56 protein-coding genes (1 of these 56 running past the window's edge) are annotated in these 54,038 nt (G+C 66.3%); 32 read left to right on the top strand and 24 right to left on the bottom strand.

The genetic code is table 11. The features are described from left to right. Together GPT34_RS08465 and GPT34_RS08460 are read right to left on the bottom strand one after the other, a co-directional pair. Window positions 1–700: the 5' portion of a pitrilysin family protein gene (locus GPT34_RS08465; protein ID WP_291011037.1), read on the bottom strand. 659 nt of this gene lie to the left of the window's left edge; the window shows 700 of its 1,359 coding nt (coding positions 1–700); its start codon is at window positions 698–700; its stop codon lies beyond the left edge, outside the window. Further along, window positions 700–2,073 (bottom strand): pitrilysin family protein, encoded by a 1,374-nt coding sequence (locus GPT34_RS08460; RefSeq protein ID WP_291011175.1) that lies wholly within the window; start codon window positions 2,071–2,073, stop codon window positions 700–702. Before GPT34_RS08460 ends, GPT34_RS08465 begins: the two co-directional genes overlap by 1 nt. Before the next feature lie 107 nt (window positions 2,074–2,180). On the opposite strand from GPT34_RS08460, the gene ftsY reads away from it, so the two are divergent. Continuing rightward, window positions 2,181–3,305, top strand: a complete 1,125-nt coding sequence (gene ftsY, locus GPT34_RS08455; protein WP_291011035.1) for a signal recognition particle-docking protein FtsY — start codon at window positions 2,181–2,183, stop codon at window positions 3,303–3,305. Here the strand turns inward: ftsY and GPT34_RS08450 are convergent. Together GPT34_RS08450 and GPT34_RS08445 are read right to left on the bottom strand one after the other, a co-directional pair. Continuing rightward, window positions 3,302–3,487: a zf-HC2 domain-containing protein gene (locus GPT34_RS08450; RefSeq protein WP_291011032.1), complete on the bottom strand. Its 186-nt coding sequence runs from the start codon at window positions 3,485–3,487 to the stop codon at window positions 3,302–3,304. The genes ftsY and GPT34_RS08450 overlap by 4 nt on opposite strands. A 26-nt stretch (window positions 3,488–3,513) precedes the next feature. Beyond that, window positions 3,514–4,080, bottom strand: a complete 567-nt coding sequence (locus GPT34_RS08445) for a sigma-70 family RNA polymerase sigma factor (RefSeq protein WP_291011029.1) — start codon at window positions 4,078–4,080, stop codon at window positions 3,514–3,516. Between the two features lie 82 nt (window positions 4,081–4,162). Between GPT34_RS08445 and GPT34_RS08440 the strand changes: the two genes are divergently transcribed. The 9 genes from GPT34_RS08440 (at window position 4,163) to GPT34_RS08400 (ending at window position 11,583) form a co-directional block, all read left to right on the top strand. Further along, on the top strand, window positions 4,163–4,687 hold the full coding sequence (locus GPT34_RS08440) for a TlpA disulfide reductase family protein (RefSeq protein ID WP_291011026.1): 525 nt from the start codon (window positions 4,163–4,165) through the stop codon (window positions 4,685–4,687). Between the two features lie 124 nt (window positions 4,688–4,811). Continuing rightward, window positions 4,812–5,147 (top strand): DUF2282 domain-containing protein, encoded by a 336-nt coding sequence (locus GPT34_RS08435; protein WP_291011024.1) that lies wholly within the window; start codon window positions 4,812–4,814, stop codon window positions 5,145–5,147. A 6-nt stretch (window positions 5,148–5,153) separates the two neighbouring features. Next, window positions 5,154–6,074: a DUF692 domain-containing protein gene (locus GPT34_RS08430; RefSeq protein ID WP_291011023.1), complete on the top strand. Its 921-nt coding sequence runs from the start codon at window positions 5,154–5,156 to the stop codon at window positions 6,072–6,074. After that, complete coding sequence (locus GPT34_RS08425) at window positions 6,071–6,928, top strand: putative DNA-binding domain-containing protein (protein WP_291011020.1); 858 nt, start codon at window positions 6,071–6,073, stop codon at window positions 6,926–6,928. The genes GPT34_RS08430 and GPT34_RS08425 overlap by 4 nt, the downstream gene beginning before the upstream one ends. Next, window positions 6,925–7,404, top strand: coding sequence for a DoxX family membrane protein (locus tag GPT34_RS08420; RefSeq protein ID WP_291011018.1), 480 nt, complete (start codon window positions 6,925–6,927; stop codon window positions 7,402–7,404). The genes GPT34_RS08425 and GPT34_RS08420 overlap by 4 nt, the downstream gene beginning before the upstream one ends. Before the next feature lie 25 nt (window positions 7,405–7,429). Then, window positions 7,430–8,650: an ABC transporter substrate-binding protein gene (locus GPT34_RS08415; RefSeq protein WP_291011016.1), complete on the top strand. Its 1,221-nt coding sequence runs from the start codon at window positions 7,430–7,432 to the stop codon at window positions 8,648–8,650. Between the two features lie 40 nt (window positions 8,651–8,690). Further along, window positions 8,691–10,337, top strand: coding sequence for an ABC transporter permease (locus tag GPT34_RS08410; protein ID WP_291011014.1), 1,647 nt, complete (start codon window positions 8,691–8,693; stop codon window positions 10,335–10,337). After that, complete coding sequence (locus GPT34_RS08405) at window positions 10,334–10,975, top strand: ATP-binding cassette domain-containing protein (RefSeq protein ID WP_291011012.1); 642 nt, start codon at window positions 10,334–10,336, stop codon at window positions 10,973–10,975. Before GPT34_RS08410 ends, GPT34_RS08405 begins: the two co-directional genes overlap by 4 nt. Before the next feature lie 2 nt (window positions 10,976–10,977). Continuing rightward, the gene (locus tag GPT34_RS08400) at window positions 10,978–11,583 is read left to right on the top strand and encodes a CDP-alcohol phosphatidyltransferase family protein (protein WP_291011010.1); all 606 of its coding nucleotides are present in this window, start codon (window positions 10,978–10,980) and stop codon (window positions 11,581–11,583) included. Window positions 11,584–11,590: 7 nt separating this feature from the next. On the opposite strand, the gene GPT34_RS08395 is transcribed toward GPT34_RS08400, so the two are convergent. Beyond that, on the bottom strand, window positions 11,591–11,971 hold the full coding sequence (locus tag GPT34_RS08395) for a lysozyme inhibitor LprI family protein (RefSeq protein WP_291011008.1): 381 nt from the start codon (window positions 11,969–11,971) through the stop codon (window positions 11,591–11,593). Here GPT34_RS08395 and GPT34_RS08390 point away from each other — a divergent pair. From GPT34_RS08390 to GPT34_RS08380, 3 genes are all read left to right on the top strand, one after another. Further along, window positions 11,970–12,539: a hypothetical protein gene (locus tag GPT34_RS08390; protein ID WP_291011006.1), complete on the top strand. Its 570-nt coding sequence runs from the start codon at window positions 11,970–11,972 to the stop codon at window positions 12,537–12,539. The two genes, GPT34_RS08395 and GPT34_RS08390, sit on opposite strands and share 2 nt — an antisense overlap. A gap of 527 nt (window positions 12,540–13,066) precedes the next feature. Beyond that, window positions 13,067–13,951: an SMP-30/gluconolactonase/LRE family protein gene (locus GPT34_RS08385; protein WP_291011004.1), complete on the top strand. Its 885-nt coding sequence runs from the start codon at window positions 13,067–13,069 to the stop codon at window positions 13,949–13,951. Between the two features lie 78 nt (window positions 13,952–14,029). Continuing rightward, entirely contained in the window at window positions 14,030–14,575 is a 546-nt protein-coding gene (locus GPT34_RS08380) for an rRNA large subunit pseudouridine synthase E (RefSeq protein ID WP_291011002.1), read from the top strand. Between the two features lie 31 nt (window positions 14,576–14,606). On the opposite strand, the gene GPT34_RS08375 is transcribed toward GPT34_RS08380, so the two are convergent. The 4 genes from GPT34_RS08375 to GPT34_RS08360 all read right to left on the bottom strand — a co-directional run bounded on the left by GPT34_RS08375 (window position 14,607) and on the right by GPT34_RS08360 (window position 21,267). Continuing rightward, entirely contained in the window at window positions 14,607–16,007 is a 1,401-nt protein-coding gene (locus GPT34_RS08375) for an MATE family efflux transporter (RefSeq protein WP_291011001.1), read from the bottom strand. Between the two features lie 106 nt (window positions 16,008–16,113). Continuing rightward, window positions 16,114–18,825, bottom strand: a complete 2,712-nt coding sequence (locus GPT34_RS08370; RefSeq protein WP_291010999.1) for an HAD-IC family P-type ATPase — start codon at window positions 18,823–18,825, stop codon at window positions 16,114–16,116. Window positions 18,826–18,869: 44 nt separating this feature from the next. Beyond that, window positions 18,870–20,198: a TIGR04283 family arsenosugar biosynthesis glycosyltransferase gene (locus tag GPT34_RS08365; RefSeq protein ID WP_291010997.1), complete on the bottom strand. Its 1,329-nt coding sequence runs from the start codon at window positions 20,196–20,198 to the stop codon at window positions 18,870–18,872. Between the two features lie 10 nt (window positions 20,199–20,208). After that, window positions 20,209–21,267, bottom strand: a complete 1,059-nt coding sequence (locus tag GPT34_RS08360; protein WP_291010995.1) for a phosphotransferase — start codon at window positions 21,265–21,267, stop codon at window positions 20,209–20,211. Window positions 21,268–21,361: 94 nt separating this feature from the next. Here GPT34_RS08360 and GPT34_RS08355 point away from each other — a divergent pair, with 94 nt between their 5' ends. From GPT34_RS08355 to GPT34_RS08330, 6 genes are all read left to right on the top strand, one after another. After that, the gene (locus GPT34_RS08355) at window positions 21,362–23,530 is read left to right on the top strand and encodes a bifunctional TVP38/TMEM64 family protein/FAD-dependent oxidoreductase (protein ID WP_291010993.1); all 2,169 of its coding nucleotides are present in this window, start codon (window positions 21,362–21,364) and stop codon (window positions 23,528–23,530) included. Between the two features lie 35 nt (window positions 23,531–23,565). Then, complete coding sequence (locus tag GPT34_RS08350) at window positions 23,566–24,399, top strand: DUF547 domain-containing protein (RefSeq protein ID WP_291010991.1); 834 nt, start codon at window positions 23,566–23,568, stop codon at window positions 24,397–24,399. 2 nt (window positions 24,400–24,401) lie between these two features. Further along, window positions 24,402–25,163 carry a DUF3047 domain-containing protein gene (locus GPT34_RS08345; RefSeq protein WP_291010989.1) on the top strand — a complete coding sequence of 254 codons (762 nt, stop codon included), beginning with the start codon at window positions 24,402–24,404 and terminating at the stop codon, window positions 25,161–25,163. A 141-nt stretch (window positions 25,164–25,304) separates the two neighbouring features. Beyond that, the gene (locus GPT34_RS08340) at window positions 25,305–26,483 is read left to right on the top strand and encodes an FAD-dependent oxidoreductase (RefSeq protein WP_291010987.1); all 1,179 of its coding nucleotides are present in this window, start codon (window positions 25,305–25,307) and stop codon (window positions 26,481–26,483) included. Then, window positions 26,480–27,673: a chromate efflux transporter gene (gene chrA / locus GPT34_RS08335; protein ID WP_291010985.1), complete on the top strand. Its 1,194-nt coding sequence runs from the start codon at window positions 26,480–26,482 to the stop codon at window positions 27,671–27,673. The genes GPT34_RS08340 and chrA overlap by 4 nt, the downstream gene beginning before the upstream one ends. Next, entirely contained in the window at window positions 27,670–28,353 is a 684-nt protein-coding gene (locus tag GPT34_RS08330; protein WP_291010983.1) for a DUF4399 domain-containing protein, read from the top strand. Before chrA ends, GPT34_RS08330 begins: the two co-directional genes overlap by 4 nt. A gap of 126 nt (window positions 28,354–28,479) precedes the next feature. Here the strand turns inward: GPT34_RS08330 and GPT34_RS08325 are convergent, their stop codons facing one another. The 5 genes from GPT34_RS08325 to senB form a co-directional block, all read right to left on the bottom strand. Then, entirely contained in the window at window positions 28,480–29,175 is a 696-nt protein-coding gene (locus GPT34_RS08325) for a haloacid dehalogenase type II (protein ID WP_291010981.1), read from the bottom strand. Between the two features lie 49 nt (window positions 29,176–29,224). After that, window positions 29,225–29,689 (bottom strand): isoprenylcysteine carboxylmethyltransferase family protein, encoded by a 465-nt coding sequence (locus tag GPT34_RS08320; protein ID WP_291010978.1) that lies wholly within the window; start codon window positions 29,687–29,689, stop codon window positions 29,225–29,227. Between the two features lie 7 nt (window positions 29,690–29,696). Beyond that, window positions 29,697–30,812, bottom strand: a complete 1,116-nt coding sequence (locus GPT34_RS08315) for a phospholipase A (RefSeq protein WP_291010975.1) — start codon at window positions 30,810–30,812, stop codon at window positions 29,697–29,699. Window positions 30,813–30,936: 124 nt separating this feature from the next. Further along, window positions 30,937–32,010 carry a selenide, water dikinase SelD gene (selD, locus tag GPT34_RS08310; RefSeq protein WP_291010974.1) on the bottom strand — a complete coding sequence of 358 codons (1,074 nt, stop codon included), beginning with the start codon at window positions 32,008–32,010 and terminating at the stop codon, window positions 30,937–30,939. A gap of 59 nt (window positions 32,011–32,069) precedes the next feature. Further along, window positions 32,070–33,065, bottom strand: a complete 996-nt coding sequence (gene senB / locus GPT34_RS08305; RefSeq protein WP_291010971.1) for a selenoneine biosynthesis selenosugar synthase SenB — start codon at window positions 33,063–33,065, stop codon at window positions 32,070–32,072. Between senB and senA the strand changes: the two genes are divergently transcribed. Then, entirely contained in the window at window positions 33,064–34,302 is a 1,239-nt protein-coding gene (senA, locus tag GPT34_RS08300) for a selenoneine synthase SenA (protein WP_291010969.1), read from the top strand. The genes senB and senA overlap by 2 nt on opposite strands. A 73-nt stretch (window positions 34,303–34,375) precedes the next feature. Here senA and GPT34_RS08295 read toward each other — a convergent pair whose 3' ends face one another. Beyond that, window positions 34,376–34,831, bottom strand: coding sequence for a DUF302 domain-containing protein (locus GPT34_RS08295; RefSeq protein WP_291010967.1), 456 nt, complete (start codon window positions 34,829–34,831; stop codon window positions 34,376–34,378). A 32-nt stretch (window positions 34,832–34,863) separates the two neighbouring features. Then, window positions 34,864–35,868: an L-histidine N(alpha)-methyltransferase gene (gene egtD, locus GPT34_RS08290; protein WP_291010963.1), complete on the bottom strand. Its 1,005-nt coding sequence runs from the start codon at window positions 35,866–35,868 to the stop codon at window positions 34,864–34,866. Window positions 35,869–36,082: 214 nt separating this feature from the next. Here egtD and GPT34_RS08285 point away from each other — a divergent pair, with 214 nt between their 5' ends. From GPT34_RS08285 to GPT34_RS08250, 8 genes are read left to right on the top strand one after another with little or no spacing between them, the layout of a single operon-like run. Next, the gene (locus tag GPT34_RS08285; RefSeq protein ID WP_291011173.1) at window positions 36,083–36,907 is read left to right on the top strand and encodes a putative selenate ABC transporter substrate-binding protein; all 825 of its coding nucleotides are present in this window, start codon (window positions 36,083–36,085) and stop codon (window positions 36,905–36,907) included. Between the two features lie 20 nt (window positions 36,908–36,927). Then, window positions 36,928–37,761 (top strand): ATP-binding cassette domain-containing protein, encoded by an 834-nt coding sequence (locus tag GPT34_RS08280; protein WP_291010960.1) that lies wholly within the window; start codon window positions 36,928–36,930, stop codon window positions 37,759–37,761. Between the two features lie 5 nt (window positions 37,762–37,766). Further along, window positions 37,767–38,600: an ABC transporter permease gene (locus tag GPT34_RS08275; protein WP_291010958.1), complete on the top strand. Its 834-nt coding sequence runs from the start codon at window positions 37,767–37,769 to the stop codon at window positions 38,598–38,600. Next, entirely contained in the window at window positions 38,597–39,424 is an 828-nt protein-coding gene (phnE, locus tag GPT34_RS08270) for a phosphonate ABC transporter, permease protein PhnE (RefSeq protein WP_291010955.1), read from the top strand. Before GPT34_RS08275 ends, phnE begins: the two co-directional genes overlap by 4 nt. Before the next feature lie 4 nt (window positions 39,425–39,428). Continuing rightward, the gene (locus tag GPT34_RS08265; protein WP_291010953.1) at window positions 39,429–39,779 is read left to right on the top strand and encodes a multidrug efflux SMR transporter; all 351 of its coding nucleotides are present in this window, start codon (window positions 39,429–39,431) and stop codon (window positions 39,777–39,779) included. Window positions 39,780–39,810: 31 nt separating this feature from the next. Further along, window positions 39,811–40,440, top strand: a complete 630-nt coding sequence (locus GPT34_RS08260) for a methyltransferase domain-containing protein (protein ID WP_291010951.1) — start codon at window positions 39,811–39,813, stop codon at window positions 40,438–40,440. Continuing rightward, a complete protein-coding gene (gene egtB / locus GPT34_RS08255; protein ID WP_291010949.1) occupies window positions 40,437–41,735 on the top strand; it encodes an ergothioneine biosynthesis protein EgtB in 1,299 nt (432 codons plus the stop codon). Before GPT34_RS08260 ends, egtB begins: the two co-directional genes overlap by 4 nt. 22 nt (window positions 41,736–41,757) lie before the next feature. Continuing rightward, window positions 41,758–42,408, top strand: coding sequence for a YHS domain-containing (seleno)protein (locus GPT34_RS08250; RefSeq protein ID WP_291010948.1), 651 nt, complete (start codon window positions 41,758–41,760; stop codon window positions 42,406–42,408). Window positions 42,409–42,775: 367 nt separating this feature from the next. On the opposite strand, the gene GPT34_RS08245 is transcribed toward GPT34_RS08250, so the two are convergent. Next, complete coding sequence (locus GPT34_RS08245) at window positions 42,776–43,237, bottom strand: MerR family transcriptional regulator (RefSeq protein ID WP_291010946.1); 462 nt, start codon at window positions 43,235–43,237, stop codon at window positions 42,776–42,778. Between the two features lie 27 nt (window positions 43,238–43,264). Then, a complete protein-coding gene (locus tag GPT34_RS08240; protein ID WP_291010943.1) occupies window positions 43,265–44,326 on the bottom strand; it encodes a hypothetical protein in 1,062 nt (353 codons plus the stop codon). A gap of 148 nt (window positions 44,327–44,474) precedes the next feature. Here GPT34_RS08240 and GPT34_RS08235 point away from each other — a divergent pair, with 148 nt between their 5' ends. Further along, on the top strand, window positions 44,475–45,272 hold the full coding sequence (locus GPT34_RS08235) for an SDR family oxidoreductase (RefSeq protein WP_291010941.1): 798 nt from the start codon (window positions 44,475–44,477) through the stop codon (window positions 45,270–45,272). Window positions 45,273–45,282: 10 nt separating this feature from the next. Next, window positions 45,283–45,771 (top strand): hypothetical protein, encoded by a 489-nt coding sequence (locus tag GPT34_RS08230; protein ID WP_291010939.1) that lies wholly within the window; start codon window positions 45,283–45,285, stop codon window positions 45,769–45,771. Between the two features lie 173 nt (window positions 45,772–45,944). Here GPT34_RS08230 and GPT34_RS08225 read toward each other — a convergent pair whose 3' ends face one another. The 6 genes from GPT34_RS08225 to GPT34_RS08200 all read right to left on the bottom strand — a co-directional run bounded on the left by GPT34_RS08225 (window position 45,945) and on the right by GPT34_RS08200 (window position 52,652). Further along, entirely contained in the window at window positions 45,945–46,895 is a 951-nt protein-coding gene (locus GPT34_RS08225) for a patatin-like phospholipase family protein (protein WP_291010937.1), read from the bottom strand. A gap of 13 nt (window positions 46,896–46,908) precedes the next feature. Next, window positions 46,909–48,297 carry an ATP-grasp domain-containing protein gene (locus GPT34_RS08220; RefSeq protein ID WP_291010936.1) on the bottom strand — a complete coding sequence of 463 codons (1,389 nt, stop codon included), beginning with the start codon at window positions 48,295–48,297 and terminating at the stop codon, window positions 46,909–46,911. A gap of 129 nt (window positions 48,298–48,426) precedes the next feature. After that, entirely contained in the window at window positions 48,427–49,548 is a 1,122-nt protein-coding gene (locus GPT34_RS08215) for a PQQ-dependent sugar dehydrogenase (RefSeq protein ID WP_291010935.1), read from the bottom strand. Between the two features lie 58 nt (window positions 49,549–49,606). Next, a complete protein-coding gene (locus GPT34_RS08210; RefSeq protein ID WP_291010934.1) occupies window positions 49,607–50,203 on the bottom strand; it encodes an NnrU family protein in 597 nt (198 codons plus the stop codon). Window positions 50,204–50,225: 22 nt separating this feature from the next. Beyond that, complete coding sequence (locus tag GPT34_RS08205; protein WP_291010932.1) at window positions 50,226–51,698, bottom strand: aldehyde dehydrogenase family protein; 1,473 nt, start codon at window positions 51,696–51,698, stop codon at window positions 50,226–50,228. A 39-nt stretch (window positions 51,699–51,737) separates the two neighbouring features. Next, a complete protein-coding gene (locus GPT34_RS08200; RefSeq protein WP_291010930.1) occupies window positions 51,738–52,652 on the bottom strand; it encodes a hypothetical protein in 915 nt (304 codons plus the stop codon). A 286-nt stretch (window positions 52,653–52,938) separates the two neighbouring features. On the opposite strand from GPT34_RS08200, the gene GPT34_RS08195 reads away from it, so the two are divergent. Together GPT34_RS08195 and GPT34_RS08190 are read left to right on the top strand one after the other, a co-directional pair. Continuing rightward, the gene (locus GPT34_RS08195; protein WP_291010927.1) at window positions 52,939–53,862 is read left to right on the top strand and encodes a hypothetical protein; all 924 of its coding nucleotides are present in this window, start codon (window positions 52,939–52,941) and stop codon (window positions 53,860–53,862) included. Further along, window positions 53,813–53,965, top strand: a complete 153-nt coding sequence (locus GPT34_RS08190) for a hypothetical protein (protein WP_291010924.1) — start codon at window positions 53,813–53,815, stop codon at window positions 53,963–53,965. Before GPT34_RS08195 ends, GPT34_RS08190 begins: the two co-directional genes overlap by 50 nt. Window positions 53,966–54,038: the final 73 nt, after the last annotated feature.

The raw sequence follows: 54,038 nt of genomic DNA, 5'->3' as shown, positions 1-54,038 counted from the left end.
GATCGATCGCACCTACCAGGCTTACCTGGGCTCGGCAGGCCGCCACGTGGCGACGGTAGAAGCTGCGCATATCGCCCACCGTGATGGCGTTCAGCGTGGCGGGCGTGATGTCCTGGCCGTAGGGGTGCTGGCCGTACACGGCGCGGGAGAATGCTCGGCCGGCGTGGGTGCCGGGGCGGTTCTCGGCCTCTTTCAAGGCCGCCAGGGTGCGCTCGCGGTCGCGCTGCCAGATGCGCTCGGGCCAGGCGGGCGCAGCCATCTGCCGCGCAGCCAGCGCCACCGCACCGCGCATCAGCTCGGGCTCGGTCAAGGTGCGCAGCGAAAAACTGAAACGGTCGCCACTGGCCTGTGCACCAAACTGGGCCCCCAGATCGGCCCAGGCTTCGCCGAGTTGGTTCTCGTCGAGCGCCGGTTGAGCTCCCTGCGCAGCTACGCCGTCGAGCAGCAGGCCGGCGGTGGTGCTGGCCAGACCCGCCTGGTTCGCCGGATCGCGCCGGCTGCCACCGTCGAAGTTGAGCTGCACGTCCAGCATGGGAATACTGGGACTGGGCACCAGGTACACGCGCGCGCCGCTGGCATGGGTCCAGTGCTGGATCGGGATGGCGGCCTGCGCGTTACCAGCCAGCGCGAGCAATGCAACGCCTGCCACCAAGCCCAAACGCGATCCAAGGGCTGGCAAACCAAAAGGAGTGGAGTTCATCAGTGGCGTCCTGGCGCGGAAGGGGCTCGTGCCGGCGTGGCCGCCTGGCGTTTGCTGGCGTCGGGCACGAGCACCGCAGTGGTGAGCTGCTCATCGCTGAAATAGCGCTGTGCCACGGACTGCACCTGGGCCGGTGTCACGGTGCGCAGGCGCTGCATCAGCCGGTCGCCGGTGTGAATGTTCATGCCATTGATCCAGTAGCTGCCCAGCTCACGCGCCTGGTTGAACACCGAGTCCAGCTGATAAACCTCGCCCGCAGTCCACTGGGTGATGACGCGCCTGAGTTCGGCTTGGCCAATACCTTCACGCGCCACGCGTTGCAACTCGGCTTTCAGCGCGCCTGCCGCCATTTCGGGCGTGACGCCGGTGGCAGGCACGGCCGACAGCGAAAATAGCTGAGGGCCACGGCCCATGAGACCGTAGGACGCACCCGCGCTGTCGGCGATGCGCTTGCCGCCGGTGCCCGAGCCCTGCACCAGGGCACGCTCCAGGCGAGCGCCACTGTAGCCACTGAGCACGGCCGACAACACGGTCAGCGCCAACGCGTCCTGATCGGTGACCGTTTCGCCGCCCGTCCAGCGCGGCGCCTTGTAAACCAGCGCGACCAGCGACTGATCGGCCGCGGCGCGGTACTCCATGCGCCGGGGGCCGGCCTGCTCCGGCTCCTCGCGCGGTTTGCGCGACGGAACCGCGCGCGCGGAGATGCGGCCGTAGTGCTTTTCGGCCAGCGCTCTCACCTGGTCCACATCCACATCGCCCGCGATCACCACCGCGGCATTGGCCGGCACATACCACTGGCGATAGAAGGCGCGTGCGTCGTCCGGTGTCATCGCGTCGAGATCGCTCATCCAGCCGATCACCGGGCGGCGGTAAGGGCTGGCCTGAAACACCAGCGCATTGAGCGCTTCAAACATGCGCGCGCGCGGCGATTCTTCGGTGCGCTGGCGGCGTTCTTCCTTCACCACCTCCAGCTCGCGCACAAACTCCTCGTCAGCCCACTGGTTGTTGGCAAAACGGTCTGCCTCCAGTCGCATCACGGCTTCGAGCTTGTCAGCCGGCAGTTGCTGGTGGTAGGCGGTGGCGTCGCGGCTGGTGAAGGCATTTTCGCGCGCGCCCAGCGCGGCCATGCGGCGCGAGAACTCGCCCGGTTTCAGATCGGGTGTGCCCTTGAACAGCATGTGTTCCAGCACATGGGCCACGCCCGAGGAGCCGTCAACCTCGTCCATCGAACCCACGCGCACCCACAGCATGTGGGCCACCGTGGGTGCGCGCCGGTCTGGCCGCACGATCAGCGTCATGCCGTTGGACAGGGTGAACTGCTGGGCGGCGGGCGAAGCGCTTGCACTGGCCGGGGCGGCTGCTTGCGAGGGCATCTGAGACCCCAGGGCCCCCGCAACGATGAGCAAGACGGCCAGGAGGCGGACGAACGACTGGGGTGTGGTGCGTTTCATAGAATGCAATGGATTCTAGAGATTGGCCAATGTTCTCGTTCTTCCGAAAAAAATCCCCTCCGCCCAGCGCCGACAAGGCCATTGACATCGTCAAGCCGCCCGGCAGCGCGGGTGAAAAGGCGCCTGACATTCCCACCGAGGCCAGCCCGCCGCCGGTGCCAATCCCTGCACCAGCCCCAGTTTCGGCCCCTGCCCCGACTACCGCACCAGTCCCTGCGGTGGTGGCGCCCGAAGCGCCGCCCGCCGTCAAACCGCCCCGCCAAGGCTGGCTGGACAAGCTCAAGGCAGGTCTGCGCAAGACCGGCACCAGCCTGGCATCAGTGTTCACCGGCGCGCAGATCAACGATGCGCTCTACGAAGAGCTGGAGACCGCCCTACTCATGGCCGACACCGGCGTCAAGGCCACCGACTACCTGCTGACCGACCTCAAGCGGCGCGTGAAAGAGAGTAAGACCAACGACCCGGCTGCCGTCAAGGGCCTGCTGGCCGATGCCATTGCCGCCCTGCTCACGCCGTTGCAGAAGCCGCTGGTGATCGGTGAGCACAAGCCCACCGTGATCATGGTCGCGGGCGTCAACGGCGCGGGCAAGACCACCTCCATCGGCAAGCTCACGCGCCACCTCGCCAACGGCGGCGCCACCGTGTTGCTGGCCGCAGCCGACACCTTTCGCGCGGCCGCCCGAGAGCAGCTCGCGGTATGGGCCGATCGCAACACGGTCGAGATCATCACCCAGGCCGGTGGTGACCCCGCCGCCGTGAGCTTTGACGCCGTGACCGCCGGGCGCGCGCGCGGGCGCGATGTGGTGCTGGTGGACACCGCCGGGCGCCTGCCCACGCAACTGCACCTGATGGAAGAGCTGCGCAAGATCAAGCGTGTGGTTCAGAAAGCCGATGCGTCCAGCCCTCACGAAGTGCTGCTGGTCATCGACGGCAACACCGGCCAGAACGCACTGGCGCAAGTGAAAGCCTTTGACGAGACGCTGGGCCTGACTGGCCTCATCATCACCAAGCTGGACGGCACGGCCAAAGGCGGTGTGATCTGCGCCATCGCACGCGAAAAACCGGTGCCGATCTACTTCATCGGCGTGGGTGAAAAGCTGGAAGATCTGGAAACGTTTGACGCGCGGGAGTTTGCGCAGGCGTTGCTGGCTTAATCGTCGCTGCCGTAGTTCCGCCATTGTTTCATCGCATGGCGCATGGTGAACATCTGCCGCTCAAAGGTGGGGCAGGCCTTGCACATGGCCATGTGGATGCGCAGCCTCATCTTGTCCAGCGCCGACAGCTCGCGGTCTTCCCGCGCCACGACCAGAGCCGTGACTTCTTTGCAGGTGCGCATCAGGGGCATTTTTCTGAGCAGAGAATTCATCGCGCGGCAAACCAGTTGAGTTCCAGACATTCGCGCAGCCGCAACCGGGCCCGATGCAGCTGAACGTAGAGGTTCGTCGGGGTCAGCTCCAACTCCTTACAGATCTCGTCGCTGGAGAGCTCCAGCCATTCGCGCATCAGGAATAGCCGCGCCTGGGCGGGCGGCAGCTTCTCGGTGCAGGCATCAAGCACCATCATGAACTGGCGGCTGCCCAGGTCTTGCTCCGGGTTGCCCCAATCCGACGGGCGCTGGGCAAAGTGCCCGTCGGCCTTGAAAGCCATGTGCTCCAGGGGATCAAAACCGTCGTCTTCCGACCCGCTGTCCAGCACCACTTCGCGTCTGCGCTGGCGCAGGATATCGATGATTTTGTGCTTGAGGATGCCGATCAGCCAGGTCTTGAGCTGCGATCGGCCCTGAAACGCCTGCGGCTTGGCCAGCGCGGCCAGCATGGTTTCGGAAACGGCGTCTTCCGCCCACGCGCTGTTGCGCAGCTGCATGCGCGCATAGCGCAGCAGGTCTTCACGCAGCGCCACGAGCTGCTGCTCATATTCGGTCACGGACATCCAGCACCCTGAAGCGGAAATTGTTCAAAGTGTAAGGACTCGGCGGGTGGCGAGACAAAACGCCAGCACCACGGAGTCCGCCATGCACCTGCCCTCACCCGCCCTCACGACCTTGCGCCGGCGCCAGCTGCTCGGCTGGCTGCCCTTGCTGGCCTGGCCGCTGGCTCAGGCGCAGCCTGCCACGTCCTCGCTCCCCACCCTGGAAGGCAAAACCGCTGACGGGCAGGCGCTGGGCCTGGGTGCGCTGCGCGGGCGCGTGGTGCTGGTCCTTTACTGGTCCACCGGCTGCGCCGTGTGCCGCGACAAGATGCACGAGATGCGCGCCAACCTGGCGGGCTGGCAACACCAGCCGTTCACCCTGCTGGGCGTGAACATGGACCAGCGGCGCGAAGACGTCGTCGGCTACGAAACCCTGCTGCGCCAGACAGTGCCAGCGCCGCAGCGGCTGCGTTCGGTGTGGGCTGCCGACCCGGGTTTCACTGACAGTCTCGGCCCGCCCACGCACCTGCCCAGCGGCGCACTGATCGACAAAGCCGGCCGGCTGGTGGAGCGCTACAGCGGCCGCATCCCGCCCGAAGCCTGGGACCGCATCGCCGAGCTGTTGTGAGACATCACAGATTTGTTATCTGGTCGCTGTAAGAACCCACCACCGCGCCAAGACTGAACCACAACCGGAGGCCATCGCTGACGCGGTCGTCCCGGTTAAATCAAACCCCCTCAGGAGAAACTCCATGAACCAACGCACCATGATCACCGCCGCTGCCGCTTCACTGATGTCCCTTGCCATGCTGTCTGGCCCTGCCCTGGCACAGAGCTCGGGCAAAGAAAAATGTTTCGGCATCGCCAAGGCCGGCCAGAACGACTGCGCCAACCTCTCTGGCAGCCATTCCTGCGCCGGTCAGTCCAAGGTGGACAACGACAAAGGTGAGTGGAAGTACGTCGCCGCTGGCACCTGCGCCACCATGAAGGGCATGACCATGGACGAAGCCAAAGCCGGCATGATGAAAAAAGACGACATGAGGAAAAAGGACGAGATGAAAAAAGACGACATGATGAAGAAGGGCTGATCCACCATGTCGCTCGCCACGCCGAAGCCCTCCTCTGCCGCACCTGTGGGTGCGCCAGTGGGCATCGGGTGGCGACACCCGCATTACGCCGAACTGCTGCAGACGCAGTCGGTGCTGGACTTCATCGAAGTCCACTCCGAGAATTTTTTTGCTGATGGCGGCGCAGCCCTGTCGGTTCTGGAGCAGGGCCGCGCCTGCTACCCCGTGAGCCTGCATGGTGTGGGCCTGTCGCTGGGCTCGGCCATGGGCATCGACGCGGGGCACCTCGAGCAGCTCGCCCGACTGGTGGAACGAACGGACCCCGTGCGCGTCAGCGACCACGCCTGTTTCGCCCGCGTCCCGCTGCAGGGTCAGACGGTGCACGCGGCCGACCTGCTGCCCCTGCCCATGACTGAGGCCGCACTGGCGGTGATGTGCGCCAACGTGCAGCGCGTGCAAGACCGCCTGCGTCGACCGATCGCGGTCGAAAACCTGTCGACCTATGTGCAGTGGTGCGACGCCGAGATGGACGAGCCCACGTTTTTGAACACGCTGGCCCAGCGCACCGGATGTGGTCTGCTGGTGGACGTGAACAACCTCTACGTCAACGCACTCAACGCGCAGCTGCGCGGCGAGCATCAAGACCCCTTGGCCACTTGCCAGGCGTGGCTGGACGCCATCGATTCCAACTCGGTGGCTGAACTGCACCTGGCCGGCCATGTCCACACCGGCGATATCGTCATTGATGACCACGGCAGCCGCGTGGTGGATGCCGTCTGGTCGCTCTACGGTCATGCCATGCATCGCTTGGGCAGCGTGCCCACGCTGATCGAATGGGACACCGATGTACCCGACCTATCGGTGCTGCTGGACGAAGCCGAGCGCGCGCGCCGGGTCTCTGCCACGGCGCTCGCCGATACCCGCGCCAGCCAGGGAGTGCCCGCATGAGCACCGCGTCCGTCACCGCGCTGCTGGACCAGCAAGCCGCGCTATTGAGCGCCTTGTTCACCCATCCCGCGCACAGCGACGCACGCCGCGCGAGCGAGCACCTGCTGGCTCAGTTCACCACGCAGGGCGCGCAGACGTCGCGCGGCCTGATGGCTTACCAGGCCAATGGCCATGCCCTCGCCGAACGCTCGCTGGCGGCGGCCTACCCGGTGATCGAGATGATGCTCGGTCAACACAGCTTCGCCGCATTCGCCCGCGACCTCTGGCACCAGCACCCGCCCGCGCTGGGCGACCTGGCCCACTGGGGCGACGCCCTGCCCGGCTTCCTGGCCCACAGCGAGGCCCTGCTGGATGCGCCCTACCTCGCTGACGTGGCGCGTGTCGAATGGGCGCTGCATCGAGCCGCTGGCGCGGCCGACGCAGTGATCGATCACGCCAGCTTCGCGCGCCTCGCAGCGGAAGACCCCACCGGCCTCACGCTCACGCTCGCACCCGGAACGGCCTTGGTCGGCAGCGCCTTTCCCGTGGCTAGCCTGGTGCGCTCGCACCGACACGTCCAGCCCAGCCTGGCGCAAGCCGCCCAACGCCTGCGCGAGGGCATAGCCGAATCGGCGCTGGTCTGGCGCCAGGCCTTGAAGCCGCGCGTGGCTCTGGTCACCCCGGTGGAAGCCACGCTGCTGGGTGAATTGCTGCAAGGGCGCAACCTGGCCAGCGCGCTCGACACAGCCCTTGCCACAGAGACCACCGACACACAAGCGTTTGACTTCTCACTCTGGCTCACACACGCCGTCACCACCGGCCTGGTCATCGGCGTGAACGATGCCAGCCCCACTGCCTCCAAGGACACACCATGAACCACCCCACCCTGCTGCACCGCGGCCAATCACTCTGGCTGGGTGTCACCGGCCTGATCGACGCGCTGCGTGCCCCAGCCGCGCTTGCTGCGCGCATCTACCTTGCCCAGATGTTTTTCCTGTCGGGGCTGACCAAGATTCGCGACTGGGACATCACCCTGCTGCTGTTCACCGAGGAGTACCGGGTGCCGCTGCTGTCGCCCGAGGTGGCCGCGGTCATGGGCACGGGCGGCGAACTCATCTTGCCGGTGCTGTTGTTGCTCGGACTGGCGGGGCGTTTCGCGGCGCTGGGCCTGAGTGTGGTCAACTTCGTCGCGGTGCTCAGCCTGGCCGAGATTGCACCGGCCGCCTTGCAGCAACACATCACCTGGGGCGTTTTGCTCGGGGCGCTCGTCCTCTACGGCCTGGGCAAATGGACCATCGACTGCGCGTGGATCCGCCCAAGCCTCGAACGCCGCCTCGCCACCATTCGCTGAATTTGTTTTTTCACGGAGAACCGCTTTGCCTCTGAATCTGCCCTCCCTATCGCGCCGCCGCCTGTTGCTCAGCGCCGCCACCGCATCCGCCCTGCCCACCGCCTGGGCACAGACCAAGGCCCCCGCCTGGGGCGAGATCGAAAAATCCGCGCGCGGCCAGACCGTCTACTGGAACGCCTGGGCCGGCAGCGAGCAGACCAACACCTATTTGCAATGGGTTGCGGCTGAGGTGCAAAAGGCCCATGGCGTGAAGCTGGAGCATGTGAAGATCACCGACACCGCCGACGTGGTCAAGCGCGTGCGCGCCGAAAAGACGGCGGGCCGCAAAGACAGCGAAGGCACGGTCGACCTGGTGTGGATCAACGGTGAAAACTTCGCCGCCATGAAGCGCGATGGCCTGCTCTATGGTCCGTGGGCCGAAGCGCTGCCCAACTTCCGCTACGTGGACGTGGTCGGCAAGCCCACCACCCGCAATGATTTTTCTGTGCCCACCGATGGACTGGAATCGCCGTGGGGCATGGCGCAGCTCACCCTCTTCGCCGACGGCAAGCGCCTGCCCAAGCCACCACAAAGCATGGCCGAGCTGCTGGCGCTGGCGCGTCAGCAGCCGGGGCGGATCAGCTACCCGCGCCTGCCTGATTTCACCGGCACCACGTTTGTGAAGCAGGCGCTGATCGAACATGTGAGTGACACCGCTGTGCTGAGCAAGCCGCCAGTTGAGGCCGCGTTTGCGCAGCAGACCGCTGGCCTGTGGCAGTTTCTCGATGCGCTGCACCCCCACCTGTGGCGCGGCGGCAAGCAGTTCCCGCAAAACCCGGCCGCCATCCGCCAGATGATGGCCGACGGCGAGCTGCTGCTCGCACTCACATTCAACCCCAACGAACCAGCGAACGAGGTCGCGGCCAAGCGCCTGCCCGCCTCCACCGTGGCCTGGCAGTTCGCCAAAGGCACGATCGGCAACACCCACTTCGTCGCCATTCCCTACAACGCCCGCGCCAAAGCCGGTGCCCAAGTGGTGGCCAACTTCCTGCTGTCGGCGTCCGCGCAGGCCCGCAAGGCCGACATTGCCCACTGGGGCGACCCCACGGTGCTCGACCTGGCGCGCCTGCCTGCCGCCGAGCGCGCGCTCTTCCCCGCCAAGCCCCTGCCCGGTCAGGTGGCCAAGAACGCGCCGACCTTGCCAGAGCCCCATGCGGCCTGGGTCGAGCCGATTGAGAAAGAGTGGATCAAGCGCTACGCGTCTTGATCTGCTGATCAGGCACTGAGTGGGTGGCAGACTCAGGCCCATGAGCTCGCCCCTTCTTCCCTGGCGTGGGTCAGTCGCGACCTTGCTGCTGCTGATCGCCGCGTTGCCACTGTTGGCGGTGGCCGGTGCGTCGCTGCGTGAGCTGTTCGATGCGGCGGCCTGGGTGTCGCTCACTGAAGATCCACTGTGGTTGCCTGCGCTGGGGCTCACGCTATGGACCGGCATCGCCTCCACCGCGCTGGCCTGGTGGATCACCGCCTGGCTGCTGGCGCAAGGCTTTGTGCGCCAGCGCCTGGGCGAGCTGCTGCGCGGCCTGCCGGTGATGCTGGCCACGCCGCACGCCGCATTTGCCATTGGCCTGGTGTTCCTGATCTCGCCCAGCGGCTGGATCTTGCGCGCGCTCTCGCCCTGGCTTACCGGTTTTGACTGGCCGCCACCCTGGCCCACCACGCAAGACCCCTGGGGCCTAGGCCTGATCGTCGCGCTCACCGCCAAGGAGGTGCCGTTTCTCCTCTGGACGGCCGCTACGCAGCTGCAGCGCGACGACGTGCGCCAGCGCTGGCGCGCCGAGCACACGCTGGCGCAAACGCTGGGCTACGCACCCCAACGCGCTTGGTGGCGCGTGGTCTGGCCGCAGCTGGCGCCGCGCCTGTTCTGGCCGCTGCTGGCGGTGCTGGCCTACGGCCTCACCGTGGTCGACATGGCGCTGGTGATCGGCCCCGCTGCCCCGCCCACGCTGGCCGTGCTGGCCTGGCAGTGGCTGCAAGACGCCGACCTGGCGATGAACGCGCGCGGCGCGGCAGCCGGCGGCGTGTTGACGGTGGTGGTGCTGATCACTGCGCTGGCCTGGCGAGGTTTGCAGGCCTGGCAGGCGCGCCGGTCTCGCCGCGCCAGCGGGCAGCGAGGTCGCTCAGGGCCTGCGCGCCTGGGCTCGCTCGGTCTGGTGTTGCTGCTGGGTCTGTACGCCGCCGTGCTGCTGGCGCTGGCCGTGGGCAGCGTGGCGGGCGTGTGGCGCTTCCCGGCGCTGTGGCCCGAGGCGCTGACCGCCCAGGCCTGGCTCAGCGTGTGGGCCAGTGCGGACACCGTGGGCACCACGCTGGGCCTGGCGCTGGCTTCCTGCGCGCTGGCGCTGGTCTGGTGCGTGGCCTGGCTGGAGTTCAGCCCCCGCGCCTGGGACCAGGCGCTGCGCCCCCTGCTCTACCTGCCCCTGGTGTTGCCCGCCGTGTTGTGGGTGGTGGGCCTGTACAGCCTGGCTTTGCAGTGGAGGCTGGAAGGCCAGTGGCTGGGTTTGTTGCTGGCGCACACGGTGATGGTGTTGCCCTATGTGTTGCTGGCGCTGTCGCCCGCCTACCTCGGCTTCGACCCGCGCGCCGCCCAGCTCAGCGACAGCCTGGGCCACGGCCGCGCCGCGTTCTTGTGGCGGGTGAAGTGGCCGCTGCTGCGCCGCTCGCTGGCCGCCAGCGCGGCGGTGGGCTTTGCGGTGAGCGTCACCCAATACCTGCCCACGCTCTACATCGGCGCCGGGCGCTTCGCCACCGTGACCACCGAAGCGGTCACGCTCGCCTCCGGCGCCCAGCGCTCGCTCACCAGCGCCTACGCCGCCCTGCAGTTTCTGCTCCCCGCGCTGGCCTTTGGCCTGGCGGCCTGGGTCGGCCGGCCGCGCAGATTCAGGACAATGGCGACATGAGCCTGAACGTGCACATCCAGCAGATCGGCAGCGCGCAACGTGTGTTGCTGCGCGAACTGCGCTTCGAAGTGGCCAGCGGCCAAATCCTCACGCTCATGGGTGCCAGCGGCAGCGGCAAAAGCTCGGTGCTGGCCGCCATCGCCGGCACGCTGCACAGCGTGGCCGAGGGCGCGCAGGCCCTGCGCTTCGACGGCACCATCACGCTGGACGGCACCGACCTCACCCAACTGCCCACCGCGCGGCGCGGCATCGGCCTGCTGTTTCAAGACCCGCTGCTGTTCGCCCACATGACGGTGGCCGAGAACCTGCTGTTTGCCGTGCCGCCAGGTCCACGCGCGCAGCGCCAGGCCGCGGTACACCAAGCGCTGCAAGACGCCGAACTGGCCAGCTACGGCGAGCGCGACCCGGCCACGCTCTCCGGCGGCCAGCGCGCCCGCGTGGCGCTCATGCGCGCCCTGCTCGCCCAGCCCCGCGCGCTGCTGCTCGACGAACCGTTTTCCAAGCTCGACGCCACGCTGCGCGACCAGTTCCGCGCCTTTGTGTTCGACCACATCCGCGCGCAAAACATCCCTGCCGTGCTTGTCACCCACGACGCCGCCGACATCGCCGACGCCGCCCAGGTGTTGGAACTGAAGTAGCCATGCTGGACCGCGCCATCCAGTCCGCCATCAAGCCCGTGCTCAACCGCGCAGCGCAGGGCCTGGTGCGCCTGGGCATCGGCGCCGACGCCGTCACTGTCACCGGCTTCGTGGTCGGCATGGCCGCCGCCGTGGCCATTGCATTTCAGGCCTATCTGCTGGGCCTGGGGCTGCTGCTCGCCTCGCGCCTCATGGACGGGCTGGACGGCGCGGTGGCCCGCGCCACCCAGCCCACCGACCGCGGCGGCTTTCTGGACATCACGCTCGACTTCCTGTTCTACGCGTCCATCCCGCTGGCCTTCGCGATCGCCCACCCCGCCCAAAACGCCCTGCCCGCCGCCGTGCTGCTCGCCGCCTTCATCGGCACCGGCAGCAGCTTTCTCGCCTTTGCGGTGATCGCCGAAAAACACCAGGTGCCGTCCACCGCATTTCCCGACAAGAGCTTTTATTTTCTGGGCGGCCTCACCGAAGCCACCGAAACCCTGATCGCGTTTTCTGCCATGTGCCTGTGGCCGCAGTGGTTCCCGCAGATCGCTTATGGCTTTGCGGTGCTCTGCGCCATCACCATCGCCATGCGCATCGGCTGGGGATGGCAGCGGTTCCGGTAAGAGCGGTTCACAGCGCGTACGCCTCCAGGGCCTTGATGCGCTGCTCGGCATGGTTCTGCATGCACCCGATGTACATCACGGTGCGGATCGTGCCGGAGGCATGCAGCGTGTAATAGGCATCACAGTCCTTCTGCCGGAACACCACCCAGGCCCGCTGCGCCTCGATCAGGCCCTTCTTGATCTCGGCGTAGGCAAGGCCATCGTCGGGCTTGCTCAGCGACTTCATCACGCGGCGGTAGGTGTCGTTCAACTTCTTCTCGACCACCTCAAAATCGGCCTGCGCACACGCGTTGATGTCCAGCGTGGTGATGGCCTTTTTGCAGTCGATCTTGGCGTGCGACATCGTGGCGATGGAAACGGTGGCCAGGGCCAGTAAGGTGAGACGCATGACGAGCCTCCGAAAAGAGAGTGGTGCGACTCGCAGATTCACACTCGCTGCGATTCTTGACTTCGTGGGAAGCCCCTGTAAGGACTTAGACATCAGCGGGCGTTGGCAGCGCCTGAATGACTGCGAGGCCCAAAACGTGGAGGGCGCGAACAACGCCTTGGAGACCGGCGATTGGTATTTGGTGAGTGCCAATCTCAAGGTTCTCGCCCGTCTTGTCGATGGTCAGGAGATGCGGCAGGCCCTCAGGGATTCCAGCACCCTAAACAATGATCGCATCCATGTGCTCGATCGCATCTCGCAGGTGGGTGATTGTCTTTGCCTGAGACTGCGCAAGTTTTCGAATATTCCGGTCAATGGCTGGTCCGTCTTGTTGGGTTCCAAGGCGTTCGAGAGCTCGAAGCGCTCGCTTTGTAGCATTGATGCAGTTCTCGAAGTGCCCAACGCCTTCGACGAAGGCTTGGATACCTCCGTTCGCGTTCACGTTGTCTCGCACTCGGCGACACCCGGCCATGTACTCCCGCGCTGCCTTGTCCGTGATTACCATGTAGGTCATGAGCAAACGGGCTGAGCTCGGCGATGGTGGTACCTGCCGGGCATGGAAAGCCATGCCGAGTTCCAACTGATTCCGAAGCGTTGACGCGCCAGCCGGAAGCTCAGGTGATTCGAATCGCTCAAGGTACGCCACGGCTGCTTTCAAATGCCTCACGGAATGTCCCCCGCAAAACGTACGGGGTGTTCAGGGTGTCTAGCTTCTCACTATTTGACGTTAACTCAGCGACTTGGGTGCGGCTGAAGTGTCGGACGTACTGATAGAAAAATCAAAAAGCCCCGCATCATCGCTAGGTGTCCTTCCATACCTCACCCGTTGAACACGCACCCGGTAGCTCATCGCGAAGTGATCAACCTGGAAGCGAGTTCTGGCTGACCACCAACCTCTACGAACCGCAGTATCGTCATGCTGACCAGAATCATGCGAGGACTGCTTCAGACCGACTGCCGCGCGCCCGGCTGAAGGGCCTTCCGATATCGCGCACGATGTCCCCCGGTGGCCCACGCAAGCCGGGCGCCTTTCCCCATACACACAGGAGACAAGCCATGCCCACCCACACCTCCACCCCCCTTGCCGACCAGCGCTACTTCTGCGAAGGCCCTCGCTGGCACGATGGCCGGTTCTGGTTCAGCGACTTTTATGCGCACGAGGTGTGCTCGGTCGGGCTGGGTGGTGATGTACGGGTGGAACTCAGCCTGGGTGACGAGCAGCCGTCGGGCCTGGGCTGGTTGCCGAATGGCGATCTGCTGGTGGTGGGCATGACGACGCGGCAGGTGCTGCGCCGCGCCGCTGGCAAAGACCTGGCCGTACACGCCGACCTGAACGGCATCGCCACTTTCCACGCCAACGACATGCTGGTGACGCCTGAGGGCGATGCCTATGTGGGCAACTTCGGTTTTGATCTGGATGCGTTCCTGATGGCCCATGGCGTGGAAGGCCTGCTGGCCGCCCTGGGCGCCGACCCTTCGCCGTTCCTGGGAAAACTGGCCCATGTGAAGCTGGACGGCACGGCGTCGGTGGCGGCCGAGCCGGTGCTGTTCCCCAACGGCATGGCCTTGCTGAACGGCGGGCGCACGCTGGTGGTGGCGCAGACGCTGGGTTTTGAGCTGACCGCGTTTGACCGTGCGCCCGATGGTGCCTTGTCGAACCGCCGCGTCTGGGCCTCGCTCAAAGAAGCCGGGGTCGCGCCCGACGGCATTTGCGCCGATGAACAGGGCGGCATCTGGGTGGCGAATGCGCTGGCGCCCCAGGTGATCCGGGTGGAAGACGGTGGCCAGATCACCGACACCGTGACCACCTCGCAAAACGCCTACGCCTGTGCACTCGGCGGCCCGCAAGGTCGGCACCTGCTGGTCTGCACGGCGCCGACCTCGGTGCACGCTTTGGCGGCGGCAGAGCGCAACGAGCGGCTGGAAAACGTGGAAATCTGAGACCTGCTGCCCGGCGGGGCGTGTGTCGTTTGGCCTCGCATTTCTGCGGTGACCACCCCCGCTGCTAACCTCCCCGCTATGGCCACCGCTTCAGCATCCCGCCTCTTCTACTTCAACAAACCCTATGGCGTGTTGAGCCAGTTCACCGCCGAAGGCCGGTGGCGCGGGCTGAAAGACTTCATCGATGTGCCGGGCGTGTACGTGGCGGGCCGGCTGGATGCGGACAGCGAGGGCCTGCTGCTGCTCACCGACAATGGGGTTTTGCAGGCTCGCATCAGCGACCCGCGCCACAAGATGGAGAAAACCTATTGGGTGCAGGTGGAGGGTGTGCCCGATGAAGCCGCACTGAACCGCCTGCGCGAGGGCGTGCAGCTGAACGATGGCCCCACCCGGCCCGCACGCGCTCGCGCCATGCCCGAGCCCGCCGCACTGTGGCCGCGCGATCCACCGGTGCGTTTTCGCCAGCACATTCCCACCAGCTGGCTGGAGCTGGTGATCACCGAAGGGCGCAACCGGCAGGTGCGGCGCATGACTGCTGCTGTGGGCCACCCCACGCTGCGGCTGATTCGCGCCTCGATTGGGCCGTATGCGCTGGATGGCCTGGCGCCGGGCGAGTGGCGCTGATGCGTGCCGACTGGCTGCCCGCCATTGAAGCTCAGTCGGAGCGGGGGGTGTTGGAGGCGAGGCCGCCTGTCGTGGCCGCTGGCGGCAGTTCAACATGCCGCGTCAAACGCCAGAAACGTGTGTTGAGTACCACCGCGGCCACCGCCAGCCCACCCACCAGCCCGACCCACAAGCCCACCGGACCCAGGGGACCAAACACACCTAGGCTCAAGCTCAGGCCCATGCCGACCACCCAGTAGCCGAACACGGTGACGAGCATGGGAATTTTGGTGTCCTTGTAGCCGCGCAGCACGCCCATCGCTCCCACCTGCAGGCCATCGACGAGCTGGAAGACGGCGGCAAACGTCAGGAACTGCGAAGCTACCGCAATCACCTGCGCATTGGGCGTGTAGAGGCCTGCCAGGAATTCGTTGGCACTCCAGAGCACACCGGCCGACACCGTCATGAAACCGCTGCACAGCGCAATGCCCAGGCGGCCGCGGTAGCGCGCAGCGAGCGGATCACCAGCGCCCAACGCCTGGCCCACCCGCACCGTGAGCGCGATCGAGATGCCCATGGGCACCATGAAGGCGATGGAAGCGATGTTGATCGCGATCTGGTGGCCGGCCACGGTGTCCACGCCGAAGCGGCCCATGAGCAGCGCGGTGGCGGTGAACATGCCCGACTCCATCGCCATGCCGATGGAAATGGGCAGCCCCAGTCGCACGATGCGGGCGAGGTGCGTCCAGTCGGGCCGGGTCCACGTCTGGCGCAAGCGGTGGGCGGCGTAGCGCGGTGCGCGCAGGGTGTAGGCGAATAGCGCGAGGCAGCCGACGGTCTGGGCGATGCCGGTGGACAGCGCCGCGCCGGCGCCGCCCATGGCGGGCCAGCCGAACTGGCCGTACATGAAGACGTAGTTGCCCAGCACGTTGAGCGGCAGCATGAGCAGCTGCGTCCACAACATCGGCATGGTGTGGCCCATGGACTCGTTGAGAAAGCGCGGCACCAGATACAGGCAGGTGAACGGGAGGCTCCATCCGACCCACAGCAGATAGCGGCGCGTCTCACCCACGATCTCGGGCGCAATGCCCAGGTGAGGCATCAGTCCGCCCAGCGCCAGCAGCGTGGCCATCTGCACCAGCGACAGCGCCAGCGCAAGCCAGAGCCCCTGGCGCCACTCGTCACCAATCAAATGGTGGTGGTTGGCGCCGACGTGGTGTGCCATGATGGGCGTGAGCGCCAGCATCAGACCCAGGCCGGCGATGAAGGTGAAGAACCACATGGCCGAGCCCATCGCCACGGCGGCCAGCGCAAGCGGGCTGATGCGACCGGCCATCAAGGTGTCGGCCACACCCATGCCCATCTGCAGCAATTGCGCTGTGATGACGGGAAAGGCGATGAGGGCGACGGCGCGAAGCTCGGTGCGCGCTTTCTGGAGGTGGGGGAAACTCACGAAGACGAAAAAAGAAAAAAGGCGCCGAACCAAAGGGCCACAGCGCCAAGCAACACAAGCGTTTTAATTGCTCCAACTATACCGAGGCCCTACAGCCGGCCAACGCTCACATTCGCTGAACGCCACGGCGCCGCAGCAGGGCTTTTTCTGCCTCCACCGCCAGGAAGATGGCACCCGCCAAGGCGAGGATAAAACCCCAGGACGCGAGATCCAGCGCGGCGGTGCCAAACAGCTGCTGCATCGGCGGCGCGTAAATGAGCAGCGATTGCAGCACCAGCGTGATGCCCACCGCGCCCACAGCTACCGGATTGCCGAAGAGCGTTGCCCAGCGCAGCGCGCTGGCAGTGAATTGACGCACGTTGAACAGGTAAGTCACCTGGCTGATCACAAGCATGTTGACCACCGCAGTGCGCACCACTTCGAGCGAGCTGCCTCGCCCCAACTCCCACTGGTAGAGCCAGATACACGCGCCCACCATCAGAACGCTCACGTAGACGATGCGCATGAGTAGCAGGCGGGTGATCAGCGGCTCGCGCGGTGGGCGCGGCGCGCGCTGCATCACGCCCGCCTCCTCTGGCTCAAAAGCAATCGCAATATCCAGCGTGATACTGGTGACCATGTTGACCCAGAGAATCTGACCGGCGGTGATCGGCATCGCCAGACCGGCAAACACCGCCAGCAAGATGATCCCGGCCTCACCGCCGTTGGTGGGAATGATGAACAGCAGCGCCTTCTTGATGTTGTCGAACACGCAGCGGCCTTCGCGCACCGCGGCGGCGATCGACGCGAAGTTGTCGTCGGTCAGCACCAGGTCGGCCGCCTGGCGCGCAGCGTCGGTGCCGCGTTGACCCATGGCCACACCAATGTCGGCGGCCTTAAGCGCGGGCGCGTCGTTGACGCCGTCGCCCGTCATCGCCACCAGCTGGCCGCTGGCCTGCAGGCTGGCCACCAGGCGCAGCTTGTGTTCGGGGCTGGCTCGGGCCACCACGTCAGTCTCGCCCAGGCGCTGGCGCAGCGCGACGTCGTCCAGCGTGTCGATCTCGGCGCCAGTGAGGGGCTTGCCGCCGTGCAGGCCGATGCCAACGCCGATAGCGGCTGCGGTGGCCGCGTGGTCGCCCGTGATCATCAACACACGGATGCCGGCGCGCTGGCACTCGGCCACCGCTGCCACCGCCTCAGGCCGCGCCGGGTCCATCAGGCCAACCAGCCCCAGCAGGGTGAAACGCGGCGTGATGTCGGCCATGGTCAGCGTATCGGTACCCGGCGGTAACACGGTATCGGCCAGCGCCAGTACGCGCTGACCCTGACCTGCCGCAGCGCGCACCCGTGCCCGCCATTCATCGGCATCCAGGGCCTTTCCGTTCACATCCTGGGTGCAAAAGCCGATCACCTGCTCGGGCGCGCCCTTGAGCAGCGCGAACACCTGACCGCTGGCGTCGCGGTGCAGCGTGGCCATGAAACGGTGTTCGGACTCGAAGGGAATGGCGGCGATGCGCGGCGACTCGCGCTCGGCCTGCTCGTGGGTGAGACCGGCCTTGTTCGCCAGCGTGAGCAGGGCACCCTCAGTCGGGTCGCCGGCCAGGGTCCAGGCGCCATCTTCGTCGGCGTGCAGCTGCGCGTCGTTGCACAGCAGTGCGCAGCGCACCAGGCGCATCAGGCCAGGCTGCTGCGATGGGTTGACAATTTGCTCACCCACAGAAAACCCACCCTGCGGCGCATAGCCCGCACCACTCACCTCGATTGTTTCGCCCGCGAGATGCAGACCGACTGCGGTCATTTCATTCTTGGTCAGGGTGCCGGTTTTGTCGGTGCAGATCACGCCGACCGAGCCCAGGGTTTCCACCGCGGGTAGACGGCGCACCACCGCTCGGCGCTTGGCCATCGCCGAGGTCCCGATCGCCAGCGTGATGGTGACGATGGCCGGCAGACCTTCGGGGATGGCGGACACCGCCAGGCCCACCACCGCGAGAAATATGTCCAGTACCGGTCGCTCACCGATCTGGCTGCCGTACCAGAACACAAGCCCACTCACCACGAGGATGGCGAACGTGATCTGTCGCGCAAACTGGTCAAGCCGGCGCGTCAGCGGGGTGACCAGGCTGGGCACCGACGACACCAGCTGGCCGATGCGCCCCAGTTCAGTGTCTGATCCGATGGCCACGACGACGCCGCTGGCCTGCCCTTGCGTGACCACGGTACCGGCGTAGGCCATGCCGCTGCGGTCGCCCAGTGCGGCGGCCTGCGCCACGGCATCGGTGCTTTTGTCCACCGGCACTGACTCGCCGGTGAGCGCAGCCTCGTCGATACCCAGGTTGTTGACCCGCCACAGCCGCAGATCGGCCGGCACGCGTGCACCCGATTCGAGCCACACCACATCACCAGCCACCAAATCAGCCGCGTCGATCTCCAGACGACGGCCATCGCGCCACACGGTGGCGTGCCGCGCCAGCATCGCGTTCACCGCCTCCAGCGCACGCTCCGCCTTGCCCTCCTGCACAAAGCCGATCACCGCATTGATCAGCACCACCCCGAGGATGACCGCGGTATCCAGCCAGTCGTCGAGTGCGGCGGTGATGGCGGCTGCGGCCAGCAAGACATAGATCAGCAGGTTGTGGAACTGGCCCAGTAATCGGCGCAGCGCGCTGGAACGTCGAGCGACAGGCAAGCTGTTGGGGCCCTGTGCTGCGAGCCGGCGCAGGGCTTCGGCCGCACTGAGCCCCCGCTCGCTGCTGTCCAGGCGCTGCCAGACTTCATCCGGCCCCAGTGTGTGCCAGGCCGGGGGAAGGGCTTGTTCAGGGTGGCGAGGTGACTGCTCCATCCTTGAACCATAGCGCCGCGCGGCGTGGTTTCACACCGAAACAGTCAAGGGCCGTGCAAATCATCAGGTGTTGCGCTGGCCAAGGCCTGCCAGCGGATCCAGTCCTGCGGATCGTCCACATCCCACAGGGCAGGCAGCTCCTGCCAGCGCGCGCCGGCCTGGATGAGGCGCTGACGGGTCTGAGCCATCACGCGCGGTGTGCTCCACGCCACTTTCTGGAACACGCCCGGCAACGCCACCCGCAGGCCGATCAGCACGTAGCCCCCGTCTTCGGCCGGAATGAGCACGGCGTCGTGCGTCTGCAACGCATCTGCAGCCTTCTGCAGGTGCTCCGGTGTGAGCACCGGGCAGTCGGTGCCGACGATGAGCAGCGGCAGGCGCGGCGATCGCTCGAAGTGCTCCACCATGACAGCGGCCATGCGCTCGCCGATATCGCCATCTGCCTGCGGCACGCAGGCCACCCCCCAGCGGTCCCGGAGCAGGTGGAAAAGGCGGTGGACGGCACCCTGGGCGCCGTGCAGCGTCAGCGGCCCGGTGCTGGCGCGGCGCGCGGTGGCCAGGGTGCGCAGGATGAAGCCGCGCTGGGCGCGGGCCGCGCCGCCATGGCCCAGCAGCGGGGCCAACCGCGTCTTGGCCTGGCCGGGCACCGGCGCCTTGGCCAGCACCGCCACCGCCGCCGGTGCGCGCACCGCGTAGCCGTAACGGCGAGCCAGCGCATGGGCATCACCTCCCATGGTCCAGGCAGCGCGCAGGCGCCACATCAGCCACACGGTGCGCCAGAAACCGCGCTGATCCCAGCGGCGCCCGGCGGTGGTGACCTGCTCGCGCAAACAGACTGGTGGTGAGATACCCTTGAGGCGGGTGCTGAGCTCGATGTCCTCCATCAGCGGCAGCGGCGCAAAGCCACCCAGTGATTCAAATACCGCGCGCCGCACAAACATCGCCTGGTCGCCGGTGGCGATGCCGCTCCAGCGCGAGCGCCTGTTCATGAACGCCGCGACCATGGGCAGCAGCGGGTGCCGGCCTTCGATGCGCACATCGAAGCGGCCCCAGATCGCGTCGCTCGCCAAGGCCTGGGACACAAGCTCGACAGCCCTCACCGGCAAGGCGGTGTCAGCGTGCAGAAACAGCAGTGCATCGGCGCGGCGTGCCAGCGGATGGCAGGCACCGGCGTTCATTTGCGCTGCACGCCCACGCGGCGCGTGGACCACGGCATCGACACACGATCGAGCCACCACCACGGTCTCGTCGTCACTGCCGCCGTCGACCGCGATCACCGACACACCCTCGCTGCGCAAACCCGTGAGCGTCGCCAGCCGCGCGGGCAAGGTCGCTGCTTCGTTGAGCACCGGCATCACCATCGCCAGTTTCATGCAAGCGGCCTCATGCAGTGAGCGCTCGATCCAGCGCGTCAAATTCCAAGCACACGCGTTCAACCACCGGGGCGCTGAGGTAATGGTCGACGCGGTCACGCACATGTTGGATCAGCTCGCTGTCACTGAGTTCGACCGACCAGTCCTCACCGGCCGACGAGGTGCTCGACGATTGACGAGCCAGCACGCGCCACTTGGCACACCAGGTGACCGACCACAACCACATGGCCCGGCGCAGCGGCACCGCCCAGGGCAGGGCCGCTTCCGCCGCCGGGCCCATCGCCTGGCGCCAGGCATGGTAGGCGAACGCGACCTCGCTCAGGCTGAGCACCGCGTGGGTCGCCACATCCCAGGTGGTGGATGTGTAGAGCGTCGCGTGGGCCAAGTCCAGGCCGGGGTGGCTGTAGCGGCACTTCTCCAGATCCACAAGCACCGCCGATCCGTCGGCTCGCACGATGAAGTTGCCGGGGTGGCCATCAAACGCGATCAGGTGACTCGGCGGGCGGACCGGCTGGGCGCAGAGGGCAGCCAGCGACTGCAACTCAGCCGCCACCGCGGCGGCCACGGAGGGTGGTACGCGGGCTGCGCTCAGATGCTGCGCCTGTGCGCTGATTTCCTGGTGCAGATCCCGCAGCGGATCGGCCGCTGCGAGCAGCGGGGCCCGGTGAGATGCCTCGGGCAGAGGCAGAGCATGAATGGCCGCAAGCGCCGCGACGATGGCGCCCAGGTCCTGCGGCAGACGAGCAGCGCGGCCTTCGATCTCCTGCACCAGCAATGCACCGCGTGGCAATTGGTCTGATGGCGGCAATACGCCGTACAGCGCCGGTGTGTGGCCGCTGAGGGCCGCGCGCTCGAAGCAGGCGCGCTGGTAGGCCAGGTTGTGAGCTGCGTCCAGCCCCATCTGGCTTTGCTTGGGCACGCGCGCAAGCCAGCCGCTGCCCACCAGACGCACATGGTCGTGCGCCAGACCCTTGTCAGGCAAAGCTTGCAGATCGCAGCCGCGCAGCGGGTGCTGCGCGCGGAACAGCGCAGCCTGCAAGTCGGACAACAAAGAAGAGCGGCTGGACATGTGCAAACAGTATCGCTGGCGGTTCGGAAGTGGGCTACATGGGGTGTAAGAATGGCCTCACGCCATCGACTCAATCACAACAACCCACAAGGACATGGTCGTGAATCTTCGCAAAGTCTTACTGCTGATCGCCCTGGCTCTGGGCATCGGCGCCTTCTTTTTCTTCGACCTGGGTCGCTTCCTGAGCCTGGACTACCTCAAACAGAGCCAGACCAGCTTCGCCGAGCTGTATGCGAGCCAGCCGCTGCAGGTGGCCGGCGCTTACTTCCTGATCTATGTGGCCGCCACTGCGCTGTCGCTACCCGGTGCGGCCATCATCACGCTGGCCGGTGGCGCGATCTTTGGACTGTTCTGGGGTACCGTGATCGTGTCGTTCGCTTCCAGCATTGGCGCCACGCTGGCGTTTCTGGTATCGCGCTTCGTGCTGGGCAGCACGGTAGAAGACAAGTTTGGTAAGCGCCTAGTAGAAATCAACCGCGGCGTGGAAAAAGACGGCGCGTTCTACCTGTTCACGCTGCGGCTGATTCCGGTGGTGCCGTTTTTCGTCATCAACCTGCTCATGGGTCTGACGAAGATGAAGGCGCGCACCTTCTACTGGGTGAGCCAGGTCGGCATGCTAGCGGGTACGCTGGTGTACGTGAATGCGGGCACACAGCTGGCGCAGATTGAGTCCCTGAAAGGCATTCTGAGCCCCGGGTTGATCGGTTCTTTTGTGTTGCTTGGCATCTTCCCGCTGATTGCGCGCAAGATCGTCGAAGCGGTAAAAAAACGCAAGGTCTACGCGCGCTGGGCGGACGTGAAGCCCTCGTCGTTTGACCGCAACCTGATCGTGATCGGCGCCGGCGCGGGTGGTCTGGTGTCGGCATACATCGCCGCTGCGGTGAAGGCCAAGGTGACGCTGATCGAGGCCCACAAGATGGGCGGCGACTGCCTGAACTACGGCTGTGTGCCCAGCAAAGCGCTGATCAAGAGCGCCAAGCTGGCCAGCCAGATGCGCCATGGCGAGAAATACGGTCTGTCTGACACCACGCCCACGTTCAGCTTCAAGACCGTGATGCAGCGCATCCACGATGTCATCAAAGCCATCGAGCCGCACGACAGTGTGGAGCGCTACACCGGGCTAGGCGTCGAGGTGCTGCAAGGCTATGCCAAGCTGGTCAACCCCTGGACGGTTGAGATCGCGCTCAACGACGGTGGAAAACAGACGCTGACCGCGCGCAGCATCGTGATCGCCGCTGGTGCGCGCCCTTTTGTGCCGCCACTGCCCGGCCTGGACGACGTGGGTTATGTCACCAGCGACACGCTGTGGGACGAGTTCGCGAAGCTGGATGAGGTGCCCAAGCGCCTGGTCGTGCTGGGCGGTGGCCCCATCGGCTCCGAGCTGGCACAAAGCTTTGCGCGCCTGGGTTCCCAGGTGACGCAGGTGGAAATGGGCCCGCGCATCATGGCGCGGGAGGACGAAGAGGTGAGCGAGTTGGCCAAGCAGGCACTGCAGGCCGATGGCGTGGACGTGCGCGTGGGCCACAAGGCGCTGCGTTGCGAAACCATCGATGGCGAAAAAACGCTGATCGTCGAGAATGAAGGGCAGGAACAGCGCATCGCCTTTGACCAGCTGCTGTGCGCCGTGGGCCGCAGTGCCCGCCTCACCGGCTACGGCCTGGAAGACATCGGCGTCCCGACGAGCCGCGTGGTGGAGACCAACGAGTACCTGGAAACGCTGTACCCGAACATCTTCGCCGCGGGCGACGTGGCCGGGCCTTACCAGTTCACCCACGTGGCGTCGCACCAGGCCTGGTACGCGGCCGTGAATGCGCTGTTCGGCGACTTCAAGAAGTTCAAGGCCGACTACTCGGTCATCCCTTGGGCTACCTTCATCGACCCTGAGGTGGCGCGTGTCGGCCTCAATGAACAGGAAGCCAAGGAAAAGAGCATTGCCTACGAAGTCACCAAGTACGGCATCGACGACCTCGACCGCGCGATTGCCGACAGCGAGGCGCATGGCTTCGTGAAGGTGCTCACCGTGCCGGGCAAGGACACCATCCTGGGCGTGACCATCGTGGGCACGCACGCGGGTGACCTGCTGGCCGAGTATGTGCTGGCGATGAAGCACGGCCTGGGTCTGAACAAGATCCTGGGCACCATCCACACCTACCCCACCCTGGCCGAGGCCAACAAATACGCCGCCGGCGAGTGGAAGCGCGCCCATGCGCCAGAAAAGCTGCTGGTGTGGGTGAAAAAGTTCCACGACTGGCGCCGCGGTTGAACCCACTGCCTGCATCTGCATCGAAGGTCCACACCATGAACTCACAGCCCACCACCCGTCGCCACACCCTCGGTCTGATGACCGCGCTGGCCAGCGCTACGTTGCTGCCGCTGAGTGCCTTCGCCCAGGCCGGATTCGACCACCAGTACACCGCTTGGAACACGCTGTTGAACAAGCACGTGCGCTGGTTGCCCGATGGCAAGCAGTCGCAGGTCAATTACAAAGCTTTTGCGGCCGACCGCGCAGCGCTCAAGGGTGTGCTAGCAACGCTCAGCGCCGTGCCCAGGGCCACGTTCGATGGCTGGAGCAAGCCGCAGCAGATGGCGTTTCTGATCAATGCCTACAACGCCTTCACCGTCGAGCTCATCCTCACGAAGTACCCCGACCTCAAGTCGATCAAGGACCTGGGTTCGCTGTTCCAGTCGCCATGGAAAAAGGAGTTCTTCACCCTGCTGGGTGGCGAACGGCATCTGGACTGGGTCGAGCACGAACAGCTGCGCCCGGTCTACAAGGAGCCGCGTGTGCACGCCGCCGTCAACTGCGCCAGCATCGGCTGCCCCGCATTGCGCGACGAAGCCTTCACCGCGAGCCAGCTCGAAGCCCAGCTCGAAGACGGCATGCGCCGCTTCATGGCCGACCGCACGCGCAACCGCGTGCGCAGTGGCAAGGTCGAGGTCAGTTCCATCTTCAAATGGTTCAAGGAAGACTTCAACAGCGGCTACCGCGGCTTCAAGCAGGTGGAAGACGTGTTTGCCGCCTATGCCGAGCAGCTGAGCGACAGGCCCGAAGAACAAGCTGCATTGCGCGCCAGGAGCCTGCCCGTGAGCTACCTCGACTACGACTGGTCGCTCAACGACGTGGGTCGCTGAGCGTGAAGCGCGTCACCCTGGCCGCAATGTTGGCGAGCTGCGCTGCGGCCGTGTTGGCGCAGACCATCCTCCCCCTGTCCCCGTTGCTGCAAGGCGGCGATGCGCTGTCCACCGAATGGCGCTTCGTGGGTTTCCCCAAAAACCAGGCTGAGATACCGCCCACGCGCTTCGAGGCTGGTGTGGTGGGCGGCGAGCCCGCACTCAAGGTCGTCACCGACCGCTCCTACGGCACCTGGGTCAATGGCTGGCGAGGCCCGGCACCGGCGCGGCTGCAATGGCGCTGGCGGCTCGATGAACCGCTCACCGGCGGCCGCTCCGCGCCCGACCTGCTGAGCAAGGCCGGCGACGACGCCGCCCTCAAGGTGTGCGTGATGTTCGACCACTCTCTGGACCGCGTGCCTTTCATCGAGCGCACCCTGTTGCGCGTCGCCCGCAGCGTGAGCGGCGCGCCGCTGCCCGCCGCCACGCTTTGCTATGTGTGGGACAGCGCGGGCGCCTCGGGCGTGCAGGGCGCCAACCCCTACACCCGGCGCGTGCGCTTCATCAGCCTGCGAGGCCGCGATGCCCCGCTGGAGCGCTGGGTGAGCGAGTCGCGCGACGTGGCACAAGACTTCGCCGCCCTGTTCGCCGACGAACTGCCGCAAGGCGCGCAGGCGCCGGACGCCGACCTACCACCGGTGAACACGGTGTTGATCGGTGCCGACAGCGACAACACCGCCAGCCGGAGCCTGGGTTGGGTGGTCGACCTGCGCTGGGGGCGATAGGCAAGCCCCTACGCTCCACCGCTGCGCGGGTCACTGCCCCTTGGGGAGCTGGGCTTGCCTGGGGACGGCACGACAGTTGCCCATCGCTGCGGTCCCGGGCCGCAGTCTTTGCGGGCGTGGCCTGCCACCCGGCTAACATCCATGCTCATGCAACCCACCGGCATCAAGAAACTTCTGCTGCTTGGCGCCGGACATGCCCATGTGCATGTATTGGCCCGGCTGGCGCAGAACCGCCCGGCGGATCTGGACGTGACCGTGGTCACGCCCTATCCGTTCCAGACCTACAGCGGCATGACACCAGGCTTTGTGGCGGGCCGCTACAGCGCGGCCGAATGCCAGATCCCGCTGGAGCCGCTGTTGCGCGCTGCCGGCGCAAAGTGGGTGCAGGCGCGCTGCACCGGCATCGACGCTGCCGACCAGCGCGTTCGCCTCAGCCCGGCAGGCAAGAGCCACAACGTCAACGACATCGTGCCGCCCGACCTGCGTTACGACCTGCTGTCCATCGACACTGGCGCCGTCATCGACCGCGAGCGCCTGGAAGCCGAGATGCCCGGTGCAGCCGCACGCGCGCTCATCGTGCGTCCGATAGAAGCCTTCGCCGCACTGTGGCCTCAGGTACTGGCGCTAGCCGACGAGAAGCCGGTGTCAGTGGTGGTGGTGGGCGCCGGCGCGGCCGGGCTGGAGCTGCTATTTGCGGCCGAACAATGCCTGCGCCAGGCCGGTCACAGGGCGGCGCGCTTCACCCTCATCACAGGCGGCGGCGAGGCGGCCACCAACTACAGCGATGGTGTGCAACGTCGCGTGCGGCGCCAGCTCAAGCGGCGCCAGATCACGGTATTGCGCGAAACCTGCGTGGGCGTAGAGGCCCACGAGGTGCTGCTGGGCAGCGGCGCCACCCTGGCCTGCGACGTTCCCATCCTCGCCATCGGCACCCACGCGCCGCCCTGGTTGCAAGGCACCGGGCTGGCGCTCTCCGAGGCCGGCCATGTGCTGGTTAACGCCTTCCAGCAGAGCACCAGCCACGCCAATGTGTTCGCTGCCGGTGATGTGGCCACGCGCGCCGACGGCACGCACCCCAAAAGCGGCGTCTACGCGGTGCGCGCCGGCCCGCCTCTGGCGCACAACCTGCTCGCCGCCCACGAAGGTCAGGCGCTCAAGGCGCACCATCCGCCGCAGCACACGCTCAATCTGCTGTCGTGCGGCGCCGGCCACGCCATCGCCAGCTACGGCCCGTTGCACGTCGAAGGTGCCTGGGCTTGGCGCTGGAAAGACCGCATAGACCGCGCCTTCGTGGCGAAATACAGCCTTCCCTTCGCATGACGCCCACGCCCGATCGCAGCGCCTGGCAGGTCTTCCTGATCTTCCTGCGGCTCGGGCTCACCTCGTTCGGCGGACCGGTGGCGCACCTGGGCTATTTCAGGCAGGAGTTTGTCGAGCGCCGCCGCTGGCTGAGCGAAGCAGCTTACGCCGACCTGGTGGCCCTGTGCCAGTTTTTGCCCGGCCCGGCGAGCAGTCAGGTCGGCCTCGCGCTGGGCCTCTCGCGCGCCGGATACGCCGGCGCCTTGGCCGCCTGGGCCGGCTTCACCCTGCCCTCGGCCTTTGCGCTGATCGCGCTCGCCCTCGGCCTGACGCAAGCCGGCGACGCGGTGCCTCCCGGCCTGCTGCATGGCCTCAAGGTGGTGGCGGTAGCGGTGGTGGCGCAAGCTGTCTGGGGCATGGCGCTCAGCCTCTGTCCCGACACCCCGCGCCGCGCGCTCATGCTCGCCAGCGCTGCACTGCTCATCGCCTGGCCTAGCACCTGGATGCAGCTGCTGGCCATCGGCCTGGCCGCGCTGGTCGGGCTGGCCTGGCTTCGCCCTGCGGCAGACACCCCGCACCAGCCCATGGGCGTGCCCGTGAGCCGGCGTGCCGGTGCCACCTGGCTGGCGCTGTTCTTGGCGCTGCTACTGGGCTTGCCGCTGCTGGCCGCGGCGCTGCCCGGGCAGGCGCTGGCTGTGGTCGACGCGTTTTACCGCGCTGGCGCCCTGGTCTTTGGCGGTGGGCATGTGGTGTTGCCGCTGCTGCAGACCAGTGTGGTGCCCAACGGCTGGGTCAGCGCCGACGCCTTTGTGGCCGGCTACGGCGCCGCGCAAGCCGTGCCCGGCCCGCTCTTCACCTTCGCCGCGTTTCTCGGCGCCAGCCTGTCGGGTACGCCCACTGGCTGGGCTGGCGGCGCCCTCGCGCTCGCCGCCATCTTCCTGCCCGCCCTCCTGCTGATCGCGGGTGCCCTGCCGTTCTGGGAACAACTGCGCGCCCAGCACCACGTGCGCGCCGCCCTTCTGGGCATTAACGCCGCCGTGGTCGGTCTGCTGCTGGCCGCGCTGTGGAACCCGGTGATCACCAGCGGGATCCACGGCGTGGACGATGGCCTGCTGGCTGCCGCGGCGCTGCTGGCCTTGATGCGCTGGAAATGGCCGCCGTGGCTCGTGGTAGCGGGCTGTGCACTGGCGGGCGCGGCACTGAGCACTTGAAATTGGACGCCTACTTCACCAACCTGAAGGACGGTGACCAGATCGAAACCCCATATGTGCTGAAGTTCGGCCTCTCGGGCGGCTGGGGGCTCGCGCCTGTGGCCGAGGCCTCCAGTGACAAGGCGGGCCATCACCACCTGCTGGTCAACCGCGACCTGCCCCTCAATTTCAAAGAGGCGTTGCCGTTCAACGACCAATACATCCACTTTGGTGGCGGTCAGATGGAGACCGTGCTGATGTTTGAGCCGGGCACCTACACCCTGCGCATGCTGCTGGCCAACCAGCAACATCTGCCGCACTTTGTGTACAGCAAACCGGCCAAGATCACCGTTACCAAGAAGAACCCAACCGACCCCAAAACCCTGCAGACCAAAGGCATCGGCCTGATGCTGCCCGAGGGCGACGTGCGCGCGCCCTTCCGGGTGCAGTTCCATGCCTCGAAACTCAACGTGGCCAATCTGGACCAGCACGTGCCTGACACCGGTCACTTCAAGCTCCAGATGACCTCGACCAGTGGCAACGGCAGCGCAGACATAAACTACACCAATGGCCAGACCGAGGTCCACCTCTCACCCCCGCCGGGCACGTACCGGATGCGGCTCGAGTGGGTGGATAACATCACCGGCCGCACCGACGTGACCAAGCCCGCCACGGCGCAAATACAGGTTCTGGGTCGGTGAGAATTCGTTCTCGGCGGCTGCCAACCTGTCAGCGGCCGGGAAGTCCAACCAGACGCTGGCGTCGATCGCCAGGTTCACGGCTGACGCCGCTTAAACGCCAAGTGCGGTGGGGTCGAAGCGCGAGGCTCAACACCCCATCAAATCCGCCAGCTGCACCAGATCCCGCGCATTCAGCGTGTTGGCCGGATCGGGTGACACGTCCTTGGGCTGACCCTGGCCGAATTCAAATGGTCGCTCGATGTAGGCCGTCTGCAAGCCACAGGCGCGGGCGGCGGCCAGGTCGTCCTGGTGGGCGGCGACCAGCATGACCTGCTCAGGATCCAGGTCAAAGGTCTCGGCCACGCCGAGGTAGGTGCGCGGGTCGGGCTTGTAGGCGCGGAACACCTCGGCCGACAGGATGCAGTCCCATGGCAGGCCGGCGCGCTTGGCCATGTTGGTGAGCAGGCCGAGGTTGCCGTTGGAGAGGGTGCAGATCGTGAAACGGCTCTTGAGTAGGGTCAGGCCGGCCACGGTGTCTGGCCAGGCGGCTAGCCGGTGCCAGGCGCGGTTGAGGTCGCGGCGCTGTGTCTCATCCAGATGCGCCAGACCAAAGCGCGGCAGGATGTCATCCAGAATCAGCCGGTGGAGGTCGTCGATCCGGGTCCAGCCAAGCTCCCCCGAGCGCACGCGCTGCATGGCGGGCTGGTAACCGGCGCGCCATGCGAGCGCAAAGGCATTAGCGTCCACCTTCGGGTCGATGGCCTCCACCTCGCGCACGATGCTGCTGTGCCAGTCGACGACGGTGCCGAAGATGTCGAAAGCGAGTACCTGGGGTGGGGTCATGACGGGCCGATCGAAGTCAATGGTTGCAGGAAACAGCGCGCCCGCGGCGTCAGAGCCAGCGGCGCACACGGGCGCAGTAATCCACGTAGACCTCACCAAAGCGCTCTCTCAACACGCGTTCTTCAGGCGCGATCTGAAAGCGGCTGATGTAGGCCACAAAGACTGGTGGCCCCAACAGTGCCAGGGGCGACCACAACATCACCGCGCCGGCGCACAGAAACAGGGCTAGCCCCACGTACATCGGGTTGCGCGAGATGCGGTAGACGCCGCTACTCACTAGGCTGGAGGTCTTGCCCGGCTTCATCGGATTCACCGTGGTCCTGGCACGGTGAAAGGCCCAAAGGCCTGAGAGATCAAACGCGGCGCCTACCGCCACCAACCCCAGCGCCAGCGGAATCCGCCACGCGGGCAGATCCAACAGCGGCCACCAGGCCGAGGCATTCCACATTAGCAGCGCTACGATGAGTGCCACCACCGGCGGGGGAATTCGGGTATCCAGGGCGTGGGTGTTCATGAGCACTTCACCAGTCCACCAGGCTCAGGCCTGCGGCGAACACGGTGCGTTTGCGGTTGTAGTCGATCAGGCTGTCGCCGTATCCGCTGAACAGCTGTGCGTGAAAGCGCAAGCCGGTATCGGGGCGCCCGATGCTGCGCAAGTACTCCAGGCGAGCCGAGCCGCGTCCGCTAGCCCGCAGCGAATGGCGCAGCGTGAGGCCCAGCGTGTGCAAGGTTTTGTCGGTGCCCACACCACTGTCGAAGCTCCAGCGGCCTACGACTTCCCCACGGCCCACGAATTCGCTGATGTCGGGGTTGTCATCCTGACCAGGCTTTTCATCCATGCGTCGCCAAACGCGAGTCTGCAGCGTGAAGCGGTCGCCGTTGTTGGCAATCTTGTCGGCCGCGCCCATGACAAACGCGCGGTTCCAGCTGCGCGACAGCGGCAGGCTCTGGCCGTTGGACTGGTGCACCACGCCGGCCGCACTCATTCGGTAGGTCCAGCCCCCGGGCAGGCTGATGAAGTGCGGGAATACGTACATGAGCTCAGGCTCGTGATCGGTGCTGCGAAACGGCCGCGAAATGTCCCCGTTGAACAGCTGCCAGTAGCTCTGCTGGGTGTAACCGAACCAGAGCGAGTCGCGCAACGGATCGTCATCGCGGCGCAGGAATCCACTCAGAACCTTGGTGCGCACGCTCAGATTGATCCTGAGTTCGCCCGGCTGGTAGGGCAAAGCGCTGGTCGGCGTGCGACCGACCGCAGGGGAATCGGGCAAGGTATTGACCGGATGCCCCCCAACCAGGCTGAGCGACACTGGCCGGTAAGCGTGCAGCTCGAAGTTGTCGCGGGCGGTGGCATGCTCCAGATCCCAGAAGCGGGTGATCTCGCTGGGTTGCGCGCTAGCGCGCTGCGCGGCAGATGCAACCGGTGGCTCAGGCACCGTCGTCGGTGGGGTAGCGTACGGCACGGGGGGCGGGCTTTGCAGTTCGACCGGGTTGGCGAACTGCCTGGCCTTCTGGTCGAAGCAAGTCAGACGCTCCGCGTTGTCGGTGATGGTGGCGCAGGTGAGCCAGTCATTGGCGTGGGCAGGCGACAGGGCGCTCAGCATCGCGGTGGACAACAACAGGGATAGCGGCTTCATGATGCGATGGTAGAACAGACGCGCAGACACCACAGCCGCACACCGTGCAACCGATGTTGTCAATCGGTGCGGCATATAGCTTGCCCACCTAGCCCATCCATGCGGCCCGGGGCGAACGCTGCGCTCAGCCCACCGTGAGGCGGACGCCGTCGCTGCGTGCGGCCCGGATTTCGCCGACATCGGCCGCAGCGGCAAAGCCGTGGCGCTGGAAGATAGCCAGCACGTCGGTCACCGTCTCGGGTGCGCACGCCACCAGCAAGCCACCACTGGTCTGCGGATCGCTCAGCAGCGCCTGGTCCACCGGCAACACGCCTGCGCCCAGTTGCACCTCGTGGCCATACGCGGCCCAGTTGCGGCCAGAAGCGCCGGTCACCATGCCCTGCGCCGCGAGCTCACGCACGCCGGGCAGCAGCGGCACCTGCGCCAGGTCGATGTGGATTGCCGCCTTGGCGCCGCGCGCCATTTCCAGCACGTGGCCCGCGAGGCCGAAACCGGTGATGTCGGTCAGCGCGTGCACGCCATCGAGCTTGGACAGGTCGGGGCCTGGGGTATTGAGCTTGGTGGTGTTGGCAATCATCTGCTCGTAGCCTTCGGGAGACAGCGCATCTTTCTTGAGCGCCGCTGACAACACGCCCACGCCCAGCGGCTTGCCGAGCACGAGGCGGTCGCCCACTTTGGCATCGGCGTTTTTCTTGACGTGCTTGGGGTGAATCAGCCCGAGCGCCACCAGCCCGTAAATCGGCTCCACAGAGTCGATGGTGTGGCCGCCGGCGATCGGAATGCCGGCCTCGCGGCAGATGCTCTGGCCGCCGTCCAGGATCTTGCCGATGGTGGCGGTGGACAACACATTGACTGGCATGCCCACCAGCGCCAGCGCCATGATGGGTGTGCCTCCCATGGCGTACACATCGCTGATCGCATTGGCCGCGGCGATACGCCCGAAGTGGTAGGGGTCATCCACGATCGGCATGAAAAAGTCGGTGGTGGCGATCAGCGCCTGCTCTTCGTTGAGCTGATAGACCGCCGCATCGTCTGCGGTCTCGATGCCCACCAGCAGTTCCTTCGGGATCGGCATGGAGCTGGTGCCCTTGAGAATTTCACTCAGCACACCGGGTGCGATCTTGCAGCCGCAGCCGCCGCCATGCGAGAGACTGGTCAGGCGGGGCTCGGTGCCGGCGGGGTGGGTCGGTGCGTTCATGTCGTCTCCGGGAATGGGGGGAAGGTTTCAACAGGTGGGTCGGCTCAAAGGCGCCTGCCTTACAACTGTTCGGTGCCGGGCAGCCCGGCCAGCGCCTGCAACAGGTGGCGCTGCTCCGATTCGCGTTCAAACCAGGCTGCGCGTGCTTCACATTGTGCTTGCAGGCTCGCCAGCGTGCCAGCCGGTTGCCCGATGCCCGCACGGCAGGCGCGCAGCAGCTCGACCAGCTGCACGGCGTCGCCGGGCGGGAAATAGCCTGCGTAGTCTGCACCCAGCATGCCCACGTTACCGGCAATCTCAGAGGCCAGCACCGGCGTGCCGCTCAGCACGGCCTCGATGATCACGTGCGCGCCGCCCTCCATGCGGCTGGGGTGCAGCAACACATGGGCACGCTGGATGCGATCGCGCGCGGCGCCGTGTGCCACACCGCCCAGCCAGCGGTAGTGTGGGCAGGCGGCCTGCGTGGCGCGCGCGGCATCGCCCAACCCCGGGTCCAGCGCCTGGCCCAGGTGGTCGATGCGAATGCCTTCCTCGGGCGCGATCAGCCGCGCAGCTTCAAAAATGGTTTGCGGCGACTTTTCGTCGCGCAGGTGGCCAACCACCACCGCGCGCAGGTGCTGTGTAGTCTTGACCAAGGTGCTCCGGCGCGTGCTGGACTGGAACACCACGCGGCACTTGTCGCGCCAGGCCTCGGGCACATCGCGCGGCCCCTGGTCTTGCAAGACGATGAGACGGTGCGCCAGCGCGAGCGAGCGCTGGGCGCTGGCGTCGTGCGTGATGTCGCGGTAAAGGTCGGTGCCGGTGAGCGCCACCACCAGCGCCCGCCCGGGCCGAAACCTGGCCCAGGCCGAAATCGAGTCGGCCGAGCGGCGCGCGTGCAGCGCGAGCAGCGCATCGGTCTGCCCATCTTCCGCGCTGTCGCCAGACCAGGTTTTGCTCAGGCGCACCCGATAATGACCTCGGAGCAGTCGCGCCCAACGGCGCGCCGTCTGCCAGTTGCCGTTGTTGGCGTCGGCCAGCGCGGGGGTGACGATACAGAGAGAAGGTTTTTGCATGGGCTGGACGAAGTCAGGCATTGTGTCCGAAGCGCTGGGGGCGCGCCGCGCAGACAAAGCCGCACTGGAGGCTTTGCTGCTTGACGCGCGTGCGCGAACGCTGCGCCTGTTTGCGGCTTACGAGGCCGCGCTCGGCCCCGAGCTGCGTGTACCCTGCACACCCGAACTCAACCTGCCGCTATGGGAATTGGGCCATGTGGGCTGGTTTGCCGACTGGTGGATCGCCCGCAACCCGCAGCGCCACCTGGGCACGCAGGCCGACCCGGATGTGCCACGCACGCAGCCACACCAGCCCGGGCGCGGCGCGAGCAGCGACAGCCTCTACAACTCGAGCACCGTGGCCCACGACCGTCGCTGGCAACTCGAGCTGCCCGATGCCGGCGCCACGCGGGCGCAGCTGGAGGCCAGCCTGGCTGACACGCTGGCACTGCTGCAGACCGCCGAGGACGACGACCAGGGACTGTACTTCCACCGCCTCGCGCTGTTCCACGAAGACATGCACGCCGAGGCTGCGGTCTACATGGCGCAAACGCTGGGCTTTGACCCGGGCGAAACGGCCCACCCGCGCCCATCAGTCCCACCCGCCTTTCAGACGCTGCGGCTGGACAGCGGCATCTGGACGCTGGGCAAGGCGCCCGACGGCTTCGTTTTCGACAACGAGCTGGGTGCGCACGCTGTGCCGGTGGCCGCGTTCGAGATCGATGCACAGCCGGTTCGCTGGGCGCAGTACCTGCAATTTGTCAACCAGGGTGGCTACCGAGACCGTGCTTGCTGGAGCGACGCTGGCTGGCAATGGCTGTCGCGCAACGGCGCCACCGCACCCCGTTACCTGCGCTCGACTGTTGCAGGCTGGGAACAGCAAACCCACGGGCGCTGGCAACCGCTGGACATGGAGGCGGCGGCCTGCCACCTCACCGCCTTCGAAGCCGAGGCCTGGTGCCGCTGGGCGGGCCGGCGCCTGCCCACCGAGGCCGAATGGGAGCGCGCCGCGCACAGCGCCGAAGGCTTCGCCTGGGGCGAGGTCTGGGAGTGGACCAGCAGCCCGTTTACTCCCTACCCCGGCTTCGTCGCCCAGCCCTACGTGGACTATTCCCGCCCGTGGTTCGACGGCCGGCCCGTGCTCAAAGGCGCCAGCCTGGCCACGGTCCCGCGCATGCGCCACCCCAAGTACCGCAACTACTTCCCCCACGAGCGCAACGACATCCTGTCCGGCTTTCGCAGCGCAGTGAGCGTGTAGCTCCCTTGCGAGCGCCGTCCTTCGGATGCAACTCGCGGCTCCGCCGCTGCGCGCGTCCTTATGGTCTGACGCCTTACTTGGCCACCGCGGCTTCGGTGATCGCCGCCAGCGCCTTGGCGATGTTGCCGGCTACCGGGCAGGACTCGACGGCGTGGCGCTTGGCGATCCAGGCCGGGTCGTTATAGCCGACCCAGACCTGCGCAGCAGCGTCTTCCCACACCAGGGCCTTGAGCGGCAGGTCGATGCCCACCGACTGCGCGCATTCCATGAACGGCGTGCCACCCTGTGGGTTGCCGAAAATCAGCACCTCGGTGGCGCGCAGCGTCTTGCCCACCTTGGTCGCGCCAGCCGCGTGGTCGATGCGGGCGAACACGTTCAGGCCTTTTTCCTTGGCCACGGCTTCGAGCTTGTCCATGGTGGCTTTGGCGCTGTGCGGGCTCTTCACCGCGATCAGCCCATCTGCCGCATGAGCGAGCGAGAGACTGGCGGCCAGCAGCAATGTAGCGGCAAGCGGTTGGCGAAATGTCATGGTGAATCTCCTTCAGTGGGTAAAAAAACAGATCAGGTGGCTGGCGCCCAGAAGACGCTGAACCAGCTTTGCGGATCGGTCCAGTGCGTCGCCGGTGCAAAACCCGCTTCGCTCAGCAGCGCAGCAAACGCGTCAGGCGTCCACTTGTAAGAGTTCTCGGTGTGGATGCGCTCACCGGCCGCGAAGTGGCGCTCGCCTTGTGGCCAGCGCACTGCATGGGCAGCCCGGGCCTGCAAGTGCATTTCGATGCGCGACTTCGCTTCATCGAAAAGCCCCACGTGATCCCACTGCGCGGGATCGAAGTCGGTGCCCAGAACCCGGTTCACATGCAACAGCAGGTTGCGGTTGAAAGCGGCGGTCACGCCCAGCGCGTCGGCATAGGCTGGCTCCAGCACCGCCTTGGGCTTGACGCGATCCACGCCGATCAACAAGCCACCACCGGCACCACCCGCCGCGCACAGCGCATGCGCCTGGCGCAGCAGGGTCAAGGCTTCTGGCGGCGTGAAGTTGCCGATGCTCGAACCGGGATAAAACACGGTGCGGGGCGCGTCGGCCGCGCCCTGGGTCGCGAGCCAGCGTTGCGCCGCCTCCGGCAGGGCCAGCTCGCTGGAAAAATCCTGCCCCAGCCCCAGCATGGGCAGGCCGAGGTGGCGCTGCTGCAGCGTAAGCAAGCTGGCGCGCAAGTAGTCCACCGAAATGTCCACCGCCACATAGGCCGCGGGCTGCAGCGGTGCAAACAGGCGTGCGGCCTTGGCGCAGCTGCCAGCGCCCAAGTCGATCAGCACCGAGCTCGGGGCGACGGCGCGCGCCATGTCTCGCCCGTGCTGCGCAAAAATGGCTACTTCGGTGCGCGTGGGGTAATACTCGGCCAGCTCGGTGATGGCGTCAAACAGGCGGGAGCCCAGCGCGTCATACAGAAATTTCGGCGCCACGCGCGCTGGCGACTGCGCCAAGCCGGACAACAATTCGGCCCGCACGGCCTGCTGATCGTCCTGGTGGACCTGGATGAAGTGGGGCTGTGGTGTTTCGAGGGACATGGGTGGGGGCGCAGGCAAGCCTGCAGCTGGAGACGCCGGAGCGCCATGAAAGGAGTCGGCGCTGGCGAAAATTTCTTACAGGGGATTTCACCCAATCCTCACCAGCCACCTCAGGGGCATTCTCAGGTTTTAATACTTTCTGCATTCGTTTGTTTGTCACACCAAGGAATTTCCCATGATCAACCTGAACCCGACCACCCGTTTCAAAGCCCTGATGGTGAGCGCGCTGTTCTGCGTCGCCGCGGCAGCGCAGGCGCAGCAGGTTTTCCGCGTAACCGCCATCCCTGACGAATCGCCAACCGAACTGGCTCGCAAGGCAGGGCCGCTGATGAAGTACCTGGAGGCGCGGCTGGGCATGCCGGTTGAGTTCACGCCCGTGACCGACTACGCGGCGTCGGTCGAAGCGCTGGTCAACAAAAAAGTCGACTTGGCCTGGTTTGGTGGCTTCACCTTTGTGCAGGCCAATGTGCGCTCCGGTGGCAAGGTGATCCCGATCGCGCAGCGCGAGGAAGACGAGAAGTTCAGGTCAGTGTTCATCACCAGCGACCCAAACATCAAAACCCTGGCCGATCTCAAAGGCAAGGATGTGAGCTTCGGTTCGCAGAGCAGCACCTCTGGACACCTGATGCCGCGCAGCTTTCTGATGGATGCGGGTGTCAACGCTGACAAGGATTTCAAACGCGTGTCCTTCAGCGGCGCGCACGATGCCACCATCGCTGCCGTCGCCTCTGGCAAGGTGCAGGCCGGTGCGCTCAACATCTCGGTCTGGGAGCGATTTGTCAACGAGAAGAAGGTGGACACCACCAAGGTCCGCGTGTTCTTCACCACACCGCCTTACTTCGACTACAACTGGACGGTGCACGCGGACATGCCCGCCGCGACCCGTGAAAAGCTGACCAAGGCTTTCCTCGACCTGAACAAGAGTTCGCCAGAGGGCAAGGAAATTCTGGATCTTCAGCGCGCCACCCGCTTCGTGCCGACCAAGGCCGAAAACTACAAGGGTATCGAGGCTGCCGCTCGCGCAGCCGCGTTGCTCTGATCGCCTGAGAGGTCGTCCGTTTGAAAATCGAGCTCAACGGTGCCAACGCGCGTCACCCGGCCGCACGGCCGGGGGCGTCACCCGCCATCCGGTCGCTTCGTCTGAACATCGATACCGGTGAGCAGGTGGCGGTGATCGGACCCTCGGGTGCCGGGAAAACCACGCTGCTGCAGGTACTGGCCTGCGCGCTTCCACCGAGCAGCGGTGTGTTCCGGCTCGACGGTGTGGCGCCCTGGCAGCTGTCGCGCTCGGCCTTGCAGCGCCTGCGCGGCCAGCTGTTTCTGGCGCCTCAGGTGCCCCCGTTGCCGCCACGCCAGCGTGTGGTGACTTCGGTACTGGCGGCACGCCTGCCTGCGATGGGGCTGCTGGCCAGCCTGCGCTCGCTGTTTTACCCGAGCGACATCCCGGCCGCCTTTGAAGCGCTGGACCGATTCGACCTGGCCGACAAGCTGTTCGAGCGGGTCGACCGGCTCTCGGGCGGCGAGCGCCAGCGCGTGGGCCTGGCGCGTGCGCTGCTGGCGCCGGCCAAGGCCTGGTTCATCGACGAACCGCTCTCGGCCCTGGATCCGACCCGCTCGCGCCAGGCCATCGACACGCTGCTACATGGTGCGCGCGAACGCAGTGTCACCCTGGTGGCCACGCTGCACCAGGTGGATGTGGCACTGGCGCATTTCCCGCGCGTGATTGGTCTGCGCGACGGCCAAGTGGCGTTTGACTTGCCGGCAGATCAGGTCACGCGCGAGCGACTGGCTGCGCTGTACGACCAGTTTGAGCACGAGCTGCGTGGCGAGGTCCCACTGCCTCCGCCCGAAGACGTCGCCAGACTGCAGCCCGTCGTGATGCATTGCCGCTGACCCCGATGACCACGCAGGCGCTTCGAGCCCCCGACCGCGACCCGGCCTGGATCGGTCGTCTGTTCTGGATCAGCGCCTTGCTGGTGGTGCTGTGGCCACTGGGTGTGGCCACCGAGTTCAAGCCCTGGGTCCTGGTGGAGCCGCGTAACCTGCAGGTGACCGGCCAGTTTCTTGGCAGCTTCTGGCCGCTCACACTCAACGCCGAATTCATGGGTCTGGTGCTGCGCGAAACCTGGCGCACCATCGCCATGGCCACCGCCGGACTCACACTGGCGCTGGTGGTGGCGGTGCCGCTCACCCTTCTCTCGACGCGTGTGCTGTCGATCTCGGCATTGTCCGGCGCCATGGCGCGCGGGCCCGCGTGGTTGCGTCAAGGTGTGCGCTGGTTCCTGGTGTTTTTGCGCAGCATGCCGGAGCTGGTGTGGGCGCTGGTGTTTGTGCGCGTCGTCGGCCTGGGTCCGACCGCGGGCGTGCTGGCGATCGCGCTCACTTACGGCGGCATGCTGGGCAAGGTCTACGGCGAAATCCTGGAAAGCGGCGAAACCCAGGCCACGCAAAATCTGTTGCGCAATGGCTCGGGCCGGCTGCAGGCTTTCTTCTACGGCCTGCTGCCGTCCAACGCGGCCGAGCTCACCAGCTACACCGTCTACCGTTGGGAATGCGCCATCCGCTCGTCGGTCGTGCTGGGCTTCGTGGGCGCGGGCGGCCTGGGCCAGCAGATGGACAACTCGATGAAGATGTTCAACGGCGGCGAAGTCGCCACGCTGCTGCTGGTGTTCATCGCGCTGGTGGCCCTGGCCGATCAGGTCAGCGCCTGGCTTCGCAAAGCGCTCGGATGAACAAGCCACACGCCGCCAACGAGGTCTACCGGCTGCCGCCGCCGCTGTTCAACGCGCGCTGCCGAGCCTGCTGGTTCATGGCGGCTTTGGTCGTGCTGATCGTGGTGAGCTTCTGGTCGCTGGATCTGCAGTGGGCGCAGTTTCTTTCGCTGGATGCCGCGCGCAGCATGGGCCGTTTTCTGGCCGAGTTTTTTCCGCCGGACCTGTCGACTGAATTTGTCACCAAGGTCGCCATCGGCGCCTGGGAGACGCTGGCCATGTCGGCACTTGGCACGCTGCTCGCGGCCGTGGTGGGCCTGGCTCTGGCCCTGCCCGCCAGCCGGCTGCACAGCAGCGATGCGGCCTGGGCCCGTGGACCGACTCGCCTGGTCCTCAACGCCCTGCGCAGCATCCCCGAGCTGGTGTGGGCCGCCTTGCTGCTGATCTCGGCCGGGTTGGGGCCCTTCGCTGGCACGCTGGCGCTGGCCTTGCACACCAGTGGTGTGCTCGGCCGTCTGTTTGCCGAAGCGATCGAAAACGCACCGCCCGGCCCGGGCGCAGCGCTGCGCGTGCAAGGCGTGGGCAACGGTCGCGTGTTTCTGTTTGCCACCTTGCCGCAGGTGTTGCCGCAGCTCATGAGCTACACCCTGTACCGCTGGGAAAACAACATCCGCGCCGCCGCGGTGCTCGGCGTGGTCGGCGCGGGTGGCTTGGGCCAGCTGCTGGCTTTCCACATGGGTCTGTTCCAGATGAACAAGACCGCCACCATCCTCGCGGCCATGCTGCTCATGGTGGCGCTGGTTGACGCCGCCAGCCACTTCTCGCGCCGCCTGCTCACAAGCTGAATCCATGATGCTGCTCACCCATCCTCAAGCCTGGGCCGTGCTCGGCGGCGCCATCCTGCTCGAAGTCGCGGGCACCACCTGCATGCGCCTGTCCGAAGGCTTCACCCGGCTCACGCCCTCGGTGTTGATCTTCGTGTTCTACGCGCTCTCGTTTGCGCTCAACACACTGGTCATCCGGGTGCTGGGCCTGAGCGTGGTCTATGGTGTGTGGTCGGGCGTGGGTACCGTGCTCACCGCGCTGATCGGCGTGTATTACTTCAAGGAGCCAGCCACCGCCATCAAGCTGGTCAGCATCGGCCTGATCATCATCGGTGTGATGGGGCTGCACTCCGCGTCGCGTGTCGCGGTGCCGTAAGAAAGCACGCCCAGGGTCGACACAGACAGCCATGACCGACAACGAACTCTCCATCGAACGCTACCGCAACAAGGCTGCGGGCTACGACGCTTCAGCCGAATTCACCATGCCGCTGCGCCGGCGCACCATCGGCCTGCTGAAGCTGCAGCCGGGCCAGACTGTGCTCGACGTGGGCGCCGGCACTGGCCTGAGCTACGCGCTGCTGCGCGAAGGCGTGGGCGACCAGGGGCGGGTGCTGGGCTTTGAACAAAGCCCCGAGATGTTTGCCGTGGGACAAGACCGGGTCGCTCGCGAAGGCTGGGCCAATGTGTGGCACACCAACCAGCCGGCCGAAACCATGGTGCTGCCGGCCCTGGCCGACGCGGTGCTGTTCAACTACACACACGACATCTGCCGCACGCCTGCGGCGGTGGCCAACATCTTTCGCCAGGTGCGGCCCGGCGCGCGCGTGGCGATGGCCGGCATCAAGTTCTTCCCCTGGTGGACCGGGCCGCTGAACCTGCTGGCCTGGCTCAAGAACCGACCGTACAACGCCAAGGCGGCCGACCTCTGGTCGCCGTGGAGCCTGGTGGCCGAGCGCTGCGACAAGCTTGAATGGCAGAGCACGCAATGGGGCATGGGCTACATCGCCAGCGCCATCTACCGAGGAGATCGATCATGAGCACCCCTGTGCCGCAAACCCGACCGGCCTCTTCGCTGGCCCAGCGCTACGCTGAGGTGCGCGCGAAGACGCTGGCACTGGCCGCACCGCTGTCCGAAGCCGACTGCCAGGTCCAGTCCATGCTCGATGCCAGTCCCACCAAATGGCACCTGGCCCATGTCACCTGGTTTTTCGAGACCTTCTTGCTGGAGCGTTTCGAAGCGGGCTTCCAGCCATTTCATCCGGCCTACCGCGTGCTGTTCAACAGCTACTACCAGGGTGTGGGCGATCAACATCCGCGCTCGCAACGCGGCCTCATCACCCGCCCCGACCTCGCCGAGATCAAGGCCTACCGTGCGCAGGTAGATGACCGCATGGCGGCGCTGCTGACCAAGCCTGTGCCTTCAGAAATGGCTGAACTGGTCACACTGGGCCTGCACCACGAACAACAACACCAGGAACTGCTGCTGACCGACATCAAGCACCTGCTGGCGCAGAACCCGCTGGCGCCGGTGTACCGCGCGCCCTGGCCGCTGTCCAGCGTGGCCAGCGTGCCCACGCAATGGATCGGTTTTGATGGGGGTGCGGTGCACATCGGTCACAGGGGCGATGGGTTTTCGTTCGACAACGAACACCCGCGCCACGCCGTGCTGCTCGCGCCCTACGCGCTAGCGAACCGGTTGGTGACCCACGGCGAGTGGCTGGCCTTTATGCAGGATGGCGGCTACACCGATGCGCGCTGGTGGATGTCGGCCGGCTGGGACTGGGTACAGGCACAGCAGGCGATCGCGCCGCTGTACTGGCAGCGCGACGGCGAAGGGGGTTGGACCAACTTCACCCTGCACGGGCGCGCGCGCATCGACCCCCATACCCCGGTGGTGCACATCAACTGGTTCGAGGCCGACGCTTATGCCCGCTGGCGCAGCGCACAAGACGGCGAGGCGATTCGCCTGCCGACCGAAGCCGAGTGGGAACACGCCGCCGAAGCATCGGGCGATGCCTGGACCGAACACGGCAACTTCTCGGAAAGCCGCGCGCTGCACCCCATGCCACCGCCGCGCGCCCGCGCGGGTCTGCTGCAGATGGGCGGCGATGTCTGGGAATGGACCGCCAGCAGCTACCTGCCCTATCCCGGCTACCGAGCCTGGGCCGGTGCCGTGGGCGAGTACAACGGCAAGTTCATGATCAACCAGATGGTGCTGCGCGGCGGCTCCTGCGCCACGCCACGCAGCCACATCCGCACCAGCTACCGCAACTTTTTCCCCACCGAAGCCCGCTGGCAGTTCAGTGGCCTGCGCCTAGCGCGCGACGCCTGATCCGCCACACAAGGAGAACGCCATGAACCGACGCGACACCCTCACCCTGCTGCTCAGCAGCGCCGCCCTGCTCGGCAGCGGCCTGCCCGCCGCCGCCCACGCCGCTGGCAACGCCGACCAGGGCCCACCCTTTCGCACCATGAGCGACGCCAGCGCCCAGCGCCTGATGCTGCTCGGCTACGACCCGGTGAGCTACTTCTCGCAAAACGCCGCGGTGCTGGGTAACCCGGCGATCCAGAGCGAATACCAGGGTGTGACCTGGCGTTTTGCCTCCGAACAGAACCGCGCCGAGTTCCTGCGCGACCCCGCGAAGTACATGCCGCAGTTCGGAGGTTTCTGTGCCAACGGCATCAACTACGCCGTGCCCTGGGGCGCCGGCGGTGGGCCGAACACCTGGCGCATCTACCGCGGCAAGCTCTACGTGTTTGGCGGCCAGTCGTCGCGCGACCACTTCGAAATGGCCACCGAAGAAAACCTCAAACTCGCCCACCAGCTCTGGCGTGACGAGATCGCTGGCTCCAACGCCGTGTTCGTTCGCTACAAGCGCCTGATCTTCCGTGTGCCGCACTACAAGACCGATGGCGCGCTGCAAGCCGAGTGGGAAGCCAAGCTGGCGGCTGGTACGCTGCCGGTGATGCCGGGCCAGCCGCAGGTGGTGCCGGCGACGCCTTGAACGGGCGGGCGCTCCGTCGACTGCGATTGGGTGTTGTTGACCTGATTCGGATTTTCGATTCGTCGGTGCAGACAGCTGCTTGCAGGGCTGCCCCTCGTGAGCTGGCGTTTCGCGCGCAAGGCCAGCCTCGACAACCAAGCCGTTTTGGGATGGCCACAAAGCGCCGTGGTCCTGACTTGGGCTGCCATGGCGCCCACGCATGTGCGGCGGCTGCAGCGCTCAGCCAGCTGGCGAGGGCATTGGGATGGCAACGGAGCCGGACCTCGCAGGCCAATCGCAGCCAGGCTCTGCCGAGGAGAGGTGGTGTGGACGGGTTGGCGAGGTCTGCGTCTGGTGCTGCAGGCCAGCATCGCCCTCAGGCACAGGATCAAGCGCGTCGCCTGATTTTCTCGGCAGACAAAGCCGTCATGAATTCCACGACGAAGTTGCAGTCTTCATCCTGCAGCACGCTCATGTCGCCCACGGCAACCGGTGCCACATAGCCACGAATGACTTGCAGGCCAGCAATGCGTTCATCGATTTTGGACAAGACTTCTCCAGCCAGCCGCTGAATGGCTTGCTCATCGATTTCACCGTAATCGCGATCGGACAGCAGCAGCGCGATTTCGGCCAGCGTGAAGCCGAGTTCCTTCAGATGCATGATGGCCTTGAGCCGATCCAGCGTATCGTTACCATATTGGCGATAACCGGCTTCGGTTCGGCTCTGTGGCGCAATCAACCCCTCCTCCTCATACAAGCGCAATTGACCGCGGGTGACGTTGGCGGCTTTGCACAAGGCACTGGTCGTCTGCAGCGACTTGAAAGCTTTCACGGCGATGACGTTCTTCATGATTGCGTGGAGTCAGGTGAGCAGGCCCTAAGGCACCTGCTTTTCAAATGTGGCGACCAGCTCGCCATGGCTGAGTGACCACGCATCCACCGCCAGGTAGTTGCTGGCTGGTATCGCGTTCAAGAAGGCCAGCGCCAGTTGGCGTGTGGCCACTTTCACCTTGGGGTTCAGGTTCAGGCCACCGGTGCCTGCGCGGTCAGTGAAGATGCTGTGCGACCCGTCTCTGAAAACGGCGAGCACTTTGGGTGCGGCACGCTCACGGCCCATGGCTTTGAAGATATCCAGGCGATCCTGGAGACCAGAGACGTAACCCGGGATCTGAATCACGTCGTCCGTGGCGGTGATGTGCAGCGTCGGAATGGCAATGCCGGCGAGTATTTCGCTGGGGTCCCCCATTCCATAGAAAGGGGGCGCTGAGATGAGGATGGCCGCACTGATTCTGGGGTCTCTCAGCGACACCGTTTGCCCGTGCTGCTCAACCTTTGCGCCCGCAATCAGCATGGTTGTGTTGGCGCCATAGGAGTGACCGGCGGCGACGATTCTCCGATTGTCGAACAGGGCGCCCTCTTGCGCGGCCAGCAACTTGTCGAGCGCATACCGAAGGTCTTGCACCCGATGGAGCGCCTCCGAGTCTTGCGCGGCATCGCTCAAGCGGGCAGGCAGGGCAAACGGGTTGCCAAACCAGAGCCGGCGGTCGCTGCCCACGTGCTGCACATGCAGGCTGCCATATCCGTGAGCGGCCAAGTAACGACCGAGGTAGCTGTACCCGTCCCTGGAGCCTCCGATGCCGTGTGAAAAGACGACCAGTGGCACCGAGCCCACGACCGCCTTGGCGGCGGGCAGATACAGCTTCGCGGGCACCCGGCGTTGGCGCTGGCTGTCAAACCAATCGAAGTCATTTGCGGTGAACCGTGAAGCATCCACGTCCAGTGCTTCAGTGGCGGACGATGCCAAAGCCGCCACAGTTTGCTGGGGTTCATGAGCGCGCGCGCCCATCAGGCTGAGCGCTGCAACACCAACAACCAGCCCACGTGCCAGACCAACCAGGTGGCAGTGCCGGGGCGTGCTGGGATCAGGATCTTTTTTCATGAGATTGGGAGCCATCCTAAACCTGGTACCAAGGTGCCAGGTCAAGCTCTTTCAATACCCTTGACTGAAGCCACCAAGGCACTTGACCTGGCACCTTGGTGCCGGGTTTTTAATCCTCCCATCGGCGAAAGCCCTTTGGAGATTCACCTTGGCCACACCCCCAACACCCCACAAAACAGCACTCATCACGGGCGCCTCCTCCGGCATCGGCAAGGCGCTGGCCCGCCACTTTGCGCAAGACGGCTATCAGCTCGTGCTGGCAGCCCGTGGCGTGGCCAAGATGCAGGCCTTGGCCGACGAACTGCAAGAGCAATTCAAGGTGGCCGCAACCGTCATCGGTGCAGACCTCGAAACCAACGATGGCGCGGCGAAGCTGCACTCGGAGGTCAAAGCGCGCGGCATGGTCCTGAGCGCCCTGGTCAACAACGCCGGGTACGGCGCCTTTGGTGAGTTCAAGGACTCGGCGCTGGCGCCAGAGCTGGCCATGATGCAGCTCAACATGAACACGGTGGTCGTGCTGACCAAGCTCTTCATGCCCGATTTGTTGGCCACGCGCGGCAAGATTCTGAATACAGCCTCCACGGCCGCTTTTCAGCCGGGCCCCTACATGGCGGTGTACTACGCCACCAAATCTTTTGTGCTGAGCTTCTCGGAGGCCATCGCGTCCGAGCTGGAAGACACCGGTGTGACCGTGACGGCGCTGTGTCCCGGACCGACGGCCTCGGGCTTTCAGGACAAGGCCGATCTGGGCAGCTCGGCACTGGTCAAGGGCAAGAAACTGCCGACCTCAGAAGCAGTGGCTGCATTGGGCTACCGCGCCATGCAGCGCGGGCAGCGGGTCTACATCCCTGGCTTCGTGAATTGGGCCATGGCGCAAAGCATGCGCATCACACCTCGCAACCTGGCCACCAAGGTGGTCAAGACCTTGACCAGACCCATCGCATAAGGCCCAAATCATGATCAACCACATGAGCAGCTACTTCGCAGCAGAGAAGCAGGAAAGTTTGATATTCATCGCCGTTGGCCTGCTGGCCATTGGCATCAGCGTCTGGCTCTGGATGAACGGCCATCGCCTGAAGTCCATGGCCTACCCGCTGGTGGTCATTGCACTGATGCAGATGGCGGTGGGCGCTTCGGTCTACCTGCGCACCGACACGCAGCTGTCCACCTTGAGCGCTCAGCTGAATGCGAACCCTACGGCGTTGAAGGCGGAAGAAACCACCCGAATGCAGACGGTGATGAAAAACTTTTCAATCTACAAGGCGGTCGAAATGGTGCTGCTGATCGGCGGTGTTGGCATGATTGCCTTTCTGCAGCGTTATGACATGGCAGCGGGCATCGGTGTAGGTCTGGTCTTGCAGGCAGCCTTCACGCTGACGCTGGACATATTTGCCGAGGCCAGGGGTGCAGACTACTTGTCTGCGATGGGTTCGATTCCAACCTGATCCGCTGGGAGTGACACGCCGGCCAAAGGCGAGAGGCTGGCGGCTGACCAGGGCGGATTCACCCCACCAAGGCCCGTCGCACATGACCTGGATGAGGTGGCCGCAAGGCAACACACTAACAGCCGCAACGCTGCCCCGCCCAAACAGCCCCCCGAAAGTCTCTTTCAGGAACATCAAGCCGCGTGCAGCGCCTGCAGCGCCGCGCCTTGAGCCAGCGTCTCCCGGTACCCCGCCTCCATGGCGCGCTCGCGGAACTCGCGCGACAGACTGACCCAGTAACCGAAGTCGGGCTTCAGCACCAGATCGGCCTGCTCGGCGTCGGCGTTCACCAGTGCCTGCTTGCGCAGGTCCGAGGCGCGGTAGCGCTCGGCGCCGGCTGGTGCACGGTCCAGGTGGGCGCTGGCGTCGATGGCTAGTATGCTCTGCGCGCCCAGGGCTCGGGCCACGCGCACGGGGAGCGGCGTGGTCCAGTCGGCGTCCACGTAGCGCTCACCCCGAATGCGCACCGGCGCAAACTGGCCTTCGATGGCGCTGGACGCCTGCACGGCCAGGCCGACGTCGCCAGCGGTGAAAGCCACGGCAGTGTGGTCGCGCTGGCGCGCGGCCACGCAGGCCATGGCCAGGGGCATGTGCTCCAGCCTCGTCTTGGGTGCTTGCTCGCGCACCAGGTCGGCGATGGCGGCGCCGCTCAGACGCTCATCCTGGCCCCAGGCCCAGCGCGCCAGCGAGAGCGGCTGAAACTCCAGCGCCAGGGCTTCGATGGCGCCCGCATTCAGCCCTGCGGCGTACAGGCTCCCGACCAGCGCGCCTGCCGAGGCGCCGACGATGAGGTTGGGCGCCAGCCCCAGTTCCTCAAGCGCCTTGAGCACGCCCACATGCACAAAGCCGCGCGGCCCGCCCGAGCTGAACACCCAGGCGGTGCGCGGCGAACGCGACAGCGGCAATGCCTGCGGCGCGTCGGGACCGCTGTGGTCTCGGTCAGGATTGAGCGTGCAGCCGGCCAACGCGGCGGCGCCGCCGAGTAGCAGACTGCGCCGGGAGAGCGAGCGCGACACTGCCGGTGCGCTCGGTTCCCGTGTAGCGGCGTTCACAGGCCCGCCAGGCGGCACCATGGCGTCACGCACCAGCGCGCTGCACTCATGAGCTCACCCGGACGGCCCTCACCGGGCCGAGGCCATGCAGCACCGGCGAGTGCGGCACGGTGGCGGCGGGGTGATCGGCAGGCGCTGGTGCGGTGTCGGCATAGGGCGCTGGCCAGCTCAGCAAGGCACTGGCCGCTTCGCAGCGCGCTTGCAGGTCGGCTTCGTCAAGCCCACCCAGGTGGGTGATGCCGTAGCGGTAGCTGCCCAGCCACTTGTAATCGCGCGCCACCGAGCCGGGAGACTTGGGGTACGGAAACAGCAGGCCATCAGGAAAGGCGCGGTGGAAGGCACGCTGCTGGGTGGCATCGGGCATGCGCACCGAAGCTGCCGAGTCGAACGCCCGATACACAAAGCTTGCGGCGGCGCCTGCAGTGGGTGAGGCGCGCGGCGCCGTGGCCGGGTCGCGCCCATGCGCCAGCACCAGGCCCATGGCGTGCAGGTCCACACCAAGCACACGCTGGTACAGGTCGGAATACTGCGAGGCCATGCGCGGGTTGAACTCGATCACGGTCAGCCGGTCGGTGACAGCATCGAAGAAAAACTCCATGTTGAACAGGCCGTGCGTGAACCCCACCGCCGCGAGAAAGCGGCGCGCCACGTCGAGCGCTCGCGCCTGCACGGCGGGCGCGAGCCGGGTCGGTAGCTGGTGGCGCATGAAGGCCTGGGTGCCGGGGTACATGATGGCGTCGACCACGCCGATGGGGTGAGCCTGGCCGTTGAACACATAACCATCGAGGTTGAACTGCTCGGCCTGCACTGGCGCCTCCAGCAGCATTCGGTGGGCGCTGGGCACCTGCGCGCCAAGGCGCTCGCGCACCATGCGCTCGAAGGGCTCGACCAGGCGGCGGATCACCCACAGCTCCCAGGCACCAAAGCGGGTGTGGCGGTGCAGCTCGCTGTGGTTGTCGACGCGGCGCGCCAGCACCGAAAACGCAGCCTTCACCGGCTTGACAAAGCGCGGGTAGTCCAGGCCGGACGGAATGGGTGCGCCATATTCGGCATCGAGCAGCTCGAACGGCACATTGGCCTCCGGCGCCACGCGCTGTAGCACCTGGCGCGCGTAGAGCTTGTGCTGGCAGGCCAGGATGGCGTTGACGGGCGTGCCGGGCCAGCCCATGCGCTCGGCCAGCAAGGCTGCGGCCAGGGCGCCAAACTGTTCGTGATGCGACGTCACCGCCTGCCAGCCGCGCAGGCGAGCTCGCTGCACCAGCGTTTCCACATACCGCCCCATGTCGAACCAGGCCAGGCGGGCATTGCTGGGGAAGGTGAACAGGTCAAAGCCCGATCGGTCCAGCGCCAGTCCCTGCCCCGCTGCCGCCCGGGCGTGGCCGAGGGCATCCCAGTCGTAATCAAAGAGGATCAGGGTGCGGGGCTGGATGGGCATGGGCAGTGGTCGGGCGCTGTCGGTCAAAGGGTAAGCCATTCGAGGCCGGGGCCTGGATGCACCGGGTCGACCCCGTCATCCGCTGCCGGCGGACTTGAGTCGTTCAAGCCGCCAGATTCTTACAAACGCTCAGCGCGGCAGCAGGCGAAGCAGCTCGCCATTGCGCGCATCGGTCAGCAAATAGATGAAGCCGTCCGGGCCCTGGCGCACATCGCGCACGCGCTGGTTCAGGTTGGGCAGCAGGCGCTCTTCTTTCACCACCCGTGTGCCATCCAGCGTGAGTCGGGCCAGGTAGCGGAACTTGAGCGAACCCACCAGCAGGTTGCCGACCCAGTCCTTGCCATAGCGCTCGCTGCTCACAAACGCCATGCCGGAAGGCGCGATCGAAGGCGTCCAGTGGTGCAGCGGCTGCACCAGTCCGGCCTTGGCGGTGATGCCCTCGCCGATGGCGCCACCGCCGTAGTTCTCGCCGTAGGTGATCACCGGCCAACCGTAATTTTTGCCGGCCTCGGGGCGGTTGATTTCGTCGCCGCCCTGAGGGCCGTGCTCCAGCTCCCAGAGCTGACCATCGGGGCCGAGCGTGGCGCCTTGAGGGTTGCGGTGACCAATGCTCCAGATTTCCGGCAGCGCACCGGCGCGGTTCAGGTAGGGGTTGTCGGGGTGCGGGCTGCCATCGGGCTTCACGCGAACCACCTTGCCGTGGTGGTTGTCCAGGGTCTGCGCGTCGGCCATGCGCTGGAAGCGGTCGCCCAGGGCGAGGAACAGGCTGCCATCGGTGGCCTGCACGATGCGGCAGCCAAAGTGCAGCCGGCTGCTGTACTTCGGTTTCTGGCTGAAGATCACCCGCACCTGCTCCAACGATCGCGCGTCGGCTGAGAGCACGGCCGAGGCCATGGCGGTGGAGTTGGCGGAGCCACTGGCGGCGGGCTCGGCGTAGCAGAAGTGCACGGTGCGGTTGCGGACGAAGTCGCGGTCGGTGATGAGGTCGAGCAGGCCGCCCTGGCCTTGCGCTACGACCGGCGGCACGCCGGCCAGCGGCTCACTGACTCGGCCATCGGCGCCGACCACCCGCATGGTGCCGGGCCGCTCGGTGACCAGCACCCGTCCCTCGCCGATGAATGCCATGGCCCACGGGTTCTCCAAGCCCTTCGCCACGACCTCGGTACGCACCGCAGACGACTGCGCACCTGACACGGCTGGCCAGATGCTGGCGGCCAGCACAAGAACGGTGGTGAGCAGGGCAGGTTTCATGGGTGGACTCCAGTAGATGGGCCTGTGGGATGTCTGCGCACCGCTGCAGGTTCCCGGATCAGCCGAACGGCCGCACACCGAACAGGACCGCGTGCAGCCAGAAAGCGAACAGCGCGTAAACCGCGAGTCCACCGACGAGCGCGATGGCGTCGTTCAGTGCGCGCGGTGGTCCCAGCGGCAGGCTGCGCAAGAGGCCGGCGGCGGCGCGGCGCTTGACCGAGATGCGGTCGGCGATGGCCCAGACCAGAAAACCACCAAACAGCAGCACATCGGCCAAGGTGCCACCGGTGACCGATTGGGCCAGTAAGTGCGCCAAGGCCCAGAACTTCACCGCCAGCAGCATGGGGTGTTTCACAAGCGCCTGGATGCGCCCTGGCAAATACGCCGCGAACAGCAGCACAAACACCGGCAGCATGAGCAAGGCAGCGAGGTGCCGAAACCCACCCGGCAAGCTGTAGAGCAACACGGGCGCTTCGCGCGCCTGACCGTAGCCCCAGACGATCAGGCCAAAGCCAACGATCGACACCAGCGTGTACAGACCTTTCCACGGCCCTTCGCCCAGGCGTTGCACCCAACGGTTACGCGCATGCGGCGCAACGATGGACACCGAATGCACGCCGAGAAACAGCATCAAGCCGAGGATCAGCCAGGCCATGCGGCACCCCCTCTTGGATGGACTAACAAGGCAGACCGCGCCGCGCCTGCAGCCAGGCCGGCGGGTCCTGCAGGCAGACTGGCCGCAGGAAGCGGTCCAGCGCGGCATCGCCCAGCGAGGTGTGTTGCGGCTCAGTCGTCACCGGCCAGGGGCCGCCGTGGTGCTGCGCTGGCGAGATGGTCACGCCAGTCGGCACGCCGGAGAACAGCACGCGCCCGGCGATGGCGGTCGCTGCGCGCACCAGCGCGTGGTTGTCTGGCGTGTCGGCGTCCGCTCCCCACAGGGTCACGGTGAGGCTGGCGCCCACCGCACGCAGCGCCTCGATCACCTCATCGCGGCTTTCGGCGCGCACCAGCAGACAAGCCGGGCCAAACACCTCGTCGCGCAGGGCTGGGCGCTCCAGGAAACGAGCCGCACTCACCTGGAACAGCTGGGACAAAGGCGCCAGCGGCGTGCCGGGTGGTGCGAGCAGCGGGTGTGCACCGTGGTCGAGCCAGCTGCGCACACCGGCGTCAAACGCCGAGCGGGTGCTTGCACCCAGCATGGGCTGGGGCTTGTGCTGGCCGAGCAGCCGAGTGAGCTGGGTCACGAATTCATCTGACGCGGGATCCTTGAGCAGCAGCACCACGCCAGGGCTGGTGCAGAACTGCCCACCCCCTTGGGCGATGGTGGCGGCCAGCGCAGTCGCCAGCTCGGCACCGCGCAGCGCCAGCGCCTCGGGCAGAGCCACCACCGGGTTGGTGGCGCTGAGCTGTCCAAAAAAGGGGATCGGCCTCGTTCGCGCCTGCACCAGCGCCTGCAAGGCCAGGCCCGAACGCTGGGAGCCGGTGAAGGCCACAGCCGCCAGCTGCGGGTGACGCAACAGGGCGGCGCCGATCTCGGGCTCGGCACCCTGCACCATGCCCACCAGACCTTCAGGCAGGCCGTTAAGTGCGAGCACCGGTCGCGCCACCGCGTGAAGGCGCTGCGACAAACCAGGGTGACCCGGGTGGGCCTTGACGATCACCGGGCAGCCCGCGGCCAGTGCCGACGCGGTGTCACCACCGAGCACCGACGAACCAAACGGGAATGCACTGGCGGCGAACACCGCCACCGGACCCAGCGGCAGGCGCTGGCGCATCATGCCCGGGTGACCGCGCGGCGGGGCACCTGGCACCGCCGGTTCCACCAGAGCGGCGATGGGCACCCCGGCCTCGGCCAGCTCGGCAAAGCGGCGCAACTGGAACGCACAGCGCTCCAGCTCGCCCGCCAGGCGCACCGGGCCGAGCGCGGTCTCGAGTTCGGCCCAAGCCACGAGGGTCTCAGCATCGATCTCCAGCGCACCAGCCAGACCGCGCAGCAGCTGCGCGCGCTTGATCGGGGCGCTGCTTGCCCAGGCGTCAGCGGCCGCGGCGGCGTGCATCACCGCGGCGTCGATCTCTTCAGGGGTGGAGGCGGGTATCGGCTTGCCGCGAGGCTCACCGGTGCGGGCATTGACGGGTTGCAGGGTGCTCATGAACGTGGACCACGCGGCCGCAGCAGGCGGCGAACACCGTCAAGGGTACCCCGAAAGCACCGTATCGATGAAGGCACCCATGGCACGGCCGAGCTTGCGGTAGCCCGTGGGGGTCAGGTGGATCTCGTTGATCCAGTCCCCCGAGCGCCCGGAAGTGCCCGGTGCGGCGGGCGCCAGGGTCTGCAAGACTGCTGAATCGAAGACATGCACTTGCGACAGCGCGCCCGGCAGGCCGCTGCCCTGGTCTAGCGACAACAGCAGCTCGCGCAAACGGGTGAACAGCAACTCGGCCAGCGCCTGCCAGTCGGCCTCGGGGATGGCGTAGGCCACCATCGCGGGGTACAACCAGCCGCGCGGCGCCCCCACCGTGCCCGAAGGTCGCACCACCGGCACCGCGTAGGTGTGCAGAAACAGCGGTCGACCGCGGCTCGGACCCTGGTCGCGGCGCAGCACCAGCTCGGCGTAGTTAACCCGCAGGTAGGTCGCCAGCCGGTTCCACCCGGCTTCGCTCACGTAGCGCGCGGCGCCCTGGGCAGTGGTGTTGGCCGCCACCTCGTTGGCGGTCAGCAGCAGGCGGCCCTCGGCCGGCACCGGCTGCCCCTGGCCGCCCTGAGAAGGGGTCTGGGCGGCATCAATCAGGTCGTTGCCACCGCCGGAGATCAGCACCGCTTCCCAGTAACTCGAAAAGTTGGGCTGGCGCAGAAAGCGGTCGAAGTACGGATCGTGAAGGTTGTCCACCATGTGCTGCAGCGTGTGGCCCGGGTAGGCGCAGCTCACCACCGCGGTGGAGCGCCGGAATTCCAGGTTGAGCAGGATGTTGGACGAGCGCGGCAGGTTGAGCGTGCCGATCGTGAACCACGAATCGCCCTCGGCCAGTAAGCGCCGGCCGTAGTCGCTGAGCGGCGGCGGGTAGGCGCTGAAGATTTCGTGGGCTTGGAACACGTCGGGGCGCATACGGTCTCCTCGGCTTGGCGCGGTCTGGCTGCCCAGAATAGCCGCCGCTTCGGCCAACAACAACCCAATGCCCGCAGCGGGCGCCCATGCATCCCTCGCCCTGGGGAAAGCTAGACCCTGTTTTCCCTCGCCTGGGTGCGCCGCTCGCTTGCGCAATCGATGTGAAGTTGCGTGCGCAAGCCTAGCCTGCAGTTGGCATGGTGCGTGATCCCGAGCGGCTGACCGCAGCGCACGCGAACAGCCGAGCCATGCACCGCCGTTCCACCACCAATTCAAGAGTTTCACCATGAGCAACGTCATTGGCCATCCGCAACCCGACCGCAACGAGCGCGCCACCCAGACGCAGTCGATCCGCACCGCCGCGCACAGCGCACCTCAACGCGGGCAGGCCCGCACCAGCACCAACGGCGAGGAGCTGGCATACGGCGACAGCTACGCCGGCAACTTCCACAAGGGCCTGCCGCACGGACCTACCGGCTTTGTCGATCTGACGGCCTACCGCGAATACAACGACACCCTGCTGCAACAAGACCACGCCCGCTTCGAAGGTCTGCCGGTGGGCGCCAACTTCCCCGCCGCCGTGCCCGATCCCGCGCTGCGCACCGCTCTGGCGGAGCTGCAGGCCAAGATCCCGGCCAGCATCCTGAGCGCGATCGCCGCCAAGAACACGGCGGACACCTCGGGCGCGCCCACCGCGTCGGCCGGTATCTTGGCACCCAATGGCAACACTGGCGACCTACCTGCGATTACCGCTGGAAAGAACTACCTGCGACCCATGGCCTCTCCTGAAGGCTCGCCCACCCACCCGGCCTACGGGGCCGGCCACGCCACGGTGGCGGGCGCCTGCGTCACCGCGCTCAAGGCGTTTTTCGAGATGTACCTAGCCGACGGCGTGACCGAGCTGCCCTGGCAGCTGACCGCCGGCCAAGGTCCTGGCGGCAGCGGCGCCTACGGCTTCGGCAAGGTCTATGTGGGCAACAAGGCGGTGCTGAATAAAGCAGCCGGCTCACCAGCGCTCACGGTACAGGGCGAGCTCGACAAGCTGGCGGCCAACATCGCCATCGCGCGCAACGTGGCGGGTGTGCACTACTACACCGACTTCTTCGCCTCGCTGCGCATGGGCGAGCGCATCACCGTGTCCATCCTGGATGGAGCAGGCCATGCTGTACGGCGAACGCATGTCGATGAGCTTCACCAGCTTCGACGGTGACCGGGTGCGCGTGGCGGGACGAGACGGCCACGCCACCGTCTCGGTGGTTGATCGCACCGGACACGCCCTCTCGGCTGCCGAATGGTATCGGAGGTACCGTTGAACAGATGTGAGCGCATTCCCCAGCCTGGGCGCGAGTCAGGGTGGGGTCTAGCGAACGGCGCTTGCTAAAGCGC

Source organism: Hydrogenophaga sp., assembly GCF_011390835.1.
GTDB lineage: Bacteria > Pseudomonadota > Gammaproteobacteria > Burkholderiales > Burkholderiaceae_C > Hydrogenophaga.
This window is presented reverse-complemented; position numbering and strand designations above follow the sequence as displayed.

What these genes read in the sequence shown, in the direction of transcription:
- GPT34_RS08460 (WP_291011175.1), bottom strand. Translation starts at nt 2,073, where the DNA reads ATGCCCTCGCAAGCAGCCGCCCCGGCCAGTGCAAGCGCTTCGCCCGCC.
- ftsY (WP_291011035.1), top strand. Translation starts at nt 2,181, where the DNA reads ATGTTCTCGTTCTTCCGAAAAAAATCCCCTCCGCCCAGCGCCGACAAG.
- GPT34_RS08450 (WP_291011032.1), bottom strand. Translation starts at nt 3,487, where the DNA reads ATGCGCACCTGCAAAGAAGTCACGGCTCTGGTCGTGGCGCGGGAAGAC.
- GPT34_RS08445 (WP_291011029.1), bottom strand. Translation starts at nt 4,080, where the DNA reads ATGTCCGTGACCGAATATGAGCAGCAGCTCGTGGCGCTGCGTGAAGAC.
- GPT34_RS08440 (WP_291011026.1), top strand. Translation starts at nt 4,163, where the DNA reads ATGCACCTGCCCTCACCCGCCCTCACGACCTTGCGCCGGCGCCAGCTG.
- GPT34_RS08435 (WP_291011024.1), top strand. Translation starts at nt 4,812, where the DNA reads ATGAACCAACGCACCATGATCACCGCCGCTGCCGCTTCACTGATGTCC.
- GPT34_RS08430 (WP_291011023.1), top strand. Translation starts at nt 5,154, where the DNA reads ATGTCGCTCGCCACGCCGAAGCCCTCCTCTGCCGCACCTGTGGGTGCG.
- GPT34_RS08425 (WP_291011020.1), top strand. Translation starts at nt 6,071, where the DNA reads ATGAGCACCGCGTCCGTCACCGCGCTGCTGGACCAGCAAGCCGCGCTA.
- GPT34_RS08420 (WP_291011018.1), top strand. Translation starts at nt 6,925, where the DNA reads ATGAACCACCCCACCCTGCTGCACCGCGGCCAATCACTCTGGCTGGGT.
- GPT34_RS08410 (WP_291011014.1), top strand. Translation starts at nt 8,691, where the DNA reads ATGAGCTCGCCCCTTCTTCCCTGGCGTGGGTCAGTCGCGACCTTGCTG.
- GPT34_RS08405 (WP_291011012.1), top strand. Translation starts at nt 10,334, where the DNA reads ATGAGCCTGAACGTGCACATCCAGCAGATCGGCAGCGCGCAACGTGTG.
- GPT34_RS08400 (WP_291011010.1), top strand. Translation starts at nt 10,978, where the DNA reads ATGCTGGACCGCGCCATCCAGTCCGCCATCAAGCCCGTGCTCAACCGC.
- GPT34_RS08390 (WP_291011006.1), top strand. Translation starts at nt 11,970, where the DNA reads ATGACGAGCCTCCGAAAAGAGAGTGGTGCGACTCGCAGATTCACACTC.
- GPT34_RS08395 (WP_291011008.1), bottom strand. Translation starts at nt 11,971, where the DNA reads ATGCGTCTCACCTTACTGGCCCTGGCCACCGTTTCCATCGCCACGATG.
- GPT34_RS08385 (WP_291011004.1), top strand. Translation starts at nt 13,067, where the DNA reads ATGCCCACCCACACCTCCACCCCCCTTGCCGACCAGCGCTACTTCTGC.
- GPT34_RS08380 (WP_291011002.1), top strand. Translation starts at nt 14,030, where the DNA reads ATGGCCACCGCTTCAGCATCCCGCCTCTTCTACTTCAACAAACCCTAT.
- GPT34_RS08370 (WP_291010999.1), bottom strand. Translation starts at nt 18,825, where the DNA reads ATGGAGCAGTCACCTCGCCACCCTGAACAAGCCCTTCCCCCGGCCTGG.
- GPT34_RS08365 (WP_291010997.1), bottom strand. Translation starts at nt 20,198, where the DNA reads ATGAAACTGGCGATGGTGATGCCGGTGCTCAACGAAGCAGCGACCTTG.
- GPT34_RS08360 (WP_291010995.1), bottom strand. Translation starts at nt 21,267, where the DNA reads ATGTCCAGCCGCTCTTCTTTGTTGTCCGACTTGCAGGCTGCGCTGTTC.
- GPT34_RS08355 (WP_291010993.1), top strand. Translation starts at nt 21,362, where the DNA reads ATGGTCGTGAATCTTCGCAAAGTCTTACTGCTGATCGCCCTGGCTCTG.
- GPT34_RS08350 (WP_291010991.1), top strand. Translation starts at nt 23,566, where the DNA reads ATGAACTCACAGCCCACCACCCGTCGCCACACCCTCGGTCTGATGACC.
- GPT34_RS08340 (WP_291010987.1), top strand. Translation starts at nt 25,305, where the DNA reads ATGCTCATGCAACCCACCGGCATCAAGAAACTTCTGCTGCTTGGCGCC.
- chrA (WP_291010985.1), top strand. Translation starts at nt 26,480, where the DNA reads ATGACGCCCACGCCCGATCGCAGCGCCTGGCAGGTCTTCCTGATCTTC.
- GPT34_RS08325 (WP_291010981.1), bottom strand. Translation starts at nt 29,175, where the DNA reads ATGACCCCACCCCAGGTACTCGCTTTCGACATCTTCGGCACCGTCGTC.
- GPT34_RS08320 (WP_291010978.1), bottom strand. Translation starts at nt 29,689, where the DNA reads ATGAACACCCACGCCCTGGATACCCGAATTCCCCCGCCGGTGGTGGCA.
- GPT34_RS08315 (WP_291010975.1), bottom strand. Translation starts at nt 30,812, where the DNA reads ATGAAGCCGCTATCCCTGTTGTTGTCCACCGCGATGCTGAGCGCCCTG.
- selD (WP_291010974.1), bottom strand. Translation starts at nt 32,010, where the DNA reads ATGAACGCACCGACCCACCCCGCCGGCACCGAGCCCCGCCTGACCAGT.
- senA (WP_291010969.1), top strand. Translation starts at nt 33,064, where the DNA reads ATGGGCTGGACGAAGTCAGGCATTGTGTCCGAAGCGCTGGGGGCGCGC.
- senB (WP_291010971.1), bottom strand. Translation starts at nt 33,065, where the DNA reads ATGCAAAAACCTTCTCTCTGTATCGTCACCCCCGCGCTGGCCGACGCC.
- GPT34_RS08295 (WP_291010967.1), bottom strand. Translation starts at nt 34,831, where the DNA reads ATGACATTTCGCCAACCGCTTGCCGCTACATTGCTGCTGGCCGCCAGT.
- egtD (WP_291010963.1), bottom strand. Translation starts at nt 35,868, where the DNA reads ATGTCCCTCGAAACACCACAGCCCCACTTCATCCAGGTCCACCAGGAC.
- GPT34_RS08285 (WP_291011173.1), top strand. Translation starts at nt 36,083, where the DNA reads ATGGTGAGCGCGCTGTTCTGCGTCGCCGCGGCAGCGCAGGCGCAGCAG.
- GPT34_RS08275 (WP_291010958.1), top strand. Translation starts at nt 37,767, where the DNA reads ATGACCACGCAGGCGCTTCGAGCCCCCGACCGCGACCCGGCCTGGATC.
- phnE (WP_291010955.1), top strand. Translation starts at nt 38,597, where the DNA reads ATGAACAAGCCACACGCCGCCAACGAGGTCTACCGGCTGCCGCCGCCG.
- GPT34_RS08265 (WP_291010953.1), top strand. Translation starts at nt 39,429, where the DNA reads ATGATGCTGCTCACCCATCCTCAAGCCTGGGCCGTGCTCGGCGGCGCC.
- GPT34_RS08260 (WP_291010951.1), top strand. Translation starts at nt 39,811, where the DNA reads ATGACCGACAACGAACTCTCCATCGAACGCTACCGCAACAAGGCTGCG.
- egtB (WP_291010949.1), top strand. Translation starts at nt 40,437, where the DNA reads ATGAGCACCCCTGTGCCGCAAACCCGACCGGCCTCTTCGCTGGCCCAG.
- GPT34_RS08250 (WP_291010948.1), top strand. Translation starts at nt 41,758, where the DNA reads ATGAACCGACGCGACACCCTCACCCTGCTGCTCAGCAGCGCCGCCCTG.
- GPT34_RS08245 (WP_291010946.1), bottom strand. Translation starts at nt 43,237, where the DNA reads ATGAAGAACGTCATCGCCGTGAAAGCTTTCAAGTCGCTGCAGACGACC.
- GPT34_RS08240 (WP_291010943.1), bottom strand. Translation starts at nt 44,326, where the DNA reads ATGAAAAAAGATCCTGATCCCAGCACGCCCCGGCACTGCCACCTGGTT.
- GPT34_RS08230 (WP_291010939.1), top strand. Translation starts at nt 45,283, where the DNA reads ATGATCAACCACATGAGCAGCTACTTCGCAGCAGAGAAGCAGGAAAGT.
- GPT34_RS08220 (WP_291010936.1), bottom strand. Translation starts at nt 48,297, where the DNA reads ATGCCCATCCAGCCCCGCACCCTGATCCTCTTTGATTACGACTGGGAT.
- GPT34_RS08215 (WP_291010935.1), bottom strand. Translation starts at nt 49,548, where the DNA reads ATGAAACCTGCCCTGCTCACCACCGTTCTTGTGCTGGCCGCCAGCATC.
- GPT34_RS08210 (WP_291010934.1), bottom strand. Translation starts at nt 50,203, where the DNA reads ATGGCCTGGCTGATCCTCGGCTTGATGCTGTTTCTCGGCGTGCATTCG.
- GPT34_RS08205 (WP_291010932.1), bottom strand. Translation starts at nt 51,698, where the DNA reads ATGAGCACCCTGCAACCCGTCAATGCCCGCACCGGTGAGCCTCGCGGC.
- GPT34_RS08200 (WP_291010930.1), bottom strand. Translation starts at nt 52,652, where the DNA reads ATGCGCCCCGACGTGTTCCAAGCCCACGAAATCTTCAGCGCCTACCCG.
- GPT34_RS08195 (WP_291010927.1), top strand. Translation starts at nt 52,939, where the DNA reads ATGAGCAACGTCATTGGCCATCCGCAACCCGACCGCAACGAGCGCGCC.
- GPT34_RS08190 (WP_291010924.1), top strand. Translation starts at nt 53,813, where the DNA reads ATGCTGTACGGCGAACGCATGTCGATGAGCTTCACCAGCTTCGACGGT.